Annotated in this window: 49 protein-coding genes; 38 read left to right on the forward strand and 11 right to left on the reverse strand. The window is 67.5% G+C overall.

Annotated elements, in window-relative coordinates; all coding sequences use genetic code 11:
• Positions 1 to 35 precede the first annotated feature (35 nt).
• On the forward strand, positions 36 to 800 hold the full coding sequence (locus JL37_RS24055; RefSeq protein ID WP_043547468.1) for a TSUP family transporter: 765 nt from the start codon (positions 36 to 38) through the stop codon (positions 798 to 800).
• A gap of 48 nt (positions 801 to 848) precedes the next feature.
• Here the strand turns inward: JL37_RS24055 and JL37_RS24060 are convergent, their stop codons facing one another.
• From JL37_RS24060 to JL37_RS24080, 5 genes are all read right to left on the reverse strand, one after another.
• On the reverse strand, positions 849 to 1,289 hold the full coding sequence (locus JL37_RS24060) for a CBS domain-containing protein (protein ID WP_043547470.1): 441 nt from the start codon (positions 1,287 to 1,289) through the stop codon (positions 849 to 851).
• Positions 1,290 to 1,418: 129 nt separating this feature from the next.
• A complete protein-coding gene (locus tag JL37_RS24065) occupies positions 1,419 to 2,324 on the reverse strand; it encodes a LysR family transcriptional regulator (RefSeq protein ID WP_043547471.1) in 906 nt (301 codons plus the stop codon).
• Positions 2,325 to 2,402: 78 nt separating this feature from the next.
• Positions 2,403 to 3,614, reverse strand: coding sequence for a CaiB/BaiF CoA-transferase family protein (locus JL37_RS24070; protein WP_043547472.1), 1,212 nt, complete (start codon positions 3,612 to 3,614; stop codon positions 2,403 to 2,405).
• Entirely contained in the window at positions 3,611 to 4,615 is a 1,005-nt protein-coding gene (locus JL37_RS24075; protein ID WP_043547473.1) for an acyl-CoA dehydrogenase family protein, read from the reverse strand. The genes JL37_RS24070 and JL37_RS24075 overlap by 4 nt, the downstream gene beginning before the upstream one ends.
• Positions 4,616 to 4,626: 11 nt before the next feature.
• The gene (locus JL37_RS24080) at positions 4,627 to 5,775 is read right to left on the reverse strand and encodes an acyl-CoA dehydrogenase family protein (protein ID WP_043547544.1); all 1,149 of its coding nucleotides are present in this window, start codon (positions 5,773 to 5,775) and stop codon (positions 4,627 to 4,629) included.
• Between the two features lie 247 nt (positions 5,776 to 6,022).
• On the opposite strand from JL37_RS24080, the gene JL37_RS24085 reads away from it, so the two are divergent.
• Genes JL37_RS24085 through bktB form a run of 3 tightly spaced genes read left to right on the forward strand, consistent with a single transcriptional unit; the run spans position 6,023 to position 9,079 of the window.
• On the forward strand, positions 6,023 to 6,991 hold the full coding sequence (locus JL37_RS24085) for a tripartite tricarboxylate transporter substrate binding protein (protein WP_043547474.1): 969 nt from the start codon (positions 6,023 to 6,025) through the stop codon (positions 6,989 to 6,991).
• 51 nt (positions 6,992 to 7,042) lie between these two features.
• Positions 7,043 to 7,837, forward strand: a complete 795-nt coding sequence (locus JL37_RS24090; protein WP_043547475.1) for a crotonase/enoyl-CoA hydratase family protein — start codon at positions 7,043 to 7,045, stop codon at positions 7,835 to 7,837.
• A 60-nt stretch (positions 7,838 to 7,897) separates the two neighbouring features.
• Positions 7,898 to 9,079, forward strand: a complete 1,182-nt coding sequence (bktB, locus tag JL37_RS24095; protein ID WP_043547476.1) for a beta-ketothiolase BktB — start codon at positions 7,898 to 7,900, stop codon at positions 9,077 to 9,079.
• Between the two features lie 327 nt (positions 9,080 to 9,406).
• On the opposite strand, the gene JL37_RS24100 is transcribed toward bktB, so the two are convergent.
• A complete protein-coding gene (locus tag JL37_RS24100; RefSeq protein WP_231570421.1) occupies positions 9,407 to 10,138 on the reverse strand; it encodes an IclR family transcriptional regulator in 732 nt (243 codons plus the stop codon).
• 148 nt (positions 10,139 to 10,286) lie between these two features.
• Between JL37_RS24100 and JL37_RS24105 the strand changes: the two genes are divergently transcribed.
• The 14 genes from JL37_RS24105 to JL37_RS24170 all read left to right on the forward strand — a co-directional run bounded on the left by JL37_RS24105 (position 10,287) and on the right by JL37_RS24170 (position 27,071).
• Positions 10,287 to 11,090 (forward strand): enoyl-CoA hydratase, encoded by an 804-nt coding sequence (locus JL37_RS24105; protein WP_043547479.1) that lies wholly within the window; start codon positions 10,287 to 10,289, stop codon positions 11,088 to 11,090.
• Complete coding sequence (locus JL37_RS24110) at positions 11,087 to 13,171, forward strand: acetate--CoA ligase family protein (RefSeq protein WP_043547480.1); 2,085 nt, start codon at positions 11,087 to 11,089, stop codon at positions 13,169 to 13,171. Before JL37_RS24105 ends, JL37_RS24110 begins: the two co-directional genes overlap by 4 nt.
• Positions 13,172 to 13,207: 36 nt before the next feature.
• Positions 13,208 to 14,176 (forward strand): tripartite tricarboxylate transporter substrate binding protein, encoded by a 969-nt coding sequence (locus JL37_RS24115; protein WP_043547481.1) that lies wholly within the window; start codon positions 13,208 to 13,210, stop codon positions 14,174 to 14,176.
• A 4-nt stretch (positions 14,177 to 14,180) separates the two neighbouring features.
• The gene (locus tag JL37_RS24120) at positions 14,181 to 15,368 is read left to right on the forward strand and encodes an acyl-CoA dehydrogenase family protein (protein ID WP_197064648.1); all 1,188 of its coding nucleotides are present in this window, start codon (positions 14,181 to 14,183) and stop codon (positions 15,366 to 15,368) included.
• A gap of 6 nt (positions 15,369 to 15,374) precedes the next feature.
• A complete protein-coding gene (locus JL37_RS24125; RefSeq protein WP_043547482.1) occupies positions 15,375 to 16,403 on the forward strand; it encodes an acyl-CoA dehydrogenase family protein in 1,029 nt (342 codons plus the stop codon).
• Between the two features lie 29 nt (positions 16,404 to 16,432).
• The gene (locus JL37_RS24130) at positions 16,433 to 17,203 is read left to right on the forward strand and encodes a spermidine synthase (protein WP_043547483.1); all 771 of its coding nucleotides are present in this window, start codon (positions 16,433 to 16,435) and stop codon (positions 17,201 to 17,203) included.
• Positions 17,204 to 17,350: 147 nt separating this feature from the next.
• A complete protein-coding gene (locus JL37_RS24135; RefSeq protein ID WP_043547484.1) occupies positions 17,351 to 18,103 on the forward strand; it encodes a GntR family transcriptional regulator in 753 nt (250 codons plus the stop codon).
• Positions 18,054 to 19,370: a malonyl-CoA decarboxylase domain-containing protein gene (locus JL37_RS24140; protein WP_043547485.1), complete on the forward strand. Its 1,317-nt coding sequence runs from the start codon at positions 18,054 to 18,056 to the stop codon at positions 19,368 to 19,370. Before JL37_RS24135 ends, JL37_RS24140 begins: the two co-directional genes overlap by 50 nt.
• A gap of 45 nt (positions 19,371 to 19,415) precedes the next feature.
• Positions 19,416 to 20,207 carry an enoyl-CoA hydratase/isomerase family protein gene (locus tag JL37_RS24145; protein ID WP_043547486.1) on the forward strand — a complete coding sequence of 264 codons (792 nt, stop codon included), beginning with the start codon at positions 19,416 to 19,418 and terminating at the stop codon, positions 20,205 to 20,207.
• A gap of 5 nt (positions 20,208 to 20,212) precedes the next feature.
• Positions 20,213 to 21,754: a malonyl-CoA synthase gene (locus JL37_RS24150; RefSeq protein ID WP_043547487.1), complete on the forward strand. Its 1,542-nt coding sequence runs from the start codon at positions 20,213 to 20,215 to the stop codon at positions 21,752 to 21,754.
• Positions 21,755 to 21,962: 208 nt separating this feature from the next.
• Positions 21,963 to 22,934: a tripartite tricarboxylate transporter substrate binding protein gene (locus tag JL37_RS24155; protein ID WP_043547488.1), complete on the forward strand. Its 972-nt coding sequence runs from the start codon at positions 21,963 to 21,965 to the stop codon at positions 22,932 to 22,934.
• Between the two features lie 78 nt (positions 22,935 to 23,012).
• A complete protein-coding gene (locus JL37_RS24160) occupies positions 23,013 to 23,513 on the forward strand; it encodes a sigma-70 family RNA polymerase sigma factor (protein ID WP_043547489.1) in 501 nt (166 codons plus the stop codon).
• Positions 23,510 to 24,478, forward strand: coding sequence for a FecR domain-containing protein (locus JL37_RS24165; RefSeq protein WP_043547490.1), 969 nt, complete (start codon positions 23,510 to 23,512; stop codon positions 24,476 to 24,478). Before JL37_RS24160 ends, JL37_RS24165 begins: the two co-directional genes overlap by 4 nt.
• Before the next feature lie 166 nt (positions 24,479 to 24,644).
• On the forward strand, positions 24,645 to 27,071 hold the full coding sequence (locus JL37_RS24170) for a TonB-dependent receptor (RefSeq protein ID WP_231570422.1): 2,427 nt from the start codon (positions 24,645 to 24,647) through the stop codon (positions 27,069 to 27,071).
• 15 nt (positions 27,072 to 27,086) lie between these two features.
• Here JL37_RS24170 and JL37_RS24175 read toward each other — a convergent pair whose 3' ends face one another.
• The gene (locus JL37_RS24175) at positions 27,087 to 28,043 is read right to left on the reverse strand and encodes an aldo/keto reductase (RefSeq protein WP_043547492.1); all 957 of its coding nucleotides are present in this window, start codon (positions 28,041 to 28,043) and stop codon (positions 27,087 to 27,089) included.
• A gap of 194 nt (positions 28,044 to 28,237) precedes the next feature.
• On the opposite strand from JL37_RS24175, the gene JL37_RS24180 reads away from it, so the two are divergent.
• The 3 genes from JL37_RS24180 to JL37_RS24190 all read left to right on the forward strand — a co-directional run bounded on the left by JL37_RS24180 (position 28,238) and on the right by JL37_RS24190 (position 31,297).
• The gene (locus JL37_RS24180; RefSeq protein WP_043547493.1) at positions 28,238 to 29,209 is read left to right on the forward strand and encodes an ABC transporter substrate-binding protein; all 972 of its coding nucleotides are present in this window, start codon (positions 28,238 to 28,240) and stop codon (positions 29,207 to 29,209) included.
• A 378-nt stretch (positions 29,210 to 29,587) separates the two neighbouring features.
• Positions 29,588 to 30,472 (forward strand): ABC transporter permease, encoded by an 885-nt coding sequence (locus JL37_RS24185; protein WP_043547494.1) that lies wholly within the window; start codon positions 29,588 to 29,590, stop codon positions 30,470 to 30,472.
• Positions 30,473 to 30,502: 30 nt separating this feature from the next.
• Positions 30,503 to 31,297 (forward strand): ABC transporter ATP-binding protein, encoded by a 795-nt coding sequence (locus tag JL37_RS24190; RefSeq protein WP_043547495.1) that lies wholly within the window; start codon positions 30,503 to 30,505, stop codon positions 31,295 to 31,297.
• A gap of 335 nt (positions 31,298 to 31,632) precedes the next feature.
• On the opposite strand, the gene JL37_RS24195 is transcribed toward JL37_RS24190, so the two are convergent.
• The 3 genes from JL37_RS24195 to JL37_RS24205 form a co-directional block, all read right to left on the reverse strand.
• Positions 31,633 to 32,889, reverse strand: a complete 1,257-nt coding sequence (locus tag JL37_RS24195; RefSeq protein WP_043547496.1) for an FAD-binding oxidoreductase — start codon at positions 32,887 to 32,889, stop codon at positions 31,633 to 31,635.
• A gap of 81 nt (positions 32,890 to 32,970) precedes the next feature.
• The gene (locus JL37_RS24200; RefSeq protein WP_043547497.1) at positions 32,971 to 34,611 is read right to left on the reverse strand and encodes an NAD(P)/FAD-dependent oxidoreductase; all 1,641 of its coding nucleotides are present in this window, start codon (positions 34,609 to 34,611) and stop codon (positions 32,971 to 32,973) included.
• Complete coding sequence (locus JL37_RS24205; RefSeq protein WP_043547498.1) at positions 34,611 to 36,122, reverse strand: polyamine aminopropyltransferase; 1,512 nt, start codon at positions 36,120 to 36,122, stop codon at positions 34,611 to 34,613. The genes JL37_RS24200 and JL37_RS24205 overlap by 1 nt, the downstream gene beginning before the upstream one ends.
• 89 nt (positions 36,123 to 36,211) lie before the next feature.
• Between JL37_RS24205 and JL37_RS24210 the strand changes: the two genes are divergently transcribed.
• The 8 genes from JL37_RS24210 (at position 36,212) to JL37_RS24240 (ending at position 41,940) form a co-directional block, all read left to right on the forward strand.
• Positions 36,212 to 36,598 carry a DUF350 domain-containing protein gene (locus JL37_RS24210; protein WP_043547499.1) on the forward strand — a complete coding sequence of 129 codons (387 nt, stop codon included), beginning with the start codon at positions 36,212 to 36,214 and terminating at the stop codon, positions 36,596 to 36,598.
• Positions 36,599 to 36,641: 43 nt separating this feature from the next.
• Positions 36,642 to 37,679: an SPFH domain-containing protein gene (locus JL37_RS24215; RefSeq protein WP_043547500.1), complete on the forward strand. Its 1,038-nt coding sequence runs from the start codon at positions 36,642 to 36,644 to the stop codon at positions 37,677 to 37,679.
• Between the two features lie 15 nt (positions 37,680 to 37,694).
• Positions 37,695 to 39,164, forward strand: coding sequence for a DUF4178 domain-containing protein (locus JL37_RS24220; RefSeq protein ID WP_043547501.1), 1,470 nt, complete (start codon positions 37,695 to 37,697; stop codon positions 39,162 to 39,164).
• A 4-nt stretch (positions 39,165 to 39,168) separates the two neighbouring features.
• Complete coding sequence (locus JL37_RS30765; RefSeq protein WP_197064649.1) at positions 39,169 to 39,324, forward strand: hypothetical protein; 156 nt, start codon at positions 39,169 to 39,171, stop codon at positions 39,322 to 39,324.
• Positions 39,321 to 39,671: an adenosylmethionine decarboxylase gene (gene speD / locus JL37_RS24225; RefSeq protein WP_043547502.1), complete on the forward strand. Its 351-nt coding sequence runs from the start codon at positions 39,321 to 39,323 to the stop codon at positions 39,669 to 39,671. Before JL37_RS30765 ends, speD begins: the two co-directional genes overlap by 4 nt.
• A 117-nt stretch (positions 39,672 to 39,788) precedes the next feature.
• Entirely contained in the window at positions 39,789 to 40,547 is a 759-nt protein-coding gene (gene modA, locus JL37_RS24230) for a molybdate ABC transporter substrate-binding protein (protein ID WP_043547503.1), read from the forward strand.
• Positions 40,548 to 40,570: 23 nt separating this feature from the next.
• A complete protein-coding gene (gene modB, locus JL37_RS24235) occupies positions 40,571 to 41,257 on the forward strand; it encodes a molybdate ABC transporter permease subunit (RefSeq protein WP_043547504.1) in 687 nt (228 codons plus the stop codon).
• Entirely contained in the window at positions 41,254 to 41,940 is a 687-nt protein-coding gene (locus tag JL37_RS24240; protein ID WP_043547505.1) for an ATP-binding cassette domain-containing protein, read from the forward strand. Before modB ends, JL37_RS24240 begins: the two co-directional genes overlap by 4 nt.
• Positions 41,941 to 42,118: 178 nt before the next feature.
• On the opposite strand, the gene JL37_RS24245 is transcribed toward JL37_RS24240, so the two are convergent.
• Positions 42,119 to 42,913 carry a TOBE domain-containing protein gene (locus tag JL37_RS24245; RefSeq protein ID WP_043547507.1) on the reverse strand — a complete coding sequence of 265 codons (795 nt, stop codon included), beginning with the start codon at positions 42,911 to 42,913 and terminating at the stop codon, positions 42,119 to 42,121.
• A gap of 162 nt (positions 42,914 to 43,075) precedes the next feature.
• Here JL37_RS24245 and JL37_RS24250 point away from each other — a divergent pair, with 162 nt between their 5' ends.
• From JL37_RS24250 to uvrC, 9 genes are all read left to right on the forward strand, one after another.
• Positions 43,076 to 43,669 carry a DUF4136 domain-containing protein gene (locus JL37_RS24250; protein ID WP_043547508.1) on the forward strand — a complete coding sequence of 198 codons (594 nt, stop codon included), beginning with the start codon at positions 43,076 to 43,078 and terminating at the stop codon, positions 43,667 to 43,669.
• A 28-nt stretch (positions 43,670 to 43,697) separates the two neighbouring features.
• Positions 43,698 to 44,891 (forward strand): patatin-like phospholipase family protein, encoded by a 1,194-nt coding sequence (locus JL37_RS24255; protein WP_043547509.1) that lies wholly within the window; start codon positions 43,698 to 43,700, stop codon positions 44,889 to 44,891.
• Positions 44,892 to 45,106: 215 nt separating this feature from the next.
• Positions 45,107 to 46,375 (forward strand): efflux RND transporter periplasmic adaptor subunit, encoded by a 1,269-nt coding sequence (locus JL37_RS24260; protein WP_043547510.1) that lies wholly within the window; start codon positions 45,107 to 45,109, stop codon positions 46,373 to 46,375.
• Positions 46,376 to 46,437: 62 nt separating this feature from the next.
• Positions 46,438 to 49,665, forward strand: a complete 3,228-nt coding sequence (locus tag JL37_RS24265; protein ID WP_043547511.1) for an efflux RND transporter permease subunit — start codon at positions 46,438 to 46,440, stop codon at positions 49,663 to 49,665.
• Positions 49,662 to 51,149, forward strand: a complete 1,488-nt coding sequence (locus tag JL37_RS24270) for an efflux transporter outer membrane subunit (protein ID WP_043547512.1) — start codon at positions 49,662 to 49,664, stop codon at positions 51,147 to 51,149. The genes JL37_RS24265 and JL37_RS24270 overlap by 4 nt, the downstream gene beginning before the upstream one ends.
• Entirely contained in the window at positions 51,146 to 51,886 is a 741-nt protein-coding gene (gene pdxJ / locus JL37_RS24275) for a pyridoxine 5'-phosphate synthase (protein ID WP_043547513.1), read from the forward strand. The genes JL37_RS24270 and pdxJ overlap by 4 nt, the downstream gene beginning before the upstream one ends.
• A gap of 48 nt (positions 51,887 to 51,934) precedes the next feature.
• Entirely contained in the window at positions 51,935 to 52,366 is a 432-nt protein-coding gene (gene acpS, locus JL37_RS24280) for a holo-ACP synthase (RefSeq protein ID WP_043547514.1), read from the forward strand.
• 58 nt (positions 52,367 to 52,424) lie between these two features.
• Positions 52,425 to 53,483, forward strand: a complete 1,059-nt coding sequence (gene nagZ, locus JL37_RS24285) for a beta-N-acetylhexosaminidase (protein WP_043547515.1) — start codon at positions 52,425 to 52,427, stop codon at positions 53,481 to 53,483.
• Entirely contained in the window at positions 53,446 to 55,272 is a 1,827-nt protein-coding gene (gene uvrC, locus JL37_RS24290) for an excinuclease ABC subunit UvrC (protein WP_043547516.1), read from the forward strand. Before nagZ ends, uvrC begins: the two co-directional genes overlap by 38 nt.
• Positions 55,273 to 55,469: the final 197 nt, after the last annotated feature.

A 55,469-nucleotide genomic window follows, 5' to 3' on the forward strand; every position in this document is an offset into this window, starting at 1 on the left:
GCAGAGCCGAGGCAGGTCAGGCTCTTCCCCTAAGCATGAGTATTTCCCAATATTTGCTGTTTCTCGCCTGCGTGGCGCTCGCCACCTATGCGCAGACGATGACGGGCTTCGCGTTCGGCCTGGTGCTGCTCGGCCTGTCGGGCGTTTTCCAATTGGCGTCGGTGTCCGAAGTGGCCAATGTGGTCAGCGTGCTGTCTTTGGTGAACGCCACGGTGACGCTGGCGCGCGCAAAGCCGCAGGTGAACTGGTCGCTGATCCGGCCCGCCATGGTCAGCAGCCTGGTGGGCGTGGGGGTGGGCGTTTCCGCCCTGGCCTGGATCAGCGGTTCGATGACCGTTCTGTTGCAGCTGCTGCTGGGCGTTACCATCCTGGGCTGCGCCGTCCTGCTGGTGGCGCGAGCGCAACCGCTGGCGCGCGTCTCGTCGCGCAAGTCGTTCCTCTTCTTCGGCGCAGTGTCCGGCGTACTGGGCGGGCTGTTTTCCAGCGCCGGCCCTCCGATGGTCTATCACCTGTACCGCCAGCCCTTGCCGCTGGCGGCCATCCGCAACAGCCTTCTGATTCTTTTCTCGCTCAACGCCGTCGTGCGTCTGGCGCTGGTGACGGGACAGGGCGCATTCATGGCCTCGTCTTTCTGGCTGAGCGTGCTGGCGCTGCCGATCGTGATCGGTGTGACCTGGGTGGCGCGCCGCTATGCCACCGCCGATTCGATGAAGACCGTCAAGCGCATGGTGTTCGTGCTGCTGCTGGCAGCCGGGCTGGGGCTGATCGTGCCGGCGTTCAAGTCGCTGGCGGCGGGATAGCGGCGAGCCTGCCGTTCGGGCAGGCTCCACGCGTTGACGGCGGCGGCGTCAGCCGCGTTCGCCGGTGATGTAGCGTTCGAGTTCGTGGATGATGAACTTCTGCTCGCTCATGACGTCCTTGACCAGGTCGCCGATGGACAGCAGCCCGATCAGCTTGCCGTCTTCTATGACGGGCAGATGCCGGAAGTGCCGTTCCGTCATCATGGCCATGCAGTGCTCGCGGGTGTCCGTGCGGCTGACGTAGTAGACCGAGTCGGTCATGATGTCGCGGACTTTCGTGGTTCGCGACGAGCGGTCCTGCAGGACGATCTTGCGGGCGTAATCGCGCTCGGTCAGCATGCCCAGCACGGAGTCGCCCTGGACGACCACGACCGCGCCGATGCTGCGTTCCGCCATGATACTGATGGCATCGAAGACCGACGCGTCCGGCGAGACCGTCACGACGGAATGGTTGGCCTTTTCCCTGAGAAGCTCAGCAACTGTCTTCACGATGTGCTCCCGAATCGCTGGTGAAGTCGAACCTCGGTCCGGCGCCATAGCGCGAGCCTTGGGGCAACCGCTGCGGCGTGGCCATGCTCCATCCTAAGCCTGCCGGCCCGGTTGCCGCAAGGCCCGCGCCTATTTCGCGGCCTTGTCCCGGAAGGCCTGGCTGGCCATTTCGCGCAGATTGCGGGTGGCGCTGCGTTCCGTGGCGGGATTCCAGGCCAGCGAAATGCCGATCGAGGCATCGGCGGGAAAGTCGGCCAGCGTCTTGTAGACGACGTTGGTGCCCGGATGGCGCCGGCCGCCGGCGGGCACCAGCGCGACTCCCAGCCCGCTTTCGACCAGGCTCAACAGCGTTTGCACCTGGACCGCTTCCTGCGTGATGCGGGGCGTGAAGCCGCGCAGCTGGCAGGCGTTGATCGCGGCCATGCGCAGGCCAGCCGCCTCGGTGGCGGTGTACATGATGAAGGCTTCGTCCGCCAGGTCCTTCAGCCGGATGCGGCCGCACCGCGCCAGCGGATGGGTCTTGGGTATGGCAAGCGCGAAGTTCTCGGTCGTGAGCGGCGCCAGCCGCACGTTGGATCCCATTGCTACCGGCACGCGGACGATGCCGACCTCCAGCGTGTCTTCCTCGAGCTCCTGCATGATGCGTATCGACGTGGCTTCGCGCAGCACCACCGTGACGCCCGGGTAGCGTTGGCGGAACGGCGGCAGGATGCGCGGCAGCACGCCGTGGGTCGCCGACCCGACGAAGCCGATGCGCACCGTGCCGCCTTCGCCGGCGGCGCCCGCGCGCGCCGCCTGCCGGAACTGCTCGGCATGGAACAGGGCGCGCCGCGCTTCGTCCAGCGCCGCCAGTCCGGCTTCGGTCAGCCTCACGCCCTGGCGCCCGCGGATGAACAGCTGCACGCCCACCATCTCTTCGAGCTTGCGTATCGACACGGACAGGGGCGGCTGCGACATGTGCAGCTTTTCGGCCGCGCGATGGAAGTTCAGCGTCTCGGCCAGGACGAGGAACTGCTGCAGATGACGGAAATCCATGAGGGCGGTCCGGATGGAGCTAGGCCCACATGATACGGCTTGCATATCGCCTCCCGCATTGGTGCTATCCCTTCGCTATCAGGCGATCGCGCCGTGGCTGCGCAGGGCGGCCAGGGTCGTGTCGTCCAGCGCCAGCGCGCGCGCCAGCACCGCGTCGGTATGTTCGCCCAGGCGCGGCGGGGCGGCGGGCTCGCGCGGCGGCGTGCCCCGCAGATGCAAGGGCGAGCGCAGCAGGCGCAGCGTGCCGTGTCGGGCGTCGACCGTGTCCGCGATCAATCCCCGCGCCGCGATCTCGGGCGCGTCCAGGGCTTCCTCCACTTGGCGCACCGCGCCCGCGGGGATGCCCGCGGCGCGCACGCGGGCCAGCCAGTGCGCCGTGCCCTCGGCGGCGAACAGCGCTTCCAGCAGCGGGATGAGGCGGCCGCGGTTCAGCACCCGGGCCCGGTTGGTCGCGTAGTCCGGGTCGGCGCTCCATTCGGGATGCCCGAGCAGGGAGCAGAGACGGGCGAACTGCGCATCGTTGCCCACCGCCAGGGCGAAGGACCCGTCGCGCGTACCGAATATTTGATAGGGCACCACGGTGGGATGCCCGTTGCCCAGGCGCGCGGGCGCCTTGCCCGCCGCGAGATAGCCGGAGCCGACGTTGGCCAGCACGCTCACCGCGCCGTCCAGCAACGCCAGGTCGATGTGCTGGCCGCGGCCGTTGCGCGCTCGCGCCAGCAGCGCGGCCAAAATCGCCTGCACGCCGTTCATGCCGGTGACCAGGTCGGTGATCGCCACGCCCAGTTTCATCGGCGCGCCGCCAGGCTCTCCCGTGATCGACATCAGCCCGCTTTCGGCCTGGATCACGAAGTCGTAGCCTGGCTCGGCCGCGCGCGGCCCGCTGCGGCCGTAGCCGCTGATGGAGCAATAGACCAGGCCGGGGTTGATGGCGGCCAGGTCCTCGTAGCCGAGTCCGAAGGCGTCCAGCGCGCCCAGCCGGTAGTTTTCGACCAGCACGTCGGCCTGCCGGGCCAGGTCGCGCACGATGCGCTGGCCTTCCGGGTGCTTCAGGTTGACGGCGACGGATTCCTTGCTGCGGTTGGCGCACAGGAAATAGGTGGACTCGCCGCCGACGTCGGGCGGGGACCAACTGCGGGTATCGTCGCCCTGTCCGGGGGCTTCGATCTTCCAGACCTCGGCGCCCAGGTCGGCCAGGGTCTGCGTGCACCAGGGGCCGGCCAGCACGCGGCTCAGGTCGAGCACGCGGATGCCGGCCAGCGGCTGTTCGTTGCCGGGCCCTGCGCTCATGCCGCTTCCTTGCCTTGGAGCGCGCCGCGCAGGTACGACAGCGCGTCGCTGCCGCTGGAGAGGGCGTGCGCGCCTATGCGTTCGTGCCAATGGGTTTCCGATCCGCCGGCCAGCCGCCATTCGCGCAGCCGCCGGGTATAGAGTTGCAGGTCGTATTCTTCGGTGATGCCGATCGCGCCGTGCACCGCGTGCGCGATGTCGGCCACCAGCGGCGCTGCCTGGCTGGCGCGCGCCTTGCCGGTCGCGGCCAGCAGCGGGGCGGGTTGGCCCTCGCCGCCCTGGAATGCCAACTGCGCCGCCATGCGGGCGGCCCACACCTGTTCGGCCATCACGCTGATCTGTTGCTGCACCGCCTGGAACCGCCCAATGGGCTTGCCGAACTGCGAACGCTGGTTGGCGTAGTCCAGCGTCATGGCCAGCACCCGCTCCAGCGCGCCCGCGATCAGGCCCGCGTAGGCGGCAGCGGCCAGCACGTCCAAGGGCGCGCCGTTCTCCACGCTTTCGGCGTCCGCCAACGCCCATGAGGCTTCGGCGGCCAGGTTGCCATGCACGCCATTGGGATCGATGCAGGCGGCCTGGGTGGGCAGCAGCCACGTCTGCCCGCCGGCTTCGGCCAGCACGTAGTCCGCGGTCCGCACCCAAGGCACGTTCGTCCCGTGCAGGCGCCCCTCGCGAAGCGCGAGGCCTTGCGGCGCCAGGGCGATGGAACCCGTAGGTTGCGGACGTTGCGCGCGGCAAAGCCAGGCGCGCGCCAGCAGGGTATGGGCGACGGGGTAGGGGCAAAGATGGCGGCCGGCCGCCAGCACGATGGGCAGCGCCTCGGCCAGGTCCAGCCCCGCGCCGCCGTTCTCTTGCGGCACCAGCGCGTCGCCGAAACCGGCTTCTTCGCAAGCCTGCCAGGCCTCGGCGGGCCGTTGCCCCTGTTCGGCGCGGCGGATGACGTCGGCCGTGCAGGTTTGCGCGAAGAGGCGTTCGGCGGCGTCGCCAAAAATGTTGTCCATGACAGTCGTCCTTATCGAAGGCCAAGTCCGCGCGCGATGATGCCGCGCAGGATTTCGCGGGTGCCGCCGCGCAGCGAGAAGGTGGGCGCCACCTGTTCCAGGTAGGCCAGCGTGCGCAGCAGCGGCAGGGGAGGCGGCACGTCCGGGCGGCGCGCCAGCGTATCGCCGATCAGGCGCGGAATGGCCTGCTCCAGTTCGGTGCCCAGGTCTTTCACGAGCGCGGCTTCTGTGGCGGGGCTGAGCCCGGCCGCGAGCTTGCCCGCGATCGACAACGACATCGCGCGCAGCACCGCCATCTGCGACAGGATGCTGCCCAGGACGGCGCGGTCGTTGGCGTCTTCCGCCTGGCCGCGGCAATGCGCGAGCCAGCATTCCAGGAGCGCGATGCTGGAGTACAGGCGCTCCGGGCCGCTGCGCTCGAAGGCCAGTTCGGCGTTCACTTGAGCCCAGCCGGCGCCCTCGGCGCCGATCAGGGCGTCCTCGGCCAGCTCTACGTTGTCGAAGAACACTTCGGAGAAATGCGCATCGCCCGCCAGGTCTTCGATGGGGCGGATCGAGACGCCCGGCGACGACAGATCCACGATGAATTGCGACAGCCCCTGGTGGCGGTCTTCGGCGGTGCCGGACGTGCGGACCAGCGCAATCATGTAGTGCGAGCGATGCGCGTTGGTCGTCCAGATCTTGCTGCCGTTCAGGCGCCAGCCGCCGGCGGACGGCGCGGCGCGGGTCCGGATGCTGGCCAGGTCGGAGCCCGATCCGGGTTCGCTCATGCCGATGCAGAAGAACGCTTCCGCGCGGCAGATGCGAGGCAGGTAGAACGCCTGCTGCGCGGGCGTGCCGTACTTCAGGATCAGGGGGGCGCTCTGGCGGTCGGCGATCCAGTGGGCGGACACCGGTGCGCCCGCGCCCAGCAGTTCCTCGGACAGGACGAAGCGCGCGAAATGGCCGCGCGCCGATCCGCCGTGTTCTCGCGGCAGGGTCAGGCCCAGCCATCCTCGTTCGGCCAGTTGGCGGCTGAAGCCGGCGTCGAAGCCCATCCACGACCGGGCCCGTTCGTCGGGCTCGAGGCCGTCCAGCGTTTGCGCCAGGAAGTCCCGGACTTCGGCGCGCAAGGCTTCGTCTTCGGGAGGGATGGCGGTAAGTTCCAGCGTATCTATCATGGGGCGCTCCGATGCGGACAGGGCGCCGTGCAAGGCGCCGAAATCCACTATCCGCGAACGTGCTGAAAGCTGTCCAATATTATTTTTTTGATTTTCGATACTGTATTCATATCGAAGACGGTGGCACGGCAATATCCGTTCAGTATCGGAAGCGCAAAAATTAATATTAGACGGCACCTTCCGGCATGCCTACCCTGGACCTGGCCATCGCGCCCGGCGCGACGAGCGACAACAACAGGAGACAAGCATGAAGAAGGCAATGCGCCTATTGGCGCTGGTTTGCGCCGCATGGCTGGCGCAACCCGCGGCGGCGGTCCACGCCGCGTATCCCGACAAACCCATCCGGCTGATCGTATCGTTTCCGCCAGGCAGCGGCACCGACAGCAACGCCCGCTACGTGGCCCAAAAAATGGAAGAGAAGCTGGGCGTGGCGGTCACCGTCGAGAACCGGCCGGGCGGCAACAGTTTCATCGCGGCGCAGGCGGTGGCCACGGCGGAGCCGGACGGCTACACGCTGCTGCTGGCCAGCAATTCCCCGGTGGCGACCAATGCCGCCATGTTCAAGCACCTGCCGTACGATCCGGTCAAGGACTTCGCGCCGGTCGCGCGGCTGGGCTATGGCGCGATGGCCCTGGCGGTGAAGGCAGACGCGCCGTACAAGACGGTGGCGGACCTGGTGGACGCGGCCCGCAAGCGCCCGGGCGAACTGAATTTCGGCAGCGGCAGCGCGTCCTACCAGATCGCCACCGAACTGTTCCTGTCCATGGGCGGCATCAAGGCCAACCACGTGCCGTACCGAGGGGCCGCGCCGGCGTTGACGGATCTGGCGGGCGGCCAGGTCGACTTCGTGTTCGCGGACTACGGCGCAGTGATTCCCTTCGTGCAAAGCGGCCGCATGCGCCTGCTCGCGGTTACCGGAGATGCGCGCCTGAAGAGCGCGCCTGACACGCCGACCTTGCAGGAATCCGGCTTTCCGGGCTACTACATGGTGAATTGGACGGCGGCGTTCGCGCCAGCGCGCACGCCGCCCGCGGTCATCGAAACGCTGTCCGAGACCTTACTCTCGATCTACGGCACCCAGGACGCCGCCGATTTCCTGGCGCGCACGAACTGGGAGGTATTTCCGGTGGGGCCGAAGGCGCTCGGCGAATTCCAGCGCGAAGAAATACGCAAGTGGGACCAGGCCGCCCAGCGGGCCGGAATTCCCAAGCAATAAATCGGCGAGCGGGCTGGCAGGCCCGCGTCTTTCATTGAACAGGAGGGATCCATGGCGGATCTGGTGCAGTATGAACAGCGTGCGGACGGCGTGGTCACCTTGACCCTGGACGATCCGAAAACCCGTAACGCCCTGACCGGCAGCACGATGGTCGACGAACTGCTCGCGGCGTTCGCCCGCATCGAGCGCGACCCGGAGGTGCGCGTGCTGGTTATCACCGCGGCCGGCACTGTGTTTTCGTCGGGCGGCAACGTGAACGACATGCAGCGGCAGATCGGCCCGGAAGTGGGCAGCGCCGCGCTGCGCCAGGAATACCGCCACGGCATACAGAGGCTGCCGCTGGCGCTGCATGCGCTGGAAGTGCCCACCATCGCCGCGGTCAACGGCCCAGCCATCGGCGCAGGCTGCGACCTGGCCTGCATGTGCGACGTCCGGATCGCGTCGGAAGAGGCGTCTTTCGCGGAAAGCTTCGTGAAACTGGGCATCGTGCCGGGCGACGGCGGCGCGTGGTTCCTGCCGCGGCTGGTCGGCATGGCGCGGGCGGCGGAAATGTCGTTCACGGGTGACGCCATCGACGCACGCACGGCGGCCGAATGGGGCCTGGTCTCACGCGTGGTGCCCGCGGCCGAATTGCTGCCCGCCGCGCAGGCGCTGGCCGGCCGCATCGCCGCGAATTCGCCCGATGCGGTGCGTCTCACCAAGCGCTTGCTGCGCGAAAGCCAGCATGCGCGCCTGGATACGCTGCTGGAGTTGTCGGCGGCCTATCAGGCGCTGGCGCACAAGACGCCGGCGCATGCGAAGGCGGTGCAGGATTTCGTCGCGCGGCGGGCCGCGCGCAAGGCTTGAGGAGGGGACGGCGGGCGGCCTCCGGCGTTATGATGCAATGCACCACAAGGAGGAAACACCATGAATGAAGTCATCGTCGCGTCCGCCGTCCGTACCGCCATCGGCGATTTCGGGGGTGCGCTGAAAGACGTGCCGCCGTGCGATCTGGGCTCCACCGTCATCAAGGCCGCGCTGGAACGCGCCGCGGTCAAGGGCGACGAGGTCGGCCACGTCGCAGTCGGCCATGTGATCAACACGGAACCGCGCGACATGTACTTGTCGCGCGTGGCCGCCATGAACGCCGGCATCGCCAAGGAAACGCCGGCCTTCAACGTCAACCGCCTGTGCGGCTCGGGGCTGCAGGCCATCGTGTCAGCGGCGCAGACCATCATGCTGGGCGACGCCGACATCGCGATCGGCGCCGGCGCCGAAAGCATGAGCCGCGCGCCCTACATCGCGCCGGCCCAGCGCTGGGGCGCCCGCATGGGCGACAGCGTCATGCTGGACATGATGACCGGCGCGCTGTCCGATCCCTTTGGCCGCATGCACATGGGCGTCACCGCCGAGAACGTGGCGGCCAAATTCGGCATCAGCCGCCAGGACCAGGACGCCGTGGCCGCCGAGTCGCACCGCCGCGCCGCGGCCGCGATCGACGCCGGCTACTTCCGTGATCAGATCGTTCCGGTGGTGATGAAGTCGCGCAAGGGCGAAGTCGTGTTCGATACCGACGAGCACGTGCGCCGCGACGTCTCTGCCGACAGCCTGGCAACGCTGAAACCGGTTTTCCAGAAGGAAAACGGCACGGTCACGGCGGGCAACGCCTCGGGCCTGAACGACGGCGCGGGCGCGGTGGTGCTGATGAACGCCTCGGTGGCGGCCAAGCGCGGCATCAAGCCCCTGGCCCGCCTGGTCGCGTACGCTCACGCCGGCGTGGACCCGGACATCATGGGCATCGGCCCGGTGCCCGCGACCCAGGCGGCGCTCAAGCGCGCCGGCCTGACCGTGGACCAGCTGGACGTGATCGAGGCCAACGAGGCTTTCGCGGCGCAGGCATGCGCGGTGACGCGCGAACTGAAGCTCGACCCGGCCAAGGTGAACCCCAACGGCAGCGGCATCGGCCTGGGCCACCCCATCGGCGCCACCGGCGCGATCATTACCGTCAAGGCGCTGCATGAGCTGCAACGCGTGGGCGGCCGCTACGCGCTGGTGACCATGTGCATCGGCGGCGGCCAGGGCATCGCCGCGATCTTCGAACGCATCTGACGCCTCGGCAACGAAGGTGTCAGACACCCGGCAGCACCGCTGCAATCCCCGCCGTCATCGCGTAAGGGTGTCAGACACTACCTCATAGGCAGCGCAAGGGTGTCGGACACTACCTCATAGGCAAGTGTCTGACACCCTTACGAGTTGCGGGTTCAAGCTGAGGCGAGTGCCCCCGGGTGTCAGACACCCGCGAACACCAGCTTCAACTTGTACGAGCGTCTCACAAGGGTGTCAGACACTGCATGATCAAAAGTGTCAAACACTGCAAGCTCAGAGGTGTCAGACACCTGCAACGATTCGCGTCGGAGGGACTCCAGCAGCCTTTCCTTAGCCCAGGTAATCCTGCGCCCATGCCTGGCATTCGGCGCGCAGCAGGGCTCCCATCTGCGCCCGCCGGGGCGCATCCAGGCGGCTGCTGATCGCGCCGAAGCTGAAGGCCACCCACGTCAGCTCCGACACCCGGAACGCCGCGCCCACGCCCGAGACGCCCGGCGTGATGGTGTCCACGATTTCCGAATAGCCCGCCGCGCGGGTCTGTTTGACCGCCTTCATCAGGGCCGCGCTTGATACCCCGATCTGCGCGTATCCGGCCGTATGCCGCGCATACAGCGCCGCGATCTCCTCGTCCGGCAGGGCCGCCATCAGCGCCAGCCCGCCCGCGCCTACGCCCAGCAGGCGCCGTTCGCCCTGGTCGATGGTGAAGACCTTCACGGGAAACGATCCCGCCTCGCGCAGCAGGCACAAAGCGTAATCGCCCTGGCGGATCACCAGGAACACCGTGTCGCCCGATAGCCGCGCCAGCTTCTGCGCGAACGGGCGCAGCGCGTCCAGCAGCGGCGTGCGCCGCAGCGCGGCGAACCCCAGTTGCATGGAATCCACGCCCAGGCGGTAGCGCCGAGTCCGGGCGTCGCGCTCCGCGAACTGTTCCTCCAGCAGGCTGCTGAGCAGCCGATGCGCAGTGGAGCGCTCGAGCCCGGTCGCGGCCATGACGCCCTGCAGATCGATGCCTTCCTCCTGATGTTGTGCCAGCACGCGCAGCAGGGCCAGGGCGCGCCGCATGCTCTGGGTGCCGCCCGTTGAAGCTATGTTGCTCATAATGTGGGAAATAGTTGATGAATATTTTGTATTTTAGGATTGTGGGTGCGTTAATTCAATCCAACGGACCGCGCCGCCTTCCCGGGCGCGGCAATACAAAGACGAGGAGACCATGGAATACGCCACCCTGGCCGTTGAACGGCACGACTCCGTATGCCGCATCAGCCTGGCGCGCGAATCCGCGCGCAACGCCCAGAGCCAGCAGATGCTGGACGAACTGGACGATGCCCTGACCCGGGCGGAGCAGGACGAGACCGTGCGGGTCGTGGTGCTGGCGGGCCGCGGCGCTCATTTTTCCGCGGGGCACGATCTGAAGGAAGCCCAGGCCAAGCGAGCCGACTTCACCGTGGAGGAACGCTGGGAGTACGAGTCGCGCCGCTACTACGGCTACTGCCTGCGCATCTGGGACTTTCCGAAACCGACCGTGGCGCAGGTCCAGGGCGCCTGCGTGGCGGGCGGGTTCATGATCGCCAATATGTGCGACCTGGTGGTGTGCGCCGACAATGCCTACTTCTCGGATCCGGTCGGCCACACGCTGGCGGCCGCGGCCACGGAAGTGCTGATCCATCCGTGGGTGATGGGGCTGCGCAAGGCGAAGGAAATGCTTTACACCGGCGAAAAGGTCGATGCTCAGGAGGCGCTGCGGATCGGCATGGTGAACCGTGTGGTGCCCGAGGCCGAGCTGGATGCCGCAACCCTGGCGCTGGCGCAGCGCATCGCGCAGGCGCCGCCGTTCGGCCTGCGCCTGATCAAGCGCTCGCTGAACCGCACCGCCGATGCGCAGGGCTTCCGCACCGCCTTGTCGGCGCATTTCGACACGCACCAGCTGTCGCATCTGAGCGAAGAATTCCAGGCGGTGCGCGAGCGCGGGCTGGCCCAGGCGATCCAGCGCAACAAAGAGGGCAAGACCGCATGACCCGCTCCCTGGATCCCTTGCTCGACCCGCGGTCCATCGCGATGATCGGCGCCAGCGCCGACGCCGGACGCATCGGCGGGATGCCCCTGGACCTGTTGACGCGCTTTGGCTATGCCGGGGGCATCTACCCCGTGAACCCGAAGTACCAGGAAGTGTTCGGCCAGCGCTGCTGGCCCGATATCGAGTCGGTGCCCGAGCCGGTGGACCTGGCGGTACTGGCGATCGCCGCCGCGGACGTGACGCCCATGCTGCGCCGCTGCCACGCCAAGGGCGTGCGCGCGGCCATCGTCTATGCGGCGGGCTTCGCCGAGGCGGGCGGAGAGGGCGCGCGCCTGCAGGATGAGCTGGAAGCCTTCGTGGCGGAAAGCGGCATGGCCGTGGCCGGCCCCAACTGCATGGGCTTCGCCAATCTGAACACCCGGGCCTACACGGCGTTCGCGTCCGTGTTCAAGACCGCGCCCGCGCAGGACGGTCCGGGAAGCGTCAGCCTGCTGACCCAGAGCGGCAACGTATGCGCCGCCGTGTACGCCATCGCGCGCAGGCTGGGCCTGCCGTTTTCGCATTTCATCAATACCGGCAATGAAGCCTGCCTGGATTTTTCGCAATATCTCGAATACCTGGCCGCCGACCCGCAGACGGAAATCGTGCTGGGCTATATCGAACAGCTGCGCGACGGCGAACGCTTCATCCGAGCCTGCCGCGAACTGGAGCGCCAGGGCAAGCTGCTGATCGCGCTGAAGGCGGGCACGACCGACAAGGGCGCGCAGGCGGTGCAGTCGCACACGTCGGCGCTGGCCGGGGACCGCCGCGTGTACGGGGCTGCCTTCCGACAGCTGAACGTGATCGAGGCCACGGATTTCGCGCAGATGGCGCACCTGGCGGGCCTGGCGACGCTGCGCCACCGCGGAGCGGGCAAGCGCGTCGCGGTGCTGACCATGTCGGGCGCGCTGGGCGCCATCCTCGCGGACAAATTCATCGGCGCAGGGCTGGATCTGCCCGACCTCCCGCCGGATCTGCAGGCCGTGCTGCGCGGAGGCATTCCCGACTACGGCATGGTGGGCAACCCGGTGGACGTGACGGGCAACGTCGTCAATGACCCCGACTTCGTGCGCACCGTGCTGGAGGCGCTGGCCACCAGCGCCGCCATCGATGCCGTGGTCGTGTATGCGCCGGGCTACATGCTCGACCGCATGGCCGATGCGCTTGCGGATGTGTCGCGCCGGCACCCGCGGCTGTTCGTCGCGATCGATACGGGGCTGGCGCAGAGCCGCGCCGCGCTGCGTGAAGCCGGGGTGGCGGTGTTCGAGGACCTGGGCCTGGCGGTCTCGGCCCTGGCTCCCTACCTGCTGTGGTGCGAAGCGCGCAACGCCAGGCGCATCGCCCAGGCGCCGGAACCGGCGGCCGTCGCGATGCCGGCGCTGCCTTGCAACGAGGCCGATGCCCGCGCCTACGTGGGGGGCTTCGGCCTGCCGCAAGCGCGGGCCGGCGCGGCCCGCAGCGCCGAGGAAGCCGTGGCGGACGCGCGGGCCGCGGGCTATCCGGTGGCCTTGAAAATCCTCAGTCCCGATATCGCCCACAAGACGGAGGCGGGCGGCGTGGCGCTGAACCTGGCCGACGACGAGGCCGTGCGCGGCGCTTACCGCGCGGTGACGCAGGCCGCGGCGCGGGCGCAGCCGGACGCCCGCATCGACGGCGTGATGGTGCAGAAGATGGAGCGTGGCGTCGCGGAAATCATCGTCGGCGCCACTCGCGACCCGGTCTTTGGCCCCGTGCTGACCGTGGGCCTGGGCGGCGTGTTGACCGAGCTCTACCAGGACACCAGCCACCGCTTGCTGCCGGTCGACGAAGACATCGCCCTGCAGATGCTGCGCGAGCTCAAGGCTTTCGCGCTGCTGGACGGATACCGGGGCAAGCCCCGGGCCGACGTGGCGGCGGCCTGCCGGAGCATCGTGGCCGTGGGCAACGCCTTGCTGGCCGCGCCGGCGGCCGTGGCGGAAATCGAAGTCAATCCGTTGCTGATCAAAGAGGCGGGACAGGGCGTCGCGGTGCTGGACGCCTTGATCCTGCCCGCAACCCCGTAGCGCGCGAGCGCAATGCCATCCCAGGAGGAGACAAGCATGATGAAGAGACTATTGGCCGGCGTGGCGCTGGCCTGCATCGGCGCAGTTGGCCCGGCGCAAGCCCAGGATAACTACCCGAACCGCCCCGTGCGCATCGTGGTGCCGTTCTCGCCGGGAGGCGCGACCGACATCATGAGCCGCCTGCTGGCGGAGAAGCTCGCCACCCGGCTGGGCCAGCCGGTCATCGTGGAGAACAAGCCGGGCGGCGGCACGATGATCGCGTCCGACTATGTGTCGCGCGCCGAGCCCGATGGCTACACCTTGCTGATGGCGGCGTCTTCGCTGGGCATCGCGCCCAGCATCTATGCCAAGGTCAATTACGACCCCATCAAGGATTTCACGCCCGTCAGCCAGGTGGCCTCGGTGGTGCACGTGCTGGAAGTGCATCCGTCGGTTCCCGCCAAGAACGTGGGCGAACTCATCGCCTACCTGAAGGCGAATCCGGGCAAGGTCAGCTACGGCTCGGTGGGCACGGGCAGCTCCACCCACCTGGAGGCCGAGCTGTTCAACAGCATGGCGGGCGTGCAGATGGCGCACATTCCCTACAAGGGCAGCGCGCCGGCCTTGAACGACCTGGTGGCGGGCCGCCTGCAGGTCATGTTCGATGCCTGGGCCTCGTCGGGGCCGTTCGTGAAGGACGGCAAGCTGCGCGTGCTGGCGGTGACCACGGCGCAGCCTTCGGCCTCGGTTCCGGACCTGCCGACCGTGGCGGCATCGGGCCTGCCCGGCTATTCCGCCATGCCCTGGCTGGGCCTGGTGGCGCCCGCCGGCACGCCGCAGCCGGTCGTGGACAAGCTCTACAAGAACCTCGCGCAGATCCTGCAGCAGCCCGACGTCAAGGCGCAGTTCGTGGGGCTGGGGCTGGACATCATCGGCAGCGACCCCAAGACCTTCGGCGCATTCATCCGCCAGGACGTGGCGACCTGGGCCAAGGTCGCGCGCGATTCGAACATCCGGCTGGAGTGATGGCATGACCCGTATGGAAACCGCCGCCGCGGACGACGAGGTCTTCCGGCAGGACCTGCGCGCCTGGCTGGAGTCGGCCTACGCCGGGTTCGCCCGCAGATGGCCGGGCGGACCCGACCCGCGCAGCCTGGACTTCCGGCGCGCCTGGGAAGATACCCTTTGCGCCAACGGGTGGTCGGGGCTGGGCTGGCCCAGGGAGTACGGCGGGCGGGCCCTGCCGCTGTCGCGGCAGGCGGTCTTCCACGAGGAGCACGCGCGCTGCGGCGCGCCGCTGGGCGTGAACCTGATCGGGCATGGCATTCTCGCGCCGACGCTGCTGCATTTCGGCAGCGAGGCGCAGAAGCGCCGTTTTCTGCCCGGCATCCTCTCCAACCGTGAAGTGTGGTGCCAGGGCTATTCCGAGCCGGGCGCCGGTTCCGACCTGGCATCCGTACGAACACGGGCGGAACCTGCGCAAGGCGGCTACCTGCTCAATGGACACAAGATCTGGACATCGTTCGCGGATCGGGCGCAGCGATGCTTCGTGCTGGCGCGCACGGATCCGCAGGCAGCCCGGCACAAGGGGCTGAGTTTCCTGCTCGTCGACATGCGCAGCCCCGGCGTGCGCGTGGAGCCCATCCGCCAGCTCACCGGCGAGGCCGAATTCTGCGAAGTCTTCTTCGAGAATGTGCGCGTGCCGGCCGAGGACCTGCTGGGCGAAGAGAACCAGGGCTGGAGAATCGCCATGGCCGCGGCCAGTTTCGAGCGCGGCACCTACTTCATCCCGCGGCTGGTGCGCTTCGCCCAGGAGCTGCGGCAAGTGCGCGAGCTTGCGCTGCGCGCCGATGCCTACGGCCGCGTGCCGGCGTCCTCGGCCTCGGTGCGCCATCGCTGGGCGCGCCTGGCCGCCGACAGCCACGTGCTGGCGCTGAAATCGCAGCGCGCCCTGGCCGGCGCCATGCGCGGCGATCCGCCGGGGCCGGAGGGATCCTCCACCAAGATCCATTGGAGCGAAGCGCACCAGCGGCTGCTCGAACTGTCGTTGCAATTGCTGGGCGACGAGGCCAGCCTGGCGGACGCCGCGGGCGATGCGGGCGCGGCCGGCCTGGTGCACGCCTACCTGTGGTCGCGCGCCGAAACCATTCTGGCTGGCACATCGGAGATCCAGCGCAACATCGTCGCCGAGCAGATGCTCGGCCTGCCCAAGGCTTGAATTCTCATGGACCTGCATCCGACCGAAGACCAGCGCATGCTGCAAGACGCGGCCCAGCGTTACCTGGCCGAGCGCCATCCGCCAGCCGTGGCGCGTGCCGCGGCCGTCCGGCCCGTGCAAGCGCGCCTGGAGCAATGGCGGGAGATCGCCGCGCAGGGCTGGCCGGCCCTGTTGGCGCCCGCCTCGCAGGAAGGGCTGGGGCTGGGCATGCGCGAAGCGTGGATCGTGGCCGAGGCCGCCGGGCGGCATCTCCTGAGCCTGCCCCTGGTGTCCAACATGACGGTTCTGCCCACGCTGTGCGCGGCGGGCGCGGCCGGACCCGTGGCGCAATGGGCCGCCGCGATGATGGCGGGAGAGGGCTATTTCGCCGATGCCACGCTGCGGCCCGACGGTTCCGCGTTCGTCGAAGGCGCGGGCGTGAGGGCGCTGGCGCTGCGCCGGACGGGCGCGTCCAGCCTGCGGGCGGAGCTGCATGCGCCCGCGGCGGGCGGGGCAGGGCTGGATCCGACGATGCCGGTGGCGCAGGTCCGCTCTCCGGAAGTGCTGGAGAGCGCCGAGCTGGCGGTGGAGCCGGAAACATGGGCGCAGCTGCGTACCCGGCTGCTTCTGTTGCGTTCGGCCGAGTTGCTGGGAGCGGCCTCGGCCGCCCTGGACGCGGCGGCGGCGCATGCGCGCGAGCGCCGCCAGTTCGATCGCGCGATCGGCGCGAACCAGGCGGTCAAGCATCGCCTGGCCGACGACTGGATGGCCCTGGACGATGCAAGGCTGGCCGGCGTCGCGGCCGCCGCCGCGCATGATGCCGGCGCGGAATCCGCCGCCCGCGACAGCCTGTTCGCGCCGCTGCTGGCGGTCGAGGCCGGCCGGCGCGCAGCGCAGAACGCCATCCAGGTCCATGGCGCGCTGGGCGTGACCTGGGAATGCGACGCGCATCTCTACCTGAAGCGGGTGCTGCGGCTGGCGGCCTGCCTGCAGGCCGAGGCGTCCATCCCGGACCTGCTGGAGCGGATCTGGGAAAGCGGCGCAGACGGGTCCTAGGCAGGCGGAGTCCGACCTACAATCCCGCCATGCCTAAATCGACCTTTCCTTCCGAACTCGACCAGCCGACCCTTTCCGAAGTGGACGGCGTCCGTTACCTGCACTTCAACACCGAATGGGTCCAGGGCGCGATGCGCATCAAGAACCCGTCGGAACTGGTGCTGGAATACACCAGCCAGATGATGGCCTGGCTGCTGTTCCTGGAACCTCCCAAGGATGAGCCCATCGGCATGCTCGGCCTGGGCGCCGGGTCGCTGGCGCGGTTCTGCGTGAAACACACCCGCAGCCCGCTGCTCGCGGTGGAATGGAATCCGCGCGTGACGGCGGCCTGCCATATGTTCTTCCGGCTGCCCGGATCGAACCGGCTCGAAGTCGAGCACGCCGACGCCGGCGTCTGGGCGGCCGATCCGCTCAACGCGGGGCGTTGCCCGGTGCTGATGGTAGACCTCTATGACGCCGCGGCCGAAGGGCCGGTTCGCGACAGCGTGAAGTTCTACCGCGATTGCCGCCGCGTGCTGGGCGAGGTCGGCGTGCTGGCGGTGAACCTGTTCGGCCGCCACGAGAGCTTCGGCCGCAACATCGACAACCTGTCCAAGGCATTCGACGACCGCGTGGTGCTGCTGCCCGAGATCGACGCGGGCAACCAGATCGTGCTGGCGTTTTCCGGCCCGCGCCTGGCCATCTCGCCGGCCCGGTTGCTGGGACGGGCCGAGATCGTCGAAGCCCGCTATGGCCTGCCGGCGCGCCGTTGGGCGCGCTCGCTGACCCGCCACGCCGTGGACGGGGTGCTGCACTTCTAAGGGGCCGCCGGCGGCGGCGGTTCAGATTCATTAGGGTAGGTACGGGGGCGGAGGGGGCTTTACCTTTTCGCCAGTCCGGACCTATCATGGGCTTATTCATAATTATGAATTACGGAAGGCTGGCAGCATGCCTTCCGTCCTAGGCCCATGACCCTACCCATCGTCCGGCAAGCCCTCTACCTGGAAGTCGCCGACCGCCTGCGCGGCATGATCCATGCGCGCTCCCTGCGCAATGGCGAATGGATCGACGAATTGCGCCTGGCCGGAGAGCTGGGCATTTCCCGCACGCCCTTGCGCGAGGCGCTGAAAGTGCTGGCCACCGAAGGGCTGGTGCGGCTGGAGCCCCGTCGCGGCTGCTTCGTCAATGAGCTGTCCGCGCAAGACCTGGAAGACATCTTTCCGCTGATGGCCATGCTGGAAGGGCGTTGCGCCTTCGAGGCCGCGCGCAAGGCCAGCGACGAGCAACTGGCCGCGCTGGAACCGTTGCACGCCGAGCTGGCCGGCCACGCCGCGGCGGGGCGCATCGACGCCTATTACAAGACCAATTACCTGATCCACGAAGCGGTGCAGGCCCTGGCCGGCAACCAGTGGCTGTCGGACATGGTCGGCAACCTGCGCAAGGTCCTGAGCCTGTCGCGCCATCGCAGCCTGTCGCAGCCAGGCCGGATCCAGCAATCCTGTGCCGAGCACCTGGCCATTTTCAAGGCGCTGAAGGCGCGCGATTGCGAGGCCGCGCAAGCGCTCGCGCACACCCATCTGATGCGGCAGCTGGAAGCGCTGCGCATCCTGAGCCATGCGGACGCCGGTGATCCGGCGTCGTCAGAACCCATCGTCATCGAGGAGCCCGCCCATGTCCGGACCCGCCAATCTCGCACCCGCGCGCGGCGCGCGCACGCCTGAGCCCGAGGCCGATACCGTCGACGCGGCCGCCGCGGCGGAGAGCGCCGGCCTGATCACCCGGCTTGGCCGGCTGTGGGAACGCGGCCGCCTGCCGAGCGAATCCGAAGTCCGCCGCCTGTTCGAGGCGCGCCTGACCGACGTCGCCGCCAACAAGCTTGCGCGCCGCTGGTGCGAGCAATACTCCGCCGCCGACGGCAAGGACCGCCGCCTTATGCTGGCCGCGCTGGCGCAGGCGCGCGGCTCCTTTCCGGAGAACGGCAGCGAAGGCGTGCGCCTCTTCAAGCGCTTCAACGCCCAGCCCCAGGGGCTGCGCTTCCTGGTGGAGCTGCGCGCCGACATGCAGCGCTGGCGCAAGCAGGTGGCGGGCATCCAGGCGCTGGACAAGGACCTGGAAGGCCTGTTGTCCGCGTGGTTCGACGTGGGCCTGCTGGAACTGCGTCCGCTGACCTGGGATTCGCCGGCCTCGCTGCTGGAAAAGCTGATCCTGTACGAGGCCGTGCACGAGATCAAATCCTGGGACGACCTGCGCCGCCGCGTGTCGCCGGACCGCCGTTGCTACGCGTACTTCCATCCTCAGATGCCGGGCGTGCCGCTCATCTTCGTGGAAGTGGCGTTCGCCAGCCACATGGCCGACGACGTGCAGGTGCTGCTGGACAGCACGCTGCCGCCGCAGGACCTGGACAAGGCGCGCTGGGCCATCTTCTATTCGATCTCCAACACGCAGCCGGGCCTGAAAGGCATCAGCTTCGGCAACTTCCTGCTCAAGCGCGTGGTCGAGCAATTGCTGGAAGAGCTGCCCAAGCTGAAGTCCTTCGCCACGCTGTCGCCGATCCCGGGTTTCGCGGACTGGCTGAGCAAGCTTGACGCGGAGGCGGTCGAGGGCATCGTGCGCGAGGACAAGGTCCGCGCCAAGGCGCGCAAGCGCGAGGGCGTGCCCGATGGCCAGCGCTGGGTGGCGCGCCTGTCGAAGGCGGCGCAGGGCAAGGCGCCGGACGTGGTGAAGCGGGCGGGCTTCCGCCTGGCGGCCAGCTATCTCCAATCCATGAAGAACGGGCTGCCGCTGGATCCGGTGGCGCGGTTTCACCTGGGCAACGGCGCGCGCATCGAACGGCTCAACTGGGCGGCGGACACCTCGCCCAAGGGGCTCAGGCAATCTTGCGCCATGATGGTCAACTATCTTTACGACCTGGACGAACTGGACGCCAACCTCGCCCGGCTGGGCGAAGGCAAGCCGCAGGTCAGCCGGGGCGTGGGACGCGTGGCCTAGGGCTTGCGGCAAACCGGACAACAACACAAAGAAAGGGCAGGGGACATGACGGAACAGGCGGCTGGCCGCGTGCTGCTGGAGCGCGAGGGGTATCTGGCCTGGGTGACGCTATCGCACCCGGGGCGGCTGAACGCGATCACGGTGGGCATGTGGCATGCGTTGCGCGAGGTGTTCGAGCGCATCGCGCAGGACGACGGCGTGCGTTGCGTGATCGTGCGCGGCGAAGGCGGCAATTTCGCCGCGGGCGCCGACATCCGCGAATTTCCCGCCCAACGCGCCGACATGGCCGGCGTGCAGCGCTACCACCGCGAGGTGCTGGCGCCCGCCTTGCGGGCGGTCGCCCTGTGCCCGCAGCCTGTGGTGGCCCAGATCGAGGGCGTCTGCGTGGGGGGCGGGCTGGAGGTCGCCAGCCAGTGCGACCTGCGCATCGCCGGCCGCTCGGCGCGTTTCGGCGTGCCGATCAACCGGCTGGGCTTTCCGATGGCGCCCGATGAAATGAGCGGCCTGCTTGCGCTGGCCGGGCGCGCCGCTACTCTGGCCATCTTGCTGGAAGGGCGCGTGTTCGGCGCGGAAGAGGCGCGCGAACTGGGCCTCCTGACCCGCATCGTGCCTGATGGCGAGGTGGCCGATGCCGCCTTGCAGAGCGCCAGCCGCATCGCGCGGGGCGCGCCGCTTGCCGCCCGCATCAACAAACGCCTGTCCCGCAGGCTCGCCGCAGGCGGAGCCTTGACCGAGGACGAATACCAGGATTATTTCTCTTACGCCGAAAGCCGGGACCACAAGGAGGGCGTGCGCGCTTTCCTGGCCGGCGTAGATCCTTCCTTTTCCGGAGACTAGACAAGGTGAGCAACGCTAATCTATATGCTGTGCTGCAAGGCGGCTTCCCAAAAGACCGCAGCAAAGTCGCGCTCGAAACGCCCGACCTGAAATACACCTGGGACGACATCGACCGCGCCACCGCGTGCATGGCCAACCTGCTGGCCTCGCTGGACCTGCCGGCCGGTTCGCGCGTGGCGGTGCAGGTGGAAAAATCCCCGGAAGCCCTGCTGCTGTACCTCGCCACGCTGCGCGCCGGCCTGGTGTACCTGCCGCTGAACACGGCCTATCGCGAATCGGAAATCGAGTACTTCCTCGGCAACGCCGAGCCGGCCGTGGTGGTATGCGCCAGCAAGAACCAGGAATGGGTGAAGCGCGCCGCCGACAAGGCCGGTTGCGCGCACGTCTACACGCTGGACGAGGATCGCAGCGGCACGCTGCTGGACGCAGCAGGGGGCCTGTCGCAGGCCTTCAAGACCGTGGCGCGCAAGCCCGACGACCTGGCCGCCATCCTCTATACCTCGGGCACCACCGGCCGTAGCAAGGGCGCGATGCTGTCGCATGGCAACCTGGCCGCCAACGCGCGCGTGCTCAACGACTACTGGGGCTGGCGCAAGGACGACGTGCTGTTGCACATGCTGCCCATCTTCCACGTGCACGGCCTGTTCGTGGCATCCCACGGGGCGTTGCTGGCCGGCGCGAAGATGATCTGGCTGCCCAAGCTGGACGCGGACCTGGCCCTGCGCTACCTGCCGCAGAGCACGGTGATGATGGGCGTGCCGACCTACTACGTGCGCCTGCTGGCGGACCCGCGCTTCAATCGCGAGGTCTGCGCGCGCATGCGCCTGTTCATTTCCGGCTCGGCTCCCTTGCTGGCCGAGACCTTCTCGGATTTCCAGAAGCGCAGCGGCCACGCCATCCTCGAGCGCTACGGCATGAGCGAAACCGTCATGCTGACCTCCAACCCCTACGATCCGAAGCTGGGCGAGCGCCTGGCCGGCACCGTGGGCCGCGCCTTGCCGGGCGTGCAGGTGCGAGTGGTGGACGATGCCGGCATCGCGCTGGCGCCGGGCGAGATCGGCAATGTGCAGGTGCGCGGTCCCAATGTGTTCTCGGGCTACTGGCGCATGCCGGAAAAGACCCGCGAGGAATTCACCGACGACGGCTGGTTCAAGACCGGGGACGTGGGCCGCTGGGGCGGCGAATCCGCCGGCCGCGACGTGCCCGCCGACTATCTGTCCATCGTGGGCCGCAGCAAGGACCTGATCATCTCGGGCGGATACAACGTCTATCCCAAGGAGATCGAAACGCTGATCGACGACATGCCCGGCGTGGCCGAGTCCGCGGTCATCGGCGTGCCTCATGCCGATTTCGGCGAAGCCGTGGTGGCCGTGGTGGTGCCCAAGGAAGGCGCGGCGCTGGACGCGGCGGCCATGCAGGCCGAACTGAAGGCCCGCATCGCCAACTTCAAGGTGCCCAAGCGCGTGCACATCATCGACCAGCTGCCGCGCAACACCATGGGCAAGGTCCAGAAGAACGTGCTGCGCGAAACCTACCAGGCGCTCTGAGCCGGGCCCGCGGCCGCCGCTACCCTCGCGGGGATGCGGCCGCGGACCGGCCAGGCGCGACCCCCGCCCGCCGCGGGGCAACCCTAGCATCAGGAGTCCACCGCCAAACAGTGCCACCCAAGACCGAGCAGCTTCATCCAATAAGAAATCCGAGAGACGAGACGCACTAGAATCGCGCCGTCCCCATGCTGCAGCAAGAGGAGACAATATGAAATATCGCACTACCGCCGCGGCCGTGTTCGCCGCGTTTGCCGTGGGGGCAAGCGGCGTCGCCGCCGCCCAATGGCCCGAGCGCCCGATCACGCTGATCGTGCCTTTCCCCGCCGGTGGCGGCACGGACACCTTCGCCCGCCCGCTCGCCCAGCAGCTGACCACGCAGCTGGGCCAGACGGTGGTCATCGACAACAAGGGCGGCGCGGGCGGGACCGTGGGCGCCGGCGTGGCGGCCAAGGCCAGGCCCGACGGCTACACCTTCTTCATGGGCGGCGCGCACCATGCGCTGGCCCCGTCGCTGTACAAGAACCTGAGCTACGACATCCAGAAGGATTTCGCGCCGGTTGCGCTGGTCGCGCAGCCGCCGCAGGTCATCGTCATCAACCCGGGCAAGCTGCCGGTGAAGACCGTCCAGGAGCTGATCGCCTATGTCAAGAAGCGCCCGGGGGAAATCAACTTCGGCACCGCCGGCAAGGGCAGTACGCACCATCTGGCCGGCGAGCTGTTCGCGATGCAGACCGGCATCAAGCTGGTGGACGTCCCCTACCAGGGCGCCGGGCCGATGCTGTCCGCGCTGATCGGCGGGCAGGTGGATCTAGCGTTCGACGGCCTGGGTTCGTCGGCCGGCCACATCCGCGCGGGCTCGATCAAGCCGCTGGCGGTGGCCGCCACCGAGCGTTCGCCGTCGCTGCCCGACGTGCCCACCGCCGCCGAAGCGGGCGTGCCCAATTACGTGGTGTCGACGTGGTACGCGATCTGGGCGCCCGCCGGAACGCCCAAGGAGGCGGTCGACAGGATGAGCGCCGAGATCACCAAGGCCTTGAACGCACCGAAGATCAAGGAAACCTGGGCCGGCAACGGTTCGGCGGTGCCCACGCTGACGGGCGCCGAGTTCGGCAAGTTCGTCGACAGCGAGGTTGCGCGCTGGGCGAAGGTTGTGAAGGATTCCGGCGTCACGCTGGAGTGACGCACCGGCGGGCCGGATTTCGATTAACATTGATAATCGTTATCATTGTCAAATCTGTAGTCCGGTCCGTCGAACGTCATGAATCAGAGCGGTTCCCCAGCGCCCGTCGAGGGGCTCTACGTCGAGCATCAATCGTGGCTGCGCGATTGGCTGCGCAGGAAGACTGGGTGCCCGTTCGACGCGGCCGACCTGACCCACGATACCTATCTGAAAGTGCTGGTGCGCGAGGACGATGTGCGCATCTTGCGGGAACCGCGCGCCTATCTGACGACGATCGCGCATGGGTTGATGGTCAATTTGTTCCGCCGCCGCGACATCGAGCGGGCGTACCTGGACAGCCTGGCCCTGCTCGAAGACAGCGCCGCGCCTTCGCCGGAGCGGCGCGCGCTGGCGCTGGAGGCGCTGCTGGAGATCGACCGGTTGCTCGACGGCCTGCCCGCCAAGGTGCGCAAGGCGTTTTTGCTGGCGCAACTGGAAGGCCTGCGCCATGGCGAGATCGCCGAACGCATGCAAGTGTCGGTCAGTTCGGTGCGTCAGTATCTGGCGCGCGCCATGCAGCACTGCCTGGCGGCCTGGTGAGCCGGCGCGCCTCCGCCCGCGCCGGGCTGCCGCCGTCGGTCATCCGCGAGGCCAGCGCCTGGTTCGTACGCCTGGGAGCCGAAGAGGCGACGGAGGAGGACGGCCTCGCCTGCCGCCGCTGGATCGACGCCGATCCCTTGCACCGGCTGGCCTGGGAACGCGTGGAATCGCTTAGCCGTCAATTCGGCCAGGTCGAACCGCGGGCGGGCCTGGCGGCGCTCGATCGCGCCCCAATGCGCGGCCGGCGCCGAGCGCTGAAAGCCTTCGCGCTGGTTCTGGGCACGGGGGGGCTGGCCGCGGCGGGCCTGCCCTGGAGATCCTGGACATCGGATGTCGGCACGGCCGTCGGCGAACGGCGCAGCGCCACGCTGCCCGACGGCAGCGCGCTCACCCTCAATACCGACAGTGCGGCCGACCTGAGGTTCGACGCCACGCAACGGCTGATCGTACTGCGCCGCGGGGAATTGCATATCGCGTCGCATCGCGACCCGCAGGCGCCGTCCAGGCCTTTGGTCGTGGCGACTCCATCCGGCCGGATCATCGCATTGGGGACCCGTTTCGTGGTCAGGCTGTTGGAAGGCGGAGCCTGGGTCGCCGTGATGGAGGGCGCCGTCAGGATAGAGCCGGCGGAAGGGGGCGAGGGCGCGACGCGCATTATCGAAGCGGGATCGGGCGCGTATTTCGACGAACGCGCTTTGCGGGACGCAAGGCCCGCCTTGCACGCCGACGATTGGGTGCAGGGCTCCCTGTTCGCCGATGGGATGCGGCTGGATGCCTTCATCGAGGAACTCGGCCGCTATCGCAAAGGCAGCCTGGCCTGCGATCCGTCGGTGGCGGGGCTGCGCATTTCGGGATCGTTCCCGCTTGGCGATACCGACCGCGCCCTCGCGGCCGTCGAACGCGCGCTCCCGGTGCGCGCCGACCGCTATACGCGGTACTGGGTGGTGCTGCGCGCCAGGGATTGACGACTTGGCGCCGAGAGCGCCGGCGGCACGCAAGCGGCGGGGCGCATTGTCACTTTCGCGTTCTCGATTGGCATACAGGTGAAGCTCCGATTCACTTTGCCTGGACCCCAACGATATGTCCCTGTCCTTTTTCTCCTTCCGTCATGCCGCGCCGCCGGATCTGCGCATGAAGGCTTTGGCCGCGCTTGCGCTGGCCGTGATGACCGGCGCCGCGTTGTCACCCGCCCGGGTCATGGCTCATGCTTCCGAGGCGGCCCCCACCGTACGCCACTCCGTGAATGTGCCGGCCGGCCCGCTGGGCGTGGCGCTTTCCGCCTTCGCCCAGCAGGCCCGGGTGCTGTTGTCCTTCGATCCGTCGCTGGCAGCAGGCCGGGAAACCGCGGGACTGCGGGGCGAATACGGCGTGGACCAGGGCTTTGCGGCGCTGCTGGCGGGCACCGGGCTCGAGGCCGTGCGCGGCGGAGATGGCGATTACCTGTTGCAGCGCGTCGGCGGCCAGCAGGCGGCCCAGCTCGAAGCGGTAGTGGTGCTGGGGGCGGGGGCTACCACCGAAGGCACCGGCTCCTATACCGCGGACTGGATGCGCTCGGCCAACGGCCTGGTGCTGACGCAGCGCGATACGCCCCAATCCACCAGCATCGTCACGCGTCAGCAACTGGAAGACCAGGCCATGGGCAGCGTGCGCGACGTCATGGAGAACGCCACAGGCATGAATGTCCAGCAAAGCGAGACCGACCGGCTGAGCTATTACTCGCGCGGCTTCCAGATGGACACCATGCAGTTCGACGGTGTGGTCAAGCCGCTGGACAGCACCTACCAGTTCGGCGACGGCAATCTCGATCCGGTCATTTACGACCATGTGGAGATCATCCGCGGCGCGACGGGCCTGATGAGCGGCACGGGCAACCCGGGGGGATCGGTGAACTTCATTCGTAAGCGGCCGACCCATGAATTCCAGGGCAGCCTGCGAGCCATGGCCGGCAGCTATGACACCTATCGTGGGGAGGTGGATCTGTCGTCGCCGCTGAGCGGATCGGGAGCGGTCCGCGCGCGCGTGGTCGGCGCCAAGGAGCGGCGCGGCGATACCCTGGACCTGTACAGCAAGAAGCGCGACGTGGCTTACGGCATCGTCGAGGCGGACATTGCCGAATCGACCACGCTGAGCGTCGGCGCGTCGACGCAGCGCTCCCGCCCCAAGGGCGTGATGTGGGGCGGCCTGCCTATCTTCGATACCAATGGCGAGCAGGTCGACTGGAAGAAGGGGCAGACCGCCGGCGCCAAATGGACTACCTGGGATACCGACTCGACCGAGTACTTCGCCCAGTTGGAGCACGGCTTCGCGAACGGTTGGAATGCGCGCTTGTCCTATTCGCGGCTGGACAATGATTTCGATGCCTCGCTGCTGTTCGCCGCCGATTTCCCGGTCGATGCCGGCACCGGCTATCTGTCCGGCGCTCCCACGCTGCGCAAGTACCGGGGCGACAGCAAACAGGATGTCTATGGCGGCTCGCTGAACGGCGACTTCGGGTTGCTTGGCGCCATGCACGAGTTCAATCTCGGGTTCTCGCATTCCAAGACTCGGAGCCAGACCAAGGGCTGGAACTCGTCGGACCAGGCTGCCTATCCCATTCCCAATATCCACGATTGGAGCGGCGACTGGCCCGAACCGGTGTGGGACCAGCACGTCTCGGACCAACAGTTGCGCACGACGCAAACCGGCATTTTCGGCACGGCGCGATTCAACCTCGGCAGCCGGTTGCACCTATTGGCAGGCGCGCGCTGGACGCGCTGGCAGGCCGACGAGTACCGCTGGAACCAGTGGTCTCCCGATGCCGTCCCGATCGTGCTGTCGCAGAAACAGCGCTATTCCGAGGTCACGCCGTACCTGGGCGTTACCTACGATCTGGACGACACGTATACGGCCTACGCCAGCTACACCAACATTTTCCAGCCCCAGATGTACAAGACCCGCGACTGGGAGATGACTGGCCCCGCCTATGGACACAACTACGAAGCGGGCATCAAGGCGTCATACCTGGACGGCCGCCTGAACGGCTCATTCGCGGTGTTCCAGACCAACCAGAAGGACGTGGCGGAATACGGCGGCTTCGATGCCGCCCGCAACGAGTCGTGGTACGAAATGCTGGACGGCACTCGCACGCGGGGATTCGAGCTGGAATTGGCCGGCGAAGTGTCTCCAGGCTGGAACCTGTTCCTGGGCTATACGTACCGCGTTTCGAAGGATGATGAGGGCAGGAAGGTCCAGACCACGCAACCCGAGCAAATGCTGAAGGCGAGCACGGCCTACAGGCTGCCCGGCGCCTTTAACGGATTGGTGGTGGGCGGCGGCGTGCGCTGGCAAAGCCGCACGCGCGCCCAGGGGTACTACGGAGAACAGTCGGCCTCGGTGGAGCAGAAGCCTTACGCGTTGTTCGACCTGATGGCCCAGTACGACATCGGCAAGCAGACCCAGTTACAGCTCAATGTGCGCAACCTCGCGGACAAGCGCTACTACCGGGCGATGGGGTTCTACAACTCGGTCTATTACGGCGAAGGCCGGACGGCGCTGCTCACGTTGACGCAGCGCTTCTAGAGCGGGCGCCGAGCCTCAGCGCCAATCGCTGGCCAGGCTGAGCTTGGCCAGCTGATCGCGCGTCAGCGTCAGGCTGGCAGCCTTGACCAGCTCGTCCAGCTGCGCCAGCGAGGTGGCGCTGACGATCGGCGAGGTGATTCCCGGTTGCGCGATCTGCCAGGCCAGCGCCGCCTGGGCGGGCGTGCAGCCGGCTTCCTCGCACACTTCGTCCAGCGCCTTCAGGATGCGGTGGCCGCGGTCGTCGAGGTAGGTCTCGACGATCTTGCGGCCGCGCGGGCTCTTGCCCGCGTCGGCGGGGCTGCGGTACTTGCCGCTGAGAAAGCCGCTTGCCAGCGCGTAGTAGTTGATCGTGCCCATCTGTTGCGTCTTCACCAGGCTTTGCAGCCCGGACTCGAAGGGCTCGCGGCGGTACAGGTTGTATTCGGGCTGGATGCTCTCGTAGCGCGGCAGGCTGTGCCGTTCGCTCGTGATCAGCGCTTCGGACAGCCGCACTGCGGTGTAGTTGGAGGCGCCGATGGCGCGCACCTTGCCGGACTCCATGTGCTTGGCGTATTCGGCCAGGGTGTCGGTCAGCGGCGTATCGGGATCGTCCTGGTGCGATTGGTACAGGTCCACGTAGTCCGTCTGGAGGCGGGCGAGCGACGCTTCCAGGGACCGCCGGATGTAGGCGGGCGCCAGCCCCTTGGCGTCGGGGCCCATTTCCATGCCGACCTTGGTGGCGATGAGCACCTGGTCGCGCTTGCCGGAGCGCTTCAGCCATTTACCGATCAGCGTCTCGGACTCGCCGCCCTGGTTGCCCTTCACCCATCGGGAATACACGTCGGCCGTATCGATGAAATTCAGGCCCGCGTCCACCAGGGCGTCCAGCAGGGAATACGTGCCGGCTTCGTCGACGGTCCAGCCGAAGACATTGCCGCCGAAGGTGAGCGGGGGGATCTGCAGGCCGGAACGGCCCAATGCGCGTTTGATCATAATGAGGCCTCTGGAAGCTGCGGGTGGCTGCAAGAAGGGGGGCGGACGGCATGCGCCGTCACAGGGATTCCCCCCAAGTCATTTTGTTTGGCGGCAAGTTAGACTATACGGCTTTATGGCCTGGCCGGCCGGCAAGAAGCCGCCGGCAGCGTCATAATCAATGGACAAACACCAAGGGTTCAAGGAGCTTACCTATGCTGATCGGAAAAAAACATTTTCTGACGGTTGGCGCCATGGCACTGGCGATGGCTATCGCCGCGCCCGTGGCCGCGCAGCAAAAGTCGGTGGCGGTCACCGCCATCGTCGAGCATCCGGCGCTGGACGCCGTGCGTGACGGGGTGCAGGACGCCCTCAAGCAAGCCGGCTACGAGCCGGGCAAGAACCTGAAGTGGCAATACCAGAGCGCCCAGGGCAACAACGGCACCGCCGCGCAGATCGCGCGCAAGTTCGTGGGCGACAGGCCCGACGCCATCGTCGCGATCGCCACGCCGTCGGCGCAGGCGGTGGTTGCCGCCACCAAGGACGTGCCGGTGGTCTATTCCGCCGTCACCGACCCGGTCGCCGCGCAGCTGGTCTCCAGCATGGACGCCTCGGGCACCAACGTGACCGGCGTGTCGGACCTGCTGGCGCTGGACAAGCAGGTGGAGCTCATCAAGAAGATCGTTCCCAACGCCAAGCGCGTGGGCATGGTCTACAACCCGGGCGAGGCCAACTCGGTCGTGGTCGTGAAGAAGCTGCAGGAAATCCTGCCCAAGTCGGGCATGAGCCTGGTGGAAGCCGCCGCGCCGCGTTCCGTGGACGTGGCCTCCGCGGCCCGCAGCCTGATCGGCAAGGTCGACGTCATCTACACCAACACCGACAACAACGTGGTGTCGGCATATGAATCGCTGGTCAAGGTCGGCAATGACGCCAAGATCCCGCTGATCGCGTCCGACACCGACAGCGTCAAGCGCGGCGGCATCGCCGCCCTGGGCATCAACTATCGCGACCTGGGCGTGCAGACGGGCAAGATCGTGGTGCGCATCCTGAAGGGCGAGAAGCCCGGCGCCATTCCCTCGGAAACCAGCTCCAAGCTCGAGCTCTACGTGAACCCGGGCGCCGCCGCCAAGCAGGGCGTGACGCTGCCCGACGCGGTGATCAAGTCCGCCGCGGTGGTCGTCAAGTAATTCAGTGCCATACCCGCCCCGCCATGCCTACCCGGCGTGAGCGGGGTTTTTCTTGAGTTTTCGCCTTACCCAAGGTCCTCCAGGGCGGCAGCGTTCACAAGATGCTCGCGGCCCGGCGCGATGTGCTGGTCTTGAATGGCCTGGCGGCCCGCCCCGAGCGGCGCGGCGCCCGGCGTTTTTGCTCCCTGAACGGTCCTGCGGACTCCCGCCGGCGGTTTTGCCGCCCGGCGCGGGAAGGCTTTGGCAGGAAACGAGAGAAAATCACGGGTTGGGAAACGTTTATTGCGAAAGCTGGGGTAAAACTGACCCCTAAACGCAAGAAGTCAGACGTTTCAACTCTTTAATATGCTCGTTTCTTACCTTATCTGGATTTGACCCATGTCATTGTTTTCGTTGTTGGGCGCGCTGGAGATCGGCCTGATCTTCAGCCTGGTGGCCCTGGGCGTGTTCATTTCCTTCCGCCTGCTGCGCTTCCCGGACCTGACCGTTGACGGCAGTTTCCCCTTGGGCGGAGCCGTCTGTGCGACGCTGATCGCTTCGGGCACCGACCCCTTCCTGGCGACCGCCATCGCCACCTTCGCCGGAGCCGCCGCCGGCCTGGTCACCGGCTGGCTGAACGTGAAGCTGAAGATCATGGATCTGCTGGCCAGCATCCTGATGATGATCGCCCTGTATTCGGTCAACCTGCGCATCATGGGCAAGCCCAACGTGCCGCTGATCACCGAATCCACCGTCTTTACCATCCTGCAGCCTGAGTGGCTGTCGGACTACGTCGCCCGTCCGCTGATCCTCGCCGTCATCGTCGTGCTGGCCAAGCTCGCGCTGGACTGGTTCTTCGCCACGCAGACCGGGCTGGCCGTGCGCGCCACCGGTTCCAACGGCCGCATGGCCCGCGCCCAGGGCGTGAATACCGGCCGCATGATTCTAGGCGGCATGGCGCTGTCCAACGCGCTGGTGGCCCTGGCGGGCGCGCTGTTCGCGCAGACCCAGGGCGGCTCGGATATTTCCATGGGCATCGGCACCATCGTGATCGGCCTGGCGGCCGTGATCGTCGGTGAAAGCATCCTGCCGTCGCGCAAGCTGGTGCTGGCGACGCTGGCCGTCATCATCGGCGCCATCGTCTACCGCTTTTTCATCGCCCTGGCCCTCAACAGCGACTTCATCGGCCTGAAGGCGCAGGACCTGAACCTGGTCACCGCCGTGCTGGTCACGATCGCGCTCGTCATCCCCATGCTCAAGCGCCGCCTGGTTGGCAAAAGGTAAGTCCCCGCGACCGCACAATGGAGTACTGAAATGTTGTCTGCCAAAGACTTGAAAATTACCTTCAACGCGGGGACGCCCATCGAGACGCGGGCCCTGCGCGGCCTGTCGCTGGAAATCCCGTCGGGCCAGTTCGTGACCGTCATCGGATCCAACGGCGCCGGCAAGTCCACGTTCCTCAACGCGGTGTCGGGCGACCTGTCGGTCGATTCCGGCCGTATCGACATCAACGGCGTGGACGTCACGCGCCAGCCCGTCTGGGCGCGGGCGGGCAACGTGGCCCGGGTGTTCCAGGACCCCATGGCCGGCACCTGCGAAGACCTGACCATCGAGGAAAACATGGCGCTGGCGCAGATGCGCGGCGCCCGCCGCGGCTACAGCCGCGCCGTCAAGGCATCGATGCGCGACGGGTTCCGCGAACGCCTGGCCACGCTGGGCCTGGGCCTGGAGAACCGCCTGGCGGACCGCATCGGCCTGCTGTCGGGCGGCCAGCGGCAAGCGGTCAGCCTGCTGATGGCGGCCTTGCAGCCGTCGCGCATCCTGTTGCTCGACGAGCACACGGCAGCGCTGGATCCGCGCACAGCGGACTTCGTGCTGCAGCTGACGGCCCGCATCGTATCGGAGAGCAAGCTCACCACGATGATGGTGACCCACAGCATGCGCCAGGCCCTGGACGTAGGCGACCGCACGGTCATGCTGCACCAGGGGCAGGTGGTGCTGGACGTCTCGGGCGACGAGCGCCGCGGCATGGACGTGCCGGACCTGCTCGCGATGTTCGAGCGCGTGCGCGGCGAGAAGATTTCCGACGACGCCTTGCTGCTGGGATAGGCGTCGACGCGTCAGTGTCTGACACCCGTACGAAACGATCTACGGCCTGCGGTGGTGCCGCCCGGGTGTCAGACACCCAGGCCTTCCGTTGGTGTCTGACACCCGGTAACGTCTGCTTCAGCCGGACGGGCACTTCGTACGGGTGTCAGACACCCAGGCCTTCCGTTGGTGTCTGACACCCGGCCACGTCTTCTTCAGCCGGACGGGCACTTCGTACGGGTGTCAGACACTTGCGCAGTGTCTGACACCCATACGAGACGATCTACGGCCTGCGGTGGTGCCGCCCGGGTGTCTGACACCCAGGCCTTCCGTTGGTGTCAGACACTTGCGCAGTGTCAGGCGCTGGCCAGAAAACGTTCCGGCCGGAACGCGCGGTGCCGCGCCGCGGCGCCTTCCTCGCACATGAGCTCGCCCAGAATCCTGGCGGTGCCGGGCGCGGTGCTGAAACCGATGTGCTGGTGGCCCAGCGCCAGCCACAGGCCCGGATGGCGCGGCGCCTGGCCTATCATCGGGCGGCTGTCGGGCAGGGTGGGGCGCCGGCCCAGCCAAGCCTTCTCGTCCAGGCGCCGGTCCAGCGGAAAGGCCTCGCGGGCGCGGGCCTCCGCCAGGTCTAGCTGCTCTGGCCGGGCTGGCGCGTCGCACGCATCCAGCTCCACGCCGGTGGTCAGGCGCAGGCCCCGGGCCATGGGCGACAGCACATAGCCGCCGCCCGTGTCGTAGACGGGGCGCGACAGGCTCGCGCCTTCCACGCCGCTGTAGTGCATGTGGTAGCCCCGCTCGAACGCCAGGGGCAGGCCTATGCCGGCCGTTTCCAGGATGCCTTTCGACCACGGCCCCAGGGCCACGACCAGCCTGTCCGCGGACAACTGCGAGGAACCGTCTTCGCCGAGGACCGTCCAGCGCTGACCGTCGCGGCGGATGGCGCGGGCGGCCATCTGCGTGAAGGCGCCGCCATGGCGGCGGAACAGATCGGCATAGGCCGCGGTGACTGCGTGCGGATCATCGACGGAATACGAGCCCTGGATCCATAGCGCCCGGGGAAAGATCGGAGACAGGGCAGGTTCGATCTCCGCCAGCTCCGCCGCGTCCAGCGCCTGGGTCGGAACCTGGTATTGCGCATACGTCCTGCGCGCCAATTCACCGCCGTTCCACGCCTGTTCCGACCGATACAGCAGTATCCAGCCCGTATCGCGCAGCCGGTGCAGGGCGCCGGCCTCGCCCAGCAGGCGCAGGTGTTCGGGCGCCGACAGGCGGATCAGGCCGTCCAGCGCCGCCACGGTTTCCTTGAAGACCGAGGGCCGGGCGTTGAGGAGAAAGCGCGCCGCCCAGCCCGCATTCCTCGTCAGGTAGTTCCAGCGGTAGCGGAACTGGACCGTGTCGTTCCTCAGGAGCCTGGGCAGCTGGGCCCACAGGCCGGGGTGGTTGAAGGGCATGAGCGAACTGCGCGCGAGCACGCCCGCGTTGCCCAGCGAGGTCTCGCGTCCGGGTTCCTGCCGGTCGACCAAGGTGACCGACATGCCCCGGCGCAACAGCTCAAGCGCGCTGCACACTCCCACGATGCCCGCGCCGAGGACGATGACCTGCTTTCCCATAGGCTTTTACCCGAGTTCCGCCAAAAACCGCCGTGCCGTCGGCGGAGACGCCGAATTGTATTGCAGCGGCGCGCATCCGCGTCAGGCCTGGGCGGGAGCCTGGCCGAGGATCCTGCCCGCGGCCACGACGCCCCACCACGCGGCTTCTTCGAACACGGAATAGCCGGACAGGTCCGCATGCGCGAACAGCACCGGACCGTCTACTTCGCGGAGGGCGGCCAGGCCAGCGTTGGACAGGTAACCGCACAGCGGCGTAGCCATGGCGTGGCCGCGCACCGTGATCTCCAGCGTCCGCGCATGCCGCCAGAATTCCTTGCCGTACGCGGCGATCAGGTCGGTGGCGGCTTCCGCGCGCAGCGCTTCGGGGCTGGCGGCGGCGAGCCACTCGCGCGCGGCTTGCGGCGTCCGCGCGCTGAGCGCGTGATACGCCGTGAAGACGCTGCGCGGCGACGGCGCCACGCGCAGCAGCTGGTGCGTGGATACGACATAGCCCAGCGCCCGCCCGCCATAGACCACGTTGTCCCAGGAGAGCGGCTCGCCCGGAGCTTCCGCCGGATAGCCGTCCATGAGGAAGTTCGACACCATCCAGGGAGCGTGCGATGAAGCGTGCACGGCCGGATCGTAGCCATAGGCGCGGATGTCGGGCAGGATGCGCTGGGCCACGAACAGCGGCATGGCGCAAACCGTGCGGCGGGTCTGCACGGTGTACGCGGTGGGCGCGGGGCCGGGCGCAAGGCAGGTGACCAGCGGGCCGGAGGGAGTGTCCTGGACGCGGACGGCGGTGCCCGCGGCCAGCCACTGGGCATGGCCCAGCTTGCGCGTGATGGCTTCGCGCATGCGGTCGGCCAGCACGGACAGGCCTCCGGGCCAGGTCAGCACCGCGCCTTCGCCCGCATTGGCGGCATGCCCGTCGCGGCTGGCGAAATAGTGCAGGCCGGCCCAGGCCGAGACCACGTCATAGCGCGCGCCGTAGTCGTCGCGGCAACAGTAATCCAGATACCAGTGCAGCGCCGGCGAGGAATAGCCTTCGCGTTCCAGCCATTGCTTGAACGTGATCGCGTCCAGCGCGCGCCAGGCCGGATCGCGGGACGATAGCGCCAGCGGGATGCTGAAGACTTTCCGGCCGTCGCTGCCGGTCTCGGTGCGCAGGCGTTCGACCCAGGCAAGGAAGCGGCGGTGCTGGGCGGCGTCCGCCTCGGGGACGCCAGCCATGGGCAGCAGGCCGTCTTCCCAGCGGCCGCCGCGCAGCAGCCGCTCTTGGGGCGAATGCGCGAGCACGGCCTCGTCGTAGTACGGACGGACGTCGCCCGCGCCGCGCTCGATGATGCCGAAGTCGGACAGCATCTCGCGTACGTGCGAGGACGCCAGGGAAGGCAGGGGCAGATAGTGGGCGCCCAGCGGGTAGTCCAGGCCGTCGCGCCGGCCCGCGGCGGCGTTGCCGGCGAATTCGGGGCCTTGCACCACGATGAAGTCCGTATGGCCTTCGCGCGCCAGCTTCCACGCGCAGGACAGGCCTGCAACCCCCGCGCCCAGGATCGCTACGCCATGCCGGAGGCTTGCCGTGGGCTGCGGCCAGGACGCGCCGTCGCGCAGGGCGTGGCCGGCCTGCATGCCGGGGTATCGGACGTCGGCCGTGGTTTCGACGATGCGCGAGCGCCAGTAGCCGGCGGCGCCGGCGGTGGCGGCGGTGGCCGCGCCCAACAGGAAGCTGCGGCGGCGCATCAGCGGATGACCTGGCGCCAGTCCTCGTCGAAATAGCGCACGAGCGACTGTTCGTTCAAGCGATTGGGCGGCATCGCGAGCGCGGGCATGTCCGCCGGGAAATGGAACAGCTCGCGCGTCGTGACAGGGTCCAGATAGCGGGTGGCCACCGTGATCTTCTCGGGCGGCGCGTAGTCCTTGCGCTTGCCGGCCAGGATGAAGCCCCAGTCGCCGAAGGAGGGCACATAGACGTGATACGGCCAGGTGTTCAGGCCGGCCTCCTTCAGGGTGGCGTCCACGCTCCAGAACGAGCGCGGCGCGAAGTAGGGCGAGGTGGACTGGACGACCAGGTAGCCGTTCTCGGCCAGGTGGCGCGCCATCAGGTGGTAGACGGGCACCGAATACAGGCGGCCCAGGCCGAAATTGGACGGGTCGGGGAAGTCCACCACGATGAAGTCGTAGACTTCGGCGTGGGTTTCCAGCCAGCGGCCGGCATCGTCGTTGATGACCTTGACCCGCGGATCCTTCAGCGACCCTTCGTTCAGGCGGGTCAGCGGCTCGGAGCGCGAGAACAGCCCCGTCATGGCGGGGTCCAGGTCCACCAGCGTCACGTGCTCGACGTGCTTGTACTTGAGGATCTCGCGCACGGCCAGGCCGTCGCCGCCGCCCAGCACCAGCACGTTGCGCGCCCAGGGCAGGGCCTGCAGCCCGGGGTGCACCAGGGACTCGTGGTAACGGTGCTCGTCGCGCGACGAGAATTGCAGATTGCCATTGATGTACAGGCGCAGGTCGTCATGCCAGCGCGTGACGACCAGGCGCTGGTACGGCGTGGTCTCGGCATGCACGACCTCGTCCCCGTAGAGGCCTTTCTCGGCCCAGGCCGTCATGTTGCCGGAATACAGGAAGCCCAGGCCCAGGAGTCCGATCACCACGCAGGCGCGAACGGCCCGCTCGCCAGGCCGGCGGACCTCGGCGCGGAACAGCCAGGTGGTCCAGAGGGCCACGCTCGCGTTCAGCATGCCGAACAGGAAGCCGGTGCGCAGCAGCCCCAGCTTGGGCGCGAGCAGCAGGGGGAACACCAGCGAAACGGCAAGCGCGCCCAGGTAATCGAAGGTCAGCACGCGGCTGACGATTTCCCGGAACTCGGCCTTGCGCTGGTTGAATACGCGCATCACCAGCGGAATCTCCATGCCGACCATCAGGCCGATGATGAAGACGCCGACGTACAAGGCGGCGCGGAACGGCGCGGACAGCCAGGCGAAGACGAGGAACAGCACGGCGGCCGATACGCCGCCCAGCAGCGCCACCAGCAGCTCCACATCGATAAACCGATTCAAAACGTCTTCGTCTTTTACATATTTTGACAACCACGAACCGATGCCCATGGCGAACAGATAGCAGCCGATGACGGAGGAGAACTGGAGTATGGAATCCCCAAGCAAATAGCTGGCGAGCGCGCTGCTGATGAGCTCATAGCCCAGGCCGCAGGAGGCGACGATCAATACCGAGAGGATGAGAACGCGGTCGCGCATGAGGTGTCCGACACGAAAAATGCGTTCGCAGTATATCGAAGCCGGCGTATATACTGCGCGCAATTGGGAGGCTGGCAATGGGAGAAGCAATGCATCCGGCGGTGACCTATCTGATCTATATCGCATCGGCGCTCGCCATGCTGGGCATCTTCACCGCGGTCTATACGGCCGTTACGCGCTATCGGGAATTCGAACTCATCCGCGAAGGCAATATCGCCGCCGTTCTCTCATATGGAGGCGCGCTGGTGGGCTTCAGCTTCACGCTGTGCTCCAGTATTGCGGTCCATGCGAGCTTCGTCATGTTCCTGGTGTGGGGCGTTGCCGCCATGCTGGTCCAGATCGTCGTGTACGTGGTGGTGGCGCGGTGCGTCCGCGGCATGAACGACGCGATCGAGGAAAACAACATCGCCATGGGCGGGCTGATCGGTTCGATTTCGATCGCCGCCGGCATCGTCAACGCCGCCTGCCTGACCTGATACCGGCAGGCGCGCCGACTCCGACCCGACAGGAGGACATTCCATGAGTCTCGGTTCATTTATCCGTAAGCAGTTCATCGACATCCTGCAATGGAACGAGGATCGCGACGGCGTGCTCGCCTGGCGCCATCCGATGCAGGATTTCGAAATCCAGTACGGCGCCAGCCTGACGGTGCGCGAATCGCAGATGGCGGTCTTCGTCAACGAGGGCAAGGTGGCCGACGTGTTCGGCCCCGGCATGTACAAGCTGACGACGCAGACCCTGCCGATCCTGACCTACCTGAAGAACTGGGATAAGCTGTTCGAGTCGCCATTCAAGTCGGACGTGATCTTCTTCAGCACGCGCCTGCAACTGGGCCGGCGCTGGGGCACGGCGCAGCCGGTCACGTTGCGCGACAGCGAATTCGGCATGGTGCGCCTGCGCGCGTTCGGCGTGTATTCGTACCAGATATCCGATCCCGGCAAGTTCTACCGCGAGATCAGCGGAACGCGCGATGAATACACGGTGGACGACCTGGAGGCGCAACTGCGCAACATGGTGGTCGCGGCCATGACCACGGCGCTGGGCGGCTCGAAGGTGCCGTTCCTGGACATGGCCGGCAACCAGGGGCTGATGTCGCAAAGCATCAGCGAACAGCTGGCGCCGGTGTTCGACCGCTATGGCGTCAGGCTGGACAACTTCACGGTGGAAAACGTCTCGCTGCCGGAAGAGCTGCAGAAGGCGCTGGATACGCGGATCTCCATGGGCATGGCCGGAGACCTGGGCAAGTTCACGCAGTACCAGACCGCGACCTCGATACCGCTGGCGGCGCAGAACGAAGGCGGCATCGCCGGCATCGGCGCAGGCCTGGCGGCGGGGGCGGCGCTGGGCCAGACCATGGCGCAGGGCCTGGGCGCGGCCCAGGGGCAGCCGCCGCAGCAGGCGCAGCAACCGCAGGCGCCGCAGCAGGCCCCGGCCGCCGCGAACGCGGATCCGGTGCAGCGCCTGCAGCAGCTCAAGGATTTGCTGGACAAAGGGCTGATCACCGCGGCCGACTACGATTCGGCCAAGGCCGAAGTGCTGAAGAAACTGACTAACTAGCGTCAGCAGGCCCCAATGCAACAGGTTCTGTGCCCGCAGTGCGGCGCCCCCGTCAAGTTCACGTCCACGGCCTCCGTGATGGCCGTCTGCGGCGCCTGCCGCAGCACCTTGCTGAAGGATGCCGAGTCGGTCAAGCGCATCGGCGAGATGGCGGACGTCCTGGAAGACTACTCGCCTCTGTGCCTGGGTGCGGCGGGCAAGCACGAGGGCAAGCGTTTCGACGTGATCGGCCGCATCCAGTTGCGCTACGGGGAAGGCTTCTGGAACGAGTGGTACCTGTGGTTCGAGGATGGCGCCGACGGCTGGCTGTCGGACGCGTCGGGCCAGTACGCCGTAACCCGTCGGCGCAAGGTGAAGGGCACGCAGGGCATGCCGGCGTTCGAGGACATCGCGCCGGGCGACGAAATGAAGCTGGACGGCCAGCGCTTCACGGCCTCCGATGTGCGCGCCTGCCAGGCGGGCGGCGCGCAGGGCGAACTGCCGTTCGTGCCGGGCGATGGCTGGCAGGCGAAGGTGGCGGACTTCCGCAGCCTGGACGCGTTCCTGACGCTGGATTTTTCCGACGGCCCGGATCCCGAACTCTACATCGGCAAGGCGTTCGACCTGTCCGCCATGCAGGCCGGTTCGCTGCGCACCAACGAGCAGGTGGAAGAAACGGCGGGCCGTTTCCGAGGCCAGATCAAGGCGCTGGACTGCCCGAATTGCGGCGGTCCGATAAGTTTCGTGGCCGCCATGGCCACTCAGGTGGTCTGCCCGTCGTGCGCGGCCGCGGTCGATTGTTCGGGCCCCACCGCCGAAGTCATCGAAAAGGCCCGCAAGGTCAAGGCGATCAAGACCACGCTGCCGCTGGGCGCGCAGGCCAGGATCGACGGCGCCGCCTATACCCTCATCGGGCTGATGAAATGCGCCGACCCCGACCCCGAGGAGCCCTCGGACTGGATCGAGTACCTGCTGTTCAACCCGGCCAAGGGCTTCATCTGGCTGGTGGAAACGGACGAGGGCTGGGAACGTGTGCAGGTCTGCGATACCTGGCCCAGCCATAACAACGCGACCAGCGTGCGCTGGCGTTCCAAGCTGTACCACAAGCTGTACGACTACACCTCGCGGGTCGAGCTGGCGCTGGGCGCCTTCAATTGGCGGGTGAAGGTGGGCGACAGCACCAAGATCACGGACTACAAGGCCGGCAACCTGAAGCTGACCCGCGAATTGAGCGAGTCGGAACTGGGCTGGTCCGCCGCCGGCCCCGTGGCGCCCGCGCAACTGGCCGAATGGTTCGGCGATCCCGAACTGGCCAAGCAGAAAGCCATGCCCCGCAGCGCCGGGGGCGGCGGCTATCGCAAGTGGGCCTGGACGGCGATGATCGCGCTGGGCTTCCTCAACCTGGGCAATATTTTCAGCGGGCGCTTCATCCCCATCCTGATCGGCATGGCGTTCCTCTGGTTCCCCGCCACGCTGGCGGACAAATTTTCGGGCAAGGACGAATAGCAAGATGGGCAAGATCCTGTATGCCATCTATGCCGTGGTGGTCGTGCTGGCTACCACGGGCGCGAGTTCGACCGGCGGCGGCTACACCAGCGGCGGCGGCGGCAGCTGGGGCGGCAGCTCCGGCAGTTCGGGGTGGTCGTCCGGCGGATCCCACAAGTGACCGTGCACGCCACTCCCGGCCGCCACGTGCTGGCGGACTTCCGCGGCGTGAGGGCGGACCTCCTGACCGACCCGCTGGCCCTGGAGCGCCAGTTGGTCGAGGCGGCGCAGGCCGCGGGCGCGCAAGTGCTGAGCGCCCATTTCCATCACTTCGGCGCCGGGGCGGGGGTGACCGGCGTGGTCATGCTGAGCGAATCCCACATCAGCATCCACTCCTGGCCCGAGCACTGCTACGCGGCCCTGGACATCTTCATGTGCGGCGCGGCCCGCCCGGAACTCGCGCTGGAGCATCTGCAGGCCCGGCTCGCCCCGGAGTCGGTGCGCGTCACCACGGTGGCGCGCGGCTGAAGGCCGCCGCCGCGTTTCCTTGATCTGGCTCAATCCTCGCTCGCGGATCGGATTGACTGGCGTTATGTACCTATATATATTTCGATGCCAGCACATCCATTCCTCAGGGAGAAAAACATGTTCCGCAAACGTCAGATCGTGGCGCTTTCCATGGCCCTGGCCGCCGCCTGGGGCCCGGGCGCCCATGCCGGCGACCTGGTGGTGTCGGCCGCCGCCAGCCTGACCAACGCGTTCAAGGAAGTGGCGCGCGGCTACGAGCAGGAGCATCCCGGCACCAAGGTGGTCCTGAATTTCGGCGCCTCGGACGTGCTGCTGCAACAGATCGTCAAGGGCGCGCCCGCCGACGTCTTCGCGTCGGCGGACCAGAAGGCCATGGACAAGGCCGTCGAGGAAAAGGCCGTCAAACCCGGGTCCCGCGTGGATTTCGCGGCCAACCAGGTCGTGCTGATCGTGCCCGCGGACAGCAAGGCGAACATCGCCGCGCTGAAGGACCTGACGCGCGCAGACGTCAAGCGCATCGCCTACGGCAATCCTGCATCGGTGCCGGTGGGCCGCTACACGCAGGGCGCCTTGCAGGCCGCCGGCCTGTGGGACGCGGTGCAGGCCAAGAGCGTGCTGGCCCAGAACGTGCGCCAGAGCCTGGACTACGTCGCGCGCGGCGAGGTGGACGCGGGCTTCGTGTTCGCCACCGACGCAGCCATCATGGCCGACAAGGTCAAGGTGGCAGTGCGCGTGCCGTCGCAGACGCCGGTGACCTATCCCATCGCCGTGACCACGCGCGAGACGGCCGCCAAGGAGGCCGAAAGTTTCGTTGCCTACGTGCTGTCTCCCGCGGGTCAGGCGATACTGTCGCGATACGGCTTCCAGAAGCCCTGATATCTGTTGAATCGTAGGCATCGATGAGCGATCCGGTTTGGGTCCCGCTGCTGCTTTCCCTGAAAGTGGCGGGCTGGGCGACGCTGTTGGCTACCGTGTCGGGCACGGCCGCGGCTTATGCGCTTTCGCGCTGGCGCTGGCCCGGGCGCGATCTGCTCGACGCCATCCTCACCTTGCCGCTGGTGCTTCCGCCCACTGTGCTGGGGTATTACCTGCTGGTGCTGCTGGGCCGCCGCGGCATCATCGGCGAGACGCTGGCCGGCTGGGGCATCGAGCTGGTCTTTACCTGGCAGGGGGCGGTGATCGCGGCGTCCGTGGTGGCGTTTCCGCTTGTGTTCAAGTCGGCCCGCGCCGCGTTCGAGAACGTCGACGCCCAGCTGGAAAGCGCGGCGCGCGTGCTTGGCGTCTGCGAGGCGGGCGTGTTCTTCCGCGTGACCCTGCCCCTGGCCGCTCGCGGCATCGCCGCGGGCGTGCTGCTCGCCTTTGCGCGGGCGCTGGGCGAGTTCGGCGCCACGCTGATGATCGCCGGCAACCTGCCCGGGCGCACCCAGACCCTGTCGGTGGCCATCTATGAGGCCGTGCAGGCGGGCGACGACGCCACGGCCAACCTGCTGGTGCTCGTGACCTCGGTGACCTGCGTCGTGGTCCTGCTGCTGGCCGGCAGGCTGGTGCCCGTCACCGGCGGCCGGCGCGAGGGGAGGCCGCGATGAGCGTGTACATCCATGTGCGCAAGCAGATGACGTCGGGCGAGCAGCGCTTCGCGCTGGACGTGGCCTTCCAGTCGTCGGCCAAGCGGATCGCGCTGTTCGGCCCGTCCGGCGCCGGCAAGAGCCTGACCCTGCGCGCCGTGGCCGGGCTGCTGCGCCCGGATTCGGGGCGCATCGAAATCAATGGGCGCGTGCTGTACGACGGCGAGGCCGGCGTCTGTCTGCCCGCGCAGTCGCGCCGCGTCGCCTACCTGTTCCAGGACTACGCCCTGTTCCCCCACCTGACGGTGGCGCAGAACATCGCGTTCGGCCTGCGCCGGGGCTGGCGCAATCCGCCTCGTCGCGAGGTCTCGCCCCAGGCGCAGCGCTGGGTGGACGCCTTCGAGCTGCGCGCCATCGTGGGCAGCTACCCGAGCGAAATCTCGGGCGGCCAGAAACAGAGGGTGGCCCTGGCGCGCGCGCTCATGCTGCAGCCCGACATCCTGTTGCTGGATGAGCCGTTTTCGGCGCTGGATGCCCAACTGCGGGGCAAGATGCGCCTGGAGCTCAACGCGCTGCAGCGGCAGCTGGACGTGCCCATGCTGGTGATCACGCACGACCCGGCCGACGTGGACGCGTTGGCGGACGAGGTGTTCGAGGTGCGAGAGGGCAAGGTGCGCCGCTACGACGCGGATGTAGGGGTGTAGGATGGGTGCAGCGCGGCAAGCCTCCGAAAAGAGGACCGGCGCTGAACGCGCGTAACCCATCGGCCGGCGCCAGCCGGCATTTGCGCTTGCCACGAAAAACGGCGGCTGGCGTCGCCTGATGGGTTACGCGCGTTCGATATTCGAGTTCTTGCTCAAGGACTCTCGCGCTGCACCCATCCTACTCCAGGACCCCGAGAATCACGCTGGACGCCTTGAATATCGCCACGGCCTCGGCGCCGACGTCCAGGCCCAGGTCGTTCGCGCTTTCGTTCGTGACGATGGCGGCCAAGGTGGCGCCGCCTTCCAGGCCGATCAGGATTTCGCTGTTCACGGCGCCGGGGCGCAGCGCGGTGATCTTGCCCGGCAGCTGGTTGCGCGCCGATAGGCGCAGGCCGGGCCCGGGCGCGCCGACGATGACGGCCGAGGCCTTGACCAGCGCGATCGCTTCCTTGCCGACGGCCAGCCCCAGCTCCTGCGTGCTTTCGCGCGTGATGGTCGCGGTAATGGCGAGGCCGCCCGCGATGCGCAGCACGATCTCGTCGTTGACGGCCCCTTCGCGGATGCGGATGACGGTGCCCAGGAGTTTGTTGCGTGCGCTGGTTTTGAGCATGAAGCGCTTCATCAGGTCGATATCGCCGCTGGCATCCACGCCGGCGCGGGTCAGGTTTTCCATGAACTTGCGGTGCTCCGCCTCGAGCGCGCGGAAGGTCGCGATCAGGCGGCGGGCGCGGTCGGTCAGTTGCGTGCCGCCGCCGCCCTTGCCGCCGGCCGCCCGGATCACCAGCGGCTCGCCGGCCAGGTTGTTCATGGCGTCGATGGCGTCCCAGGCCCCCTTGTAGCTCATGCCCACGGCGCGCGCGGCGTTCGTGATCGAGCCGGTGGCGTCGATCTGCGCCAGCAGGTCTATGCGGTTCCTGCCGCCCCAGGTCTGGGCGCCGGAACGAAACCAAATCGAGCCGTCGAGTTCCAACATCGGTATAGGGCCTGTCGTCAGGGCAGGGTATGGGACAGCGGCCAAGTTTACTGGACGGGCGCTTCGCCGGCGCCGCGGCCGTTGCGATGAGAATGAGATTCTGTTGATATTTCGCAGGCTTCGCGGCACTATGGTCACGCCTTGGCTCTCGGAGAACACAACATGAAAGCGTTGAAATTGCTGGCGGCGGGTTCCATGACGGGGTTGTTGGCGGCGTGCGCGTCGGGCCCCACGGTGAAGGGCGACTACGATCACCAGGCCGACTTCGCCCAGTACCGCAGCTTTGGATTCATGTCGCCCCTGGGCACGGACCGGGCCGGCTACAGCACTCTGCTGACCGAGAGGCTGAAAACCGCCACGCGCGGCCAGATGGAGATGCGCGGCTATGTCTACAGCGCCTCCAACCCCGACCTGCTCGTCAACTTCGGCGCCAAGCTGCAGCAGAAGGTGCAGGTCACTCCCGCGCCGCCGATGGGGCCGTACTACGGCTACCGCGCCGGGTTCTATGGCGGCTGGCCCGGCTACGGCTGGGGCGACGACGTCTATCAATATACCGAGGGCACCCTGAACATCGACCTGGTCGACGCGCGCCGCAAGCAACTGGTGTGGGAAGGCGTGGCGGTGGGCGAGGTCCAGGACCAGGGCGTCGCGGGGTCCGCGCAGAGCGCCGAGAAAGTGGTTGCGCAGATCTTCGCCAAGTATCCGTTCCGGGCGGGCGTCGCCGCGCCGCAGTTGCCGGACAAGAGCAAACCGTAGGTCCCGTCCATACCCGAAGGAAGGTGGCATGAGCGCACGCCGCAAGGCTCCATCACAAGATACCGGCGACACGCCGTCCTATGAAGTCGTCGCCCTGGTGCTCCAGGGCGGCGGCGCGCTCGGCGCCTACCAGGCCGGGGTGTACCAGGGCCTGCACGAGGCCGGCATCCGGCCCAACTGGATTTCGGGCATATCCATCGGCTCGATCAACGCGGCCATCATTGCCGGATCCCCCGAGGACGAGCGCGTGGAGCGGCTGCGCGGCTTCTGGGAGAGCATCTGCCGGCCGGCGGCGTTCTCCTCCATGCCGTGGGGCGAGGCGATGGCGGACATGTTCGCGGGCCTGCCGTTCGGCTTCGGCTCGCCGGTCATGAACGGCCAGGTTTCGGCGTTGCAGGCCTTGTTTTCCGGGCAGCCGGGCTTTTTCAAGCCGCGTTTCCCGCCTCCCTACCTGGTGCATGGCAGGGGGGCGGCCTCCACGAGTTTCTACGACACGACGCCCCTGGCCGCAACCCTGCGGCAGTTCGTCGACTTCGACCTGCTCAATAGCGGGGCCGTGCGCGCCAGCTTCGGCGTCGTGAACGTGCGCAGCGGCAACTTCGCATATTTCGACAGCCTGAAAGACACCCTGCGCCCCGAGCACATCATGGCCTCGGGCGCCTTGCCGCCTGGCTTTCCGTCCGTCGAGATCGACGGCGAGCACTACTGGGACGGCGGCGTCGTGTCCAACACACCGCTGGCGCAGGTGCTGACCACGGACAATATGCGCGACACGCTGGCGTTCCAGGTGGACCTGTGGCCGGCGCGGGGCGGTCTGCCCACCTCGCTGGAAGAGGTGGCCGAGCGTCAGAAAGACATCCAGTATTCCAGCCGGACTCGTCTGGTAACCGACCAGTTGCGGCGCGTGCTGAAGCTGCGGCACGGCCTGCAGCGCCTCCTGGAGCGCCTGCCCGAATCCGAGCGCAACGCGGCCGACCTTGCGGACATCCGCAGGCTGTCGCACACGCCCGCCACCAACATCATCAACCTCATCTACGAGTCCAAGCACCGCGAGCGCTATTCCAAGGACTACGAGTTCGGCACCGAGGCCATGCGGGAGCACTGGGAGTCCGGGCTGGCCGACATCCGCCACACCCTGGCCAAGCCGGGCATTCTGGCGCGCCCCACCCAAGACAGCTGCTTCGTGACCCACGACATCCATCGCAACGGCAAGCGCGCCTGAGGCGCGCCGACTGTTGATTCCATGCACAAAATCCGCCCCCGCTTCCAGTTTGAGGCCGCAAAAGTCAGTGATTTCCCCAATAACTGAGTTACATTAACGGGCTATTCACGTGCCTTGATAACGCATGCTTTCATTTTGATCGCGGGCAAAAGTCGCGGTTAAATACTGCGATTGCTTGACGCGACTACGGTTTACAACGCTACGCGGGGGTTTCAATGCGGTTTTCGCCTAAACGTGTTTCGGGGCTGGCTTTCTCCGGTGGAGTCCTCGCGCTGATATTGGCGGGTTGCGGTGAAAAGCCGCAGATGAACCCCGGCATGCCCCAGGTCAGCGTCGTCACGATCCAACCGCAGCGCGCCCCCATCGTCTCGGAATTGCCTGGCCGCGTCGATGCCGTCCGGGATGCCCAGATCCGCTCGCGCGTCACCGGCATCGTGCAGAAGATCACCTTCGAGCAGGGTGGCGACGTCAAGGAAAACCAGCTGCTGTTCAAGATCGATCCGGCGCCCTACAAGGCTGCCTACGATCAGGCGACGGCGCAGCTCAAGCAGGCGCAGGCCAATTTGTTCAGCGCCAAGCTGTTGGCCGACCGCTACGCGCCGCTGGTCAAGGCCAACGCCGTCAGCAAGCAGGAATACGACAACGCAGTGGCCTCGTACCGCCAGGCGGATGCCTCTGTCGCCGCCGCCAAAGCCGCGCAGGACAATGCCGCGATCAACCTGGGCTACACCGACGTCACGTCCCCCATCACGGGCCGCATCGGCAAGCCGCTGGTCACCGAAGGCGCGCTGGTCGAGGCTACCTCCGCCACGCAGATGGCCATCGTGCAGCAGCTGGATCCGATCTACGTGGACTTCACCCAGTCCACCGCGGAACTGGCGTCGTTGCGCCGCGCATTCGCGAGCGGCCAGCTGCAGCAGGTCGGCAAGGACACCGCGCGCGCCACGATCGTCCTGGAAGACGGCACCGAGTACGGCCAGCCCGGCAAGCTGCTGTTCACGGGCATCACGGTAGACCCGTCCACCGGCCAGGTGAACCTGCGCGCCGAGGTCCCCAACCCCGATGGCATCCTGTTGCCCGGCATGTACGTGCGGGTGCGCCTGGAGCAGGGCGTGGACGACAAGGCCCTGATGGTGCCGCAGCAGGCGCTGCAGCGCACCGCGGACGGCATGCAGAGCCTGATGCTGGTCAAGGACAACAAGATCGAGCAGGTGCCCGTGACCACCGGCGGCGCCATCAAGAACGAATGGGTCGTCACCAGCGGCCTGAAGGCCGGCGACGTGGTGGTCGTGGAAGGCTTCCAGAAGATCCGCCCCGGCGCGCCGGTGCAGGTCAGCCAATGGACCAAGAAGGGCGGGGCGGCCGCGCCGGGCGCCCAGCCCGCGGCGCAACCGGGCGCCAAGCCGGCGGAACCCGCCCCGCAGCCTGGCGCCAAGCCGGCCGAGCCTGCGCAGCAGGACAAGGCCGCAGGCCAGAAATCTTAAGCGGCACGCGGCGCTTGCGCCGCGTTCCTCTTTCGTGAGCATCGCTTTCAGAGTCAGCCCACATGCCGCAATTTTTCATTGATAGACCGATTTTCGCCTGGGTAGTCGCCCTGTTCATCCTGCTGGCCGGGATCCTGGCCATCCCGAACATGCCGGTTTCGCAGTATCCGGACGTGGCGCCGCCCGCCATCACGATCACCGCCACTTATCCTGGCGCCTCGGCCAACGAAGTGGCCGAGCAGGTCACCAGCATCATCGAAGACCAGCTCAACGGCGCCAAGGGCCTGATCTACTACGAGTCGGTCAGCGATTCCTACGGCACTTCGACGATCACCGCGACTTTCGCGCCCGGCACCAATCCCGATCTGGCACAGGTGGACGTGCAGAACCGCGTGTCCAACGTGGTCGCGCAGTTGCCTACCGCCGTGCAGCAGCAGGGCCTGCAATACGAGCAGACCAGCACCGGCTTCCTGATGGTGGCGGCAGTGTCGTCCACGGACGGTTCGCTGGACCAGACCGCGCTGGCGGACTACATCACCCGCAACATCAAGAACCCGGTGTCGCGCGTGCCCGGCGTGGGCCAGTTCCAGCTGTTCGCCGCGCCGCGCGCCATGCGCATCTGGGTCGATCCGGCCAAGCTGGTGGGCTTCAACCTGAGCATGTCGCAGGTGAACCAGGCGATCTCCAGCCAGAACGTGGTGATTTCCGGCGGCAGCATCGGCGCGCCGCCCAATCCGGATTCGCAGCGCATCACCGCCACCGTCACGGCCAACGGCCAGTTGAGCACGGTGGAGGGCTTCGGCAAGATCGTCCTGCGCGCCAATACCGACGGTTCCAAGGTGCTGCTGCGCGACGTGGCCCGCATCGAAGTCGGCGCCGACAACTACCAGTTCGGGGCCCGTCTGAACGGCAAGCCGACGGCGGCTTTCGCCATCGTGCTGTCGCCGGACGCGAACGCGCTGGCGACCGCGCAGGGCGTGCGCCAGCAGATGGAAGAGCTGTCCAAGTACTTCCCGGGCAACATCACCTATTCCATTCCCTACGACACCGCGCCCTATGTGAAGGTGTCCATCGAGCAGGTCGTCCATACCCTGGTCGAGGCCATGGTCCTGGTGTTCCTGGTGATGTACCTGTTCCTGCAGAACGTGCGGTACACCCTGATCCCGGCGCTGGTCGTGCCGGTGGCCATGCTGGGGGCTTTCGCGGTCATGCTGGCGCTTGGCTTCTCCATCAACGTGCTGACCATGTTCGCCATGGTGCTGGCCATCGGGATCCTGGTGGACGACGCCATCGTGGTGGTCGAGAACGTCGAGCGGATCATGGCGACCGAGGGGCTGCCGCCCAAGGAAGCCACCAAGAAAGCCATGCCGCAGATCAGCGGCGCCATCGTCGGCATTACGCTGGTGCTGGTGACCGTGTTCCTGCCGCTGGCCTTCATGAGCGGTTCCGTGGGCGTGATCTACCGCCAGTTCTCCGTGGCCATGGCCGTGTCGATCTTCTTCTCGGCGCTGTTGGCACTGACCTTCACCCCGGCGCTGTGCGCCACCATCCTCAAGCCCGTGCCCAAGGGGCACCACGACGAGAAGAAGGGCTTCTTCGGCTGGTTCAACCGCAAGTTCGACGCCACCACCCATGGCTACCAGAACTGGGTGTCGCGCATCCTGCACAAGGGCGGCCGCATGATGCTGGCGTTCCTGCTGCTGGTCGTGCTCCTGGGCTGGCTGTACCTGCGCCTACCGTCGTCGTTCCTGCCCGAGGAAGACCAGGGCTACGTGGTCAGCAACATCGAACTGCCCACGGGCGCCACGGCGAACCGGACGGTCGAGGTCATCGAGCAGGTCGAAAAGTACTTCTCGGGCGTGTCCGCCGTTGAGAACGTCATCGCCGTGCAGGGCTACAGCTTCAACGGCAACGGCCTGAACGCCGCCATCGCGTTCGTTACGCTCAAGGACTTCAGCGAGCGCAAGGAGCGCAAGGATTCCGCGGGGGCAATCGCGTTCAACGCCTTCGAGAAGCAGTTGATGGGCATCCACGACGCGCAGGTGTTCACCCTGGTGCCGCCCGCCATCTCGTCGCTGGGCAACGCCACCGGCTTCGATTTCCGCCTGCAGGATCGCGGCGCCGCCGGCTCCGAAGCGCTGGCGGCGGCCACCGGCGAGCTGATGGGCATGGCCATGAAGAGCCCCGTGTTGTCGCAGGTCCGGATTACGGGCCTTGGCGCCGGCGCGCAGCTGAGCCTGACGATCGACCGCGACAAGGCGGCCGCGCTGGGCGTGGACTTCAACGAGGCGGCCTCGCTGATCTCCACGGCTGTCGGCTCCGCCTACCTGAGCAAGTTCCCCAACCTGGGCCGGATGCAGAACATCTGGGTGCAGGCGGACGCGCCGTACCGCATGCAGTTGAACGACGTGCTGCAGCTCAACGCGCGCAACGCCCAGGGCGGCATGGTGCCGCTGTCCACGTTCGTGAAGGCCGAATGGAAGCAGGGCCCCGTGCAGGTGGTGCGCTACAACAGCTACGAGTCCATGCGCATCAGCGGCGACGCCGCGCCGGGCTACACCACCGGCGAAGCCATGGCCGAGATGGAACGCCTGGTCGGGCAGCTGCCCCAAGGCTTCGGCTACGAATGGAACGGCCTTTCCTACCAGGAGCGCCAGGCCGGCAACCAGGCTCCCATCCTGATGGGCCTGTCGCTGCTGATCGTGTTCCTGGTGCTGGCCGCCCTGTATGAAAGCTGGGCGATCCCGATCTCGGTGATGCTGGTGGTGCCGCTGGGCATGCTGGGCGCCGTGGCGCTGATCAGCGCGCTGGGCATGTCGAACGACGTGTATTTCCAGGTGGGCATGGTGACCGTGATCGGGTTGGCAGCCAAGAACGCCATCCTGATCGTGGAATTCGCCAAGGACCAGTACGCCCGCGGCATGGGCCTGTACGAATCCGCGGTGGAAGCCGCCAGGCTGCGGTTCCGACCGATCCTGATGACGTCTCTGGCGTTCATCCTGGGCGTGGTCCCGCTGGCCATGGCGACCGGCGCGGGCGCCGCCAGCCAGAAGGCGGTGGGCCTGGGCGTGTTGGGCGGCATGCTGGCCGCCACGCCGTTCGCGGTGATTTTCGTGCCGACCTTCTTCGTCGTGGTGCTGGGCCTGTTCAAGACGCGGCCCCGCCTGCTGGGCGCCGAACTGCGCGCCTTCGAGGAAGAGCAGGCCGCCAAGAAGGCGGCCGCCCAGCCGGCGCCGGAAACCGCGCAACATCCCGCACAACCCAACGGTGGCCAGGAGGGCAAGGAATGAAAGCCCTGAAGTTCAGACAGACCGCCTTGTCCGCCTTCGTGGCGGTGGCGTTGGCCGGCTGCTCGCTGGCGCCCGATTACAAGCGTCCCGACGCGCCGGTGTCGGGCTTGTGGCCCGACCAGCCCAAGGTGCAGTACGGCGGCTACGCCAAGCCGACGTCGCTGGGCATGCAGCCCTCCACCGCGGTCATGCCGCAGGACGGCACGCCCGCGGCCGAACTGGGCTGGCGCGAATTCTTCCGCGATCCGCGGCTGCAGAGCCTGATCGAGCTGTCGCTGGCGAACAACCGCGACCTGCGTGTGGCGGTGCAGCGCGTCGAAGAGGCGCGCGCCCAGTACGGCATCCAGCGTGGCGCGCAATGGCCCAGCATCGGCGCCGGCATCCAGGGCCAGCGCCAGCACCTGCCCGCCAACATGCGGTCGCCGGGCGCCGGCTCCATCAGCAGCTCCTATCAGGCCGGCATCGGCCTGACCACGTTCGAGATCGACCTGTTCGGCCGGCTGCGCAACCTGTCCGAGGCGGCGTACCAGCAGTACCTGTCGACGGAGCAGGCGCAGAAAAGCGTGCACATCACGCTGGTCGGCGCGGTTGCGCAGTCCTATTTCAATCTGCGCGCCGCCGAGGTCCAGCTTGGCCTGACGCAGCGCACCCTGGCCTCGCGCCAGGAATCCTATGACCTCGTCAAGCGCCGATTCGACGGGGGCGTGGCCTCCGAACTGGACCTGAACCAGTCCAAGTCGCTGCTGGACTCGGCCTCGTCCGACCTGGCGCAGCTTGCCCGCGCCCAGGCGCAGGCAACGAATGCCCTGGTGTTGCTGGTGGGCACCCCGCTGCCGCAAGATCTGCCCGCGCCGGCCACGTTCGGCCGCGACCAGCTCCTGGCCACCGTGCCTGCGGGCCTGCCTTCCGACCTGCTGGAGCGCCGGCCGGACATCATGGCCGCGGAAAACCAGCTGAAGGCCGCCAATGCCAACATTGGGGCGGCGCGCGCGGCGTTCTTCCCGACAATTTCGCTGACCGGCCTGCTGGGCGTGGCAAGCCCCTCGTTGGGTGATCTGTTCAAGGGCGGCCAGGGCTACTGGAGCTTCTCGCCCTCGATCACCACGCCCTTGTTTGCCGGCGGCAGCATCCGCGAAGGGCTGAACCTGGCCAAGGCGCGCGACAACATCGCCGTGGCGCAGTACGAGCAGTCCATCCAGCAGGCGTTCCGGGAAGTGTCGGACGCGCTGGCGGGCGAAGCCACCTACGGCGCGCAGCTAGACGCGCAGCGCGCGTTGCAGGATGCATCGGCGCGCACCCTGGAGCTGTCGAATCTGCGTTATACCAATGGTATCGACAGCTACCTGCAGGTGCAGACCGCGCAGGTGGACTTTTTCAATGCCCAGCTAGCGCTGGTCCAGACCGGCCTCGCGGCGCTGATCAACCGCGTGGAACTCTACAAGGCCCTGGGCGGCGGCTGGGAAGAAACAACGAAAGTGCAATGATAGAACTTGGTGTAAACATCGATCACGTCGCCACGCTGCGGCAGCAACGCCACACGGCCTATCCGGATCCGGTCGCGGCCGCGTTGCGCGCGGAAGACGCCGGTGCCGACCTGATCACGCTGCATCTGCGCGAAGATCGCCGCCACATCCAGGACGCGGACGTCTACGCCATCCGTCCGCAGCTGCGTACCCGCATGAACCTCGAGTGCGCGGTCACGCCGGAAATGCTGGAGATCGCCTGCGCGGTCAAGCCCAACGACGTCTGCCTGGTGCCGGAAAAGCGCACCGAGCTCACGACCGAAGGCGGGCTGGAAGTGGCGGGCGCCATGGGCCCCGTGTCGGACGCGGTGGCCCTGCTGGCCGAGGCCGGCATCCGCGTATCGCTCTTCATCGATCCGGACCCGGCGCAGATCGCTGCGGCGGCCAAGGCCGGCGCGCCGGTGATCGAGTTGCACACGGGCGCCTACGCGGAAGCGGAAGGCGAGGCCGCAGAAGCCGAACTGCAGCGCCTGCGCGTGGCGGTAGCCGAAGGGCTGCGCCATGGCCTGCGCGTGAACGCCGGCCACGGCCTGCACTACGGCAACGTCGCGCCGGTCGCCGCGCTGGACGGAATTTCCGAGCTCAACATCGGCCATGCCATCGTGGCGCAGGCGGTGTTTGATGGCTGGGAGAAGGCCGTGCGCGACATGAAGGCGCTGATGGTGCAGGCCCGCCTGCAGGCGCTGCGCGGTCTGTGACCGCGGGCCCGTCCACCCGTTTCCGCCGCTTGCCGCGCGCCCACGCCGATGTCTGATACTCCTCGCGCCGCCGCCCCAGCAGGGGCCATCGCCGGCATCGGCATGGACCTTCTGCGCATCGACCGCATCGAACGCGCGCTGGCGCGCCACGGCGACCGCTTCGCCGAAAAGATCCTGGGCGTGGAGGAGTTGCAGAAGTTCCATGCCCGCCGCGCCCGCGACCCGGCGCGCGGCCTGCGTTTCCTCGCGACGCGCTTTGCCGCCAAGGAGGCGTTCTCGAAGGCGATAGGGCTGGGCATGCGCATGCCCATGACCTGGCGGCGCGTGCAGACGCTGAACGCGCCTGGCGGGCGGCCCGTGCTGGTGATCGCCCCCGAGCTGCAGGGCTGGTATGCCGAGCGCTTCGGCGCGGCGCACGTTTCCATTACCGACGAATCCGACATGGCCGCCGCCTACGTGGTGGTCGAACGCAAGCCCTGAGCCCCGGGCCCTGTGTCCGCCGGCGGCTTGCCAGACTTAGACAGAAGGACAGCCTGACATGGCCAAGAAGAAATCCAGGGCGGTCCTGCCGCCCGGCCCCGTGATGGTCGATGTGGCGGGATATGCGCTGACGAAGGAAGAAAAGAAGCGCCTGCGCCACCCGCTGGTGGGCGGGGTGATTCTTTTCGCCCGCAATTTCGAGAACCGGCGCCAGCTTACCGCCTTGACGCGCCAGATCCACAAGGCCCGCAAGGAACCGCTGCTGATCCTGGTGGACCACGAGGGAGGCCGCGTGCAGCGCTTCCGAGAGGACGGCTTCACCCCGCTGCCCGCGATGCGCGAACTGGGCGCGCTGTGGGAGCGGGATCCGCTCCTGGCGATGCGCCTGGCGACCGAGGCCGGCTATGTGCTGGCCGCCGAATTGCGCGCCTGCGGCGTGGACATGAGTTTCACGCCGGTGCTGGACCTGGACTACGGCGTCAGCAAAGTGATCGGCAATCGCGCCTTCCACCGCGATCCGCGCGTGGTCGCGATGCTGTCGCGCGCGCTCATCCAGGGCCTGCAGCTGGCCGGAATGTCGGCCTGCGGCAAGCATTTCCCCGGTCATGGCTTCGTGGAGGCGGATTCGCACCACGAGATTCCCGTGGACGAACGCCCGCTCAAGCGTATCCTTGAGGAAGACGGCGCGCCGTACGCCTGGCTGGGCGATTCCATCCTGCCGTCCGTGATGCCCGCGCACGTGATCTATCCCAAGGTCGACCGCCACCCGGCCGGCTTTTCCAAGCGCTGGGTGCGCGATATCTTGCGCAAGCGCCTGGGTTACGACGGCGTGGTGTTCTCGGACGACCTGACGATGGAAGGGGCCTCGGTGGCCGGCGATATCCTTGCGCGCGCCAACGCCGCGCTCGGCGCCGGATGCGATATGGTGCTGGTGTGCAACCGCCCGGATCTGGCCGACGAACTGCTGTCGCGCCTGGAATTCGAGCATCCGGCCGAGTCCGTGGCCCGGATCCGCCGCCTCATGCCGCGCTTCGCAGCGCCGGACTGGGACACCTTGCAGGCCGAAACCCGTTACCAGAATGCCCGACGACTTCAATCTCAAATCGTTCCTGGCTGACCTGCCGCATCTGCCGGGTGTGTACCGGCACCTGGATGCGGCCGGGGAAGTCATGTATGTCGGCAAGGCGCGCGACCTGAAAAAGCGCGTCTCGTCGTATTTCCAGAAGAACCTGTCCAGCCCGCGTATCGCCCAGATGGTGGCGAAGGTGGCGCGGCTGGAGGTGACCGTGACGCGCTCCGAGGCCGAAGCGCTGATCCTGGAAAACAACCTCATCAAGAGCCTGAAGCCGCGCTACAACATCCTGTTCCGCGACGACAAGTCCTATCCGTACCTGCTGATCACCGGCCATGCCTGGCCGCGCATCGCCTACTACCGCGGCGCCACCAACAAGCGCGGCCAGTATTTCGGCCCTTTCCCCAACGCCTGGGCCGTGCGTGAAACCATCCAGATCCTGCAGAAGGTATTCCGCCTGCGCACCTGCGAGGACACGGTCTTCGCCAACCGTTCGCGGCCCTGTCTGCTGCATCAGATCGGCCGCTGCTCAGCGCCTTGCGTGGGCGCCATCGAGGCCGGCGAATACGAGCGCGACGTGCAGCGCGCCGTGCGCTTCCTGAACGGGGAAGCGAAGGAGGTGATGGGCGAGATCGAGAACAGGATGCTGCAGGCCTCCAGCGAACTGCGTTTCGAGGAGGCCGCCGCGCTGCGCGACCAGATGGGGTCGCTGGCGCGCGTGCTGCACCAGCAGACCATGGAGAACGTCAGCGGCGAGGACACCGACATCATCGCGGTGGCGATCGCCGGGGGCAAGGTCTGCGTGAACCTCGCCATGGTCCGTGGCGGCCGCCACCTGGGCGACAAACCGTTCTTCCCGTCGCACGCCGAAGGCGAGGCGGCGGCGCAGGTGCTGGAGGCCTTCGTGGCCCAGCACTACACCGACAACGCCTTGCCCCCCGTGCTGGTCTGTTCGCACGCCTTGCCGGACGCGGGCCTTATCGACCTGCTGGTGGAGCAGGCCGGAGGGCGGCCCTCGCGGGTGCTGACGCGGCCCCAGGGCGCGCGCCGGGCATGGCTGGAGCAGGCTGGCAAGAATGCCGAGATGGCCCTGGCGCGAGCGCTGACCGAGTCCGGAGCCCGTGCGGCCCGCACCTTGGCGCTGGCCGAGGCTCTGGAATTGGACACCGACGAGACGGCGCTGGATGCGCTGCGCATCGAATGCTTCGATATCAGCCACACGGCCGGCGAGGCCACGCAGGCGTCCTGCGTGGTGTTCGAGCACCACGACATGCAGCCCTCGCTCTATCGCCGCTACAACATTGCAGGCATCACGCCGGGCGACGACTACGCCGCGATGCGCCAGGTGCTGACCCGGCGTTTCGCCAAGGTGGCCGACGGCGAGGCGCCCATGCCCGGCCTGGTGCTGATCGACGGGGGCAAGGGCCAGGTGGAAGTGGCGCGCAAGGTATTCGTGGAGCTGGGCCTGGATGTGCAGACGCTGGTGGGCGTGGCCAAGGGGGAAGGGCGCAAGGTCGGCCTGGAGACCCTGGTCTTCGCCGACGAGCGTCCGCCGGTCGCGCTGGGCGGCGAATCCGCCGCGCTGATGCTGATCGCCCAGGTGCGCGACGAGGCGCACCGTTTCGCCATCACAGGCATGCGGGCGCGCCGCGCCAAGGCGCGCAACGTGTCGCGGCTGGAGGAAATCGAAGGGGTCGGCGCCCGCCGCCGCCAGCGCCTGTTGGCCCGTTTCGGCGGCTTTTCCGGCGTGGCCTCCGCCAGCATCGAGGATCTGGCGTCGGTGGACGGCATCTCCCAGGAACTGGCCATCCGCATCTACGAAGCGCTGCGGTAAGGTGGGCCCCCACGCTGCGCAAGCTTCGCTTGCTTGCTGCCCCCCGAGGGGGCTGCGCCGCCTTGGGGCGGCCCGGCGGCGGCGCGGCTATTCTTCTGTGGGTCCCCAGGCTACGCACGCGTTGCGTGCTTGCTGCCCCCCGAGGGGGCTGCGTGTACAGACCGGGGACATAGGTAACAGGTGTACGGGAACATGGG

The sequence above is a fragment of the Achromobacter sp. RTa genome (assembly GCF_000757485.1).
In the GTDB taxonomy this organism is placed as follows: Bacteria; Pseudomonadota; Gammaproteobacteria; order Burkholderiales; family Burkholderiaceae_B; genus Achromobacter.

Excerpts from the sequence above, each read along its gene's own strand:
- JL37_RS24205 (WP_043547498.1), bottom strand. The coding sequence starts at position 36,122 with ATGCGCGACCGCGTTCTCATCCTCTCGGTATTGATCGTCGCCTCCTGC.
- JL37_RS24145 (WP_043547486.1), top strand. The coding sequence starts at position 19,416 with ATGACGGAACAGGCGGCTGGCCGCGTGCTGCTGGAGCGCGAGGGGTAT.
- JL37_RS24250 (WP_043547508.1), top strand. The coding sequence starts at position 43,076 with ATGAAAGCGTTGAAATTGCTGGCGGCGGGTTCCATGACGGGGTTGTTG.
- JL37_RS24085 (WP_043547474.1), top strand. The coding sequence starts at position 6,023 with ATGAAGAAGGCAATGCGCCTATTGGCGCTGGTTTGCGCCGCATGGCTG.
- JL37_RS24160 (WP_043547489.1), top strand. The coding sequence starts at position 23,013 with ATGAATCAGAGCGGTTCCCCAGCGCCCGTCGAGGGGCTCTACGTCGAG.
- JL37_RS24090 (WP_043547475.1), top strand. The coding sequence starts at position 7,043 with ATGGCGGATCTGGTGCAGTATGAACAGCGTGCGGACGGCGTGGTCACC.
- JL37_RS24115 (WP_043547481.1), top strand. The coding sequence starts at position 13,208 with ATGATGAAGAGACTATTGGCCGGCGTGGCGCTGGCCTGCATCGGCGCA.
- modB (WP_043547504.1), top strand. The coding sequence starts at position 40,571 with ATGAGCGATCCGGTTTGGGTCCCGCTGCTGCTTTCCCTGAAAGTGGCG.
- JL37_RS24180 (WP_043547493.1), top strand. The coding sequence starts at position 28,238 with ATGCTGATCGGAAAAAAACATTTTCTGACGGTTGGCGCCATGGCACTG.
- JL37_RS24170 (WP_231570422.1), top strand. The coding sequence starts at position 24,645 with ATGAAGGCTTTGGCCGCGCTTGCGCTGGCCGTGATGACCGGCGCCGCG.
- JL37_RS24140 (WP_043547485.1), top strand. The coding sequence starts at position 18,054 with ATGTCCGGACCCGCCAATCTCGCACCCGCGCGCGGCGCGCGCACGCCT.
- JL37_RS24175 (WP_043547492.1), bottom strand. The coding sequence starts at position 28,043 with ATGATCAAACGCGCATTGGGCCGTTCCGGCCTGCAGATCCCCCCGCTC.
- JL37_RS24125 (WP_043547482.1), top strand. The coding sequence starts at position 15,375 with ATGGACCTGCATCCGACCGAAGACCAGCGCATGCTGCAAGACGCGGCC.
- uvrC (WP_043547516.1), top strand. The coding sequence starts at position 53,446 with ATGCCCGACGACTTCAATCTCAAATCGTTCCTGGCTGACCTGCCGCAT.
- JL37_RS24075 (WP_043547473.1), bottom strand. The coding sequence starts at position 4,615 with ATGGACAACATTTTTGGCGACGCCGCCGAACGCCTCTTCGCGCAAACC.
- JL37_RS24265 (WP_043547511.1), top strand. The coding sequence starts at position 46,438 with ATGCCGCAATTTTTCATTGATAGACCGATTTTCGCCTGGGTAGTCGCC.
- JL37_RS24260 (WP_043547510.1), top strand. The coding sequence starts at position 45,107 with ATGCGGTTTTCGCCTAAACGTGTTTCGGGGCTGGCTTTCTCCGGTGGA.
- JL37_RS24065 (WP_043547471.1), bottom strand. The coding sequence starts at position 2,324 with ATGGATTTCCGTCATCTGCAGCAGTTCCTCGTCCTGGCCGAGACGCTG.
- JL37_RS24215 (WP_043547500.1), top strand. The coding sequence starts at position 36,642 with ATGAGTCTCGGTTCATTTATCCGTAAGCAGTTCATCGACATCCTGCAA.
- JL37_RS24130 (WP_043547483.1), top strand. The coding sequence starts at position 16,433 with ATGCCTAAATCGACCTTTCCTTCCGAACTCGACCAGCCGACCCTTTCC.
- JL37_RS24245 (WP_043547507.1), bottom strand. The coding sequence starts at position 42,913 with ATGTTGGAACTCGACGGCTCGATTTGGTTTCGTTCCGGCGCCCAGACC.
- modA (WP_043547503.1), top strand. The coding sequence starts at position 39,789 with ATGTTCCGCAAACGTCAGATCGTGGCGCTTTCCATGGCCCTGGCCGCC.
- JL37_RS24255 (WP_043547509.1), top strand. The coding sequence starts at position 43,698 with ATGAGCGCACGCCGCAAGGCTCCATCACAAGATACCGGCGACACGCCG.
- JL37_RS30765 (WP_197064649.1), top strand. The coding sequence starts at position 39,169 with ATGGGCAAGATCCTGTATGCCATCTATGCCGTGGTGGTCGTGCTGGCT.
- JL37_RS24120 (WP_197064648.1), top strand. The coding sequence starts at position 14,181 with ATGACCCGTATGGAAACCGCCGCCGCGGACGACGAGGTCTTCCGGCAG.
- JL37_RS24055 (WP_043547468.1), top strand. The coding sequence starts at position 36 with ATGAGTATTTCCCAATATTTGCTGTTTCTCGCCTGCGTGGCGCTCGCC.
- JL37_RS24080 (WP_043547544.1), bottom strand. The coding sequence starts at position 5,775 with ATGATAGATACGCTGGAACTTACCGCCATCCCTCCCGAAGACGAAGCC.
- JL37_RS24070 (WP_043547472.1), bottom strand. The coding sequence starts at position 3,614 with ATGAGCGCAGGGCCCGGCAACGAACAGCCGCTGGCCGGCATCCGCGTG.
- JL37_RS24195 (WP_043547496.1), bottom strand. The coding sequence starts at position 32,889 with ATGGGAAAGCAGGTCATCGTCCTCGGCGCGGGCATCGTGGGAGTGTGC.
- JL37_RS24110 (WP_043547480.1), top strand. The coding sequence starts at position 11,087 with ATGACCCGCTCCCTGGATCCCTTGCTCGACCCGCGGTCCATCGCGATG.
- JL37_RS24240 (WP_043547505.1), top strand. The coding sequence starts at position 41,254 with ATGAGCGTGTACATCCATGTGCGCAAGCAGATGACGTCGGGCGAGCAG.
- JL37_RS24100 (WP_231570421.1), bottom strand. The coding sequence starts at position 10,138 with ATGCGGCGCGCCCTGGCCCTGCTGCGCGTGCTGGCACAACATCAGGAG.
- acpS (WP_043547514.1), top strand. The coding sequence starts at position 51,935 with ATGTCTGATACTCCTCGCGCCGCCGCCCCAGCAGGGGCCATCGCCGGC.
- JL37_RS24200 (WP_043547497.1), bottom strand. The coding sequence starts at position 34,611 with ATGCGCCGCCGCAGCTTCCTGTTGGGCGCGGCCACCGCCGCCACCGCC.
- JL37_RS24185 (WP_043547494.1), top strand. The coding sequence starts at position 29,588 with ATGTCATTGTTTTCGTTGTTGGGCGCGCTGGAGATCGGCCTGATCTTC.
- pdxJ (WP_043547513.1), top strand. The coding sequence starts at position 51,146 with ATGATAGAACTTGGTGTAAACATCGATCACGTCGCCACGCTGCGGCAG.
- JL37_RS24155 (WP_043547488.1), top strand. The coding sequence starts at position 21,963 with ATGAAATATCGCACTACCGCCGCGGCCGTGTTCGCCGCGTTTGCCGTG.
- JL37_RS24270 (WP_043547512.1), top strand. The coding sequence starts at position 49,662 with ATGAAAGCCCTGAAGTTCAGACAGACCGCCTTGTCCGCCTTCGTGGCG.
- nagZ (WP_043547515.1), top strand. The coding sequence starts at position 52,425 with ATGGCCAAGAAGAAATCCAGGGCGGTCCTGCCGCCCGGCCCCGTGATG.
- JL37_RS24190 (WP_043547495.1), top strand. The coding sequence starts at position 30,503 with ATGTTGTCTGCCAAAGACTTGAAAATTACCTTCAACGCGGGGACGCCC.
- JL37_RS24220 (WP_043547501.1), top strand. The coding sequence starts at position 37,695 with ATGCAACAGGTTCTGTGCCCGCAGTGCGGCGCCCCCGTCAAGTTCACG.
- JL37_RS24135 (WP_043547484.1), top strand. The coding sequence starts at position 17,351 with ATGACCCTACCCATCGTCCGGCAAGCCCTCTACCTGGAAGTCGCCGAC.
- bktB (WP_043547476.1), top strand. The coding sequence starts at position 7,898 with ATGAATGAAGTCATCGTCGCGTCCGCCGTCCGTACCGCCATCGGCGAT.
- JL37_RS24105 (WP_043547479.1), top strand. The coding sequence starts at position 10,287 with ATGGAATACGCCACCCTGGCCGTTGAACGGCACGACTCCGTATGCCGC.
- JL37_RS24210 (WP_043547499.1), top strand. The coding sequence starts at position 36,212 with ATGCATCCGGCGGTGACCTATCTGATCTATATCGCATCGGCGCTCGCC.